The organism is Neobacillus drentensis, assembly GCF_036965645.1.
Classification (GTDB): domain Bacteria; phylum Bacillota; class Bacilli; order Bacillales; family Cytobacillaceae; genus Neobacillus; species Neobacillus drentensis_D.
In genome coordinates, this window is the sequence record NZ_JBALPZ010000022.1 from 93163 (window position 1) to 143123 (window position 49961).

Annotated in this window: 35 protein-coding genes and 2 pseudogenes; 2 read left to right on the plus strand and 35 right to left on the minus strand. The window is 39.8% G+C overall.

Annotation, left to right across the window (positions count from 1 at the left end; translation table 11 throughout):
• The 12 genes and pseudogenes from V7266_RS04135 to V7266_RS04190 all read right to left on the minus strand — a co-directional run.
• A partial coding sequence (locus tag V7266_RS04135) for an AraC family ligand binding domain-containing protein (RefSeq protein ID WP_335466036.1) occupies positions 1-501 on the minus strand: 501 nt, incomplete at its 3' end.
• 169 nt (positions 502-670) lie between these two features.
• On the minus strand, positions 671-1609 hold the full coding sequence (locus tag V7266_RS04140) for a fumarylacetoacetate hydrolase family protein (protein WP_335466038.1): 939 nt from the start codon (positions 1607-1609) through the stop codon (positions 671-673).
• Positions 1610-1655: 46 nt separating this feature from the next.
• On the minus strand, positions 1656-2426 hold the full coding sequence (locus V7266_RS04145) for an SDR family NAD(P)-dependent oxidoreductase (protein ID WP_335466040.1): 771 nt from the start codon (positions 2424-2426) through the stop codon (positions 1656-1658).
• Between the two features lie 38 nt (positions 2427-2464).
• Positions 2465-3259 carry an SDR family NAD(P)-dependent oxidoreductase gene (locus V7266_RS04150; protein WP_335466042.1) on the minus strand — a complete coding sequence of 265 codons (795 nt, stop codon included), beginning with the start codon at positions 3257-3259 and terminating at the stop codon, positions 2465-2467.
• An 18-nt stretch (positions 3260-3277) separates the two neighbouring features.
• The gene (locus V7266_RS04155; RefSeq protein WP_335466044.1) at positions 3278-4441 is read right to left on the minus strand and encodes a UxaA family hydrolase; all 1164 of its coding nucleotides are present in this window, start codon (positions 4439-4441) and stop codon (positions 3278-3280) included.
• On the minus strand, positions 4435-4770 hold the full coding sequence (locus tag V7266_RS04160) for a UxaA family hydrolase (RefSeq protein ID WP_335466046.1): 336 nt from the start codon (positions 4768-4770) through the stop codon (positions 4435-4437). Before V7266_RS04160 ends, V7266_RS04155 begins: the two co-directional genes overlap by 7 nt.
• A 251-nt stretch (positions 4771-5021) precedes the next feature.
• Positions 5022-7397 (minus strand): glycoside hydrolase family 95 protein, encoded by a 2376-nt coding sequence (locus V7266_RS04165; protein ID WP_335466048.1) that lies wholly within the window; start codon positions 7395-7397, stop codon positions 5022-5024.
• A gap of 102 nt (positions 7398-7499) precedes the next feature.
• On the minus strand, positions 7500-7928 hold the full coding sequence (gene fucU, locus V7266_RS04170; protein ID WP_335466110.1) for an L-fucose mutarotase: 429 nt from the start codon (positions 7926-7928) through the stop codon (positions 7500-7502).
• A gap of 158 nt (positions 7929-8086) precedes the next feature.
• Positions 8087-8236 carry a hypothetical protein gene (locus V7266_RS04175; RefSeq protein ID WP_335466050.1) on the minus strand — a complete coding sequence of 50 codons (150 nt, stop codon included), beginning with the start codon at positions 8234-8236 and terminating at the stop codon, positions 8087-8089.
• Between the two features lie 35 nt (positions 8237-8271).
• Positions 8272-10230: a glycoside hydrolase family 36 protein gene (locus V7266_RS04180; RefSeq protein ID WP_335466052.1), complete on the minus strand. Its 1959-nt coding sequence runs from the start codon at positions 10228-10230 to the stop codon at positions 8272-8274.
• A 395-nt stretch (positions 10231-10625) separates the two neighbouring features.
• Positions 10626-11953, minus strand: a pseudogene (locus tag V7266_RS04185) (alpha-glucosidase/alpha-galactosidase).
• A 74-nt stretch (positions 11954-12027) separates the two neighbouring features.
• Entirely contained in the window at positions 12028-14334 is a 2307-nt protein-coding gene (locus V7266_RS04190) for a glycoside hydrolase family 95 protein (protein ID WP_335466054.1), read from the minus strand.
• A gap of 434 nt (positions 14335-14768) precedes the next feature.
• On the opposite strand from V7266_RS04190, the gene V7266_RS04195 reads away from it, so the two are divergent.
• Positions 14769-15797 carry a LacI family DNA-binding transcriptional regulator gene (locus V7266_RS04195; protein WP_335466056.1) on the plus strand — a complete coding sequence of 343 codons (1029 nt, stop codon included), beginning with the start codon at positions 14769-14771 and terminating at the stop codon, positions 15795-15797.
• A gap of 401 nt (positions 15798-16198) precedes the next feature.
• On the opposite strand, the gene V7266_RS04200 is transcribed toward V7266_RS04195, so the two are convergent.
• The 23 genes and pseudogenes from V7266_RS04200 to V7266_RS04310 all read right to left on the minus strand — a co-directional run bounded on the left by V7266_RS04200 (position 16199) and on the right by V7266_RS04310 (position 48891).
• Positions 16199-18622 carry a glycoside hydrolase family 31 protein gene (locus V7266_RS04200; RefSeq protein ID WP_335466058.1) on the minus strand — a complete coding sequence of 808 codons (2424 nt, stop codon included), beginning with the start codon at positions 18620-18622 and terminating at the stop codon, positions 16199-16201.
• A 181-nt stretch (positions 18623-18803) separates the two neighbouring features.
• Positions 18804-20444, minus strand: a complete 1641-nt coding sequence (locus V7266_RS04205) for an ABC transporter substrate-binding protein (protein ID WP_335466060.1) — start codon at positions 20442-20444, stop codon at positions 18804-18806.
• Between the two features lie 28 nt (positions 20445-20472).
• The gene (locus V7266_RS04210; protein ID WP_335466062.1) at positions 20473-21369 is read right to left on the minus strand and encodes a carbohydrate ABC transporter permease; all 897 of its coding nucleotides are present in this window, start codon (positions 21367-21369) and stop codon (positions 20473-20475) included.
• Between the two features lie 32 nt (positions 21370-21401).
• Positions 21402-22337: an ABC transporter permease gene (locus tag V7266_RS04215; RefSeq protein WP_335466111.1), complete on the minus strand. Its 936-nt coding sequence runs from the start codon at positions 22335-22337 to the stop codon at positions 21402-21404.
• Between the two features lie 294 nt (positions 22338-22631).
• Complete coding sequence (locus V7266_RS04220; RefSeq protein ID WP_335466064.1) at positions 22632-23576, minus strand: aldo/keto reductase; 945 nt, start codon at positions 23574-23576, stop codon at positions 22632-22634.
• Between the two features lie 25 nt (positions 23577-23601).
• Complete coding sequence (locus tag V7266_RS04225) at positions 23602-24450, minus strand: amidohydrolase family protein (protein WP_335466066.1); 849 nt, start codon at positions 24448-24450, stop codon at positions 23602-23604.
• Positions 24451-24510: 60 nt separating this feature from the next.
• Complete coding sequence (locus V7266_RS04230; protein WP_335466068.1) at positions 24511-25524, minus strand: zinc-binding alcohol dehydrogenase family protein; 1014 nt, start codon at positions 25522-25524, stop codon at positions 24511-24513.
• A 535-nt stretch (positions 25525-26059) separates the two neighbouring features.
• The gene (locus V7266_RS04235; RefSeq protein ID WP_335466070.1) at positions 26060-27571 is read right to left on the minus strand and encodes a glycoside hydrolase family 43 protein; all 1512 of its coding nucleotides are present in this window, start codon (positions 27569-27571) and stop codon (positions 26060-26062) included.
• Positions 27572-27651: 80 nt separating this feature from the next.
• Positions 27652-27951: a hypothetical protein gene (locus V7266_RS04240; protein ID WP_335466072.1), complete on the minus strand. Its 300-nt coding sequence runs from the start codon at positions 27949-27951 to the stop codon at positions 27652-27654.
• Positions 27952-28305: 354 nt separating this feature from the next.
• Positions 28306-29277 (minus strand): aldo/keto reductase, encoded by a 972-nt coding sequence (locus V7266_RS04245; protein ID WP_335466074.1) that lies wholly within the window; start codon positions 29275-29277, stop codon positions 28306-28308.
• A gap of 172 nt (positions 29278-29449) precedes the next feature.
• Positions 29450-30958: an arabinosylfuranosidase ArfA gene (gene arfA, locus V7266_RS04250; protein ID WP_335466076.1), complete on the minus strand. Its 1509-nt coding sequence runs from the start codon at positions 30956-30958 to the stop codon at positions 29450-29452.
• A 217-nt stretch (positions 30959-31175) separates the two neighbouring features.
• A pseudogene (locus V7266_RS04255) lies at positions 31176-32130 on the minus strand (aldo/keto reductase).
• Positions 32131-32429: 299 nt separating this feature from the next.
• Positions 32430-33074, minus strand: coding sequence for a YesL family protein (locus V7266_RS04260; RefSeq protein WP_335466077.1), 645 nt, complete (start codon positions 33072-33074; stop codon positions 32430-32432).
• A 352-nt stretch (positions 33075-33426) separates the two neighbouring features.
• Entirely contained in the window at positions 33427-35628 is a 2202-nt protein-coding gene (locus V7266_RS04265; RefSeq protein WP_335466079.1) for a hypothetical protein, read from the minus strand.
• Positions 35625-37166 carry a carboxylesterase/lipase family protein gene (locus tag V7266_RS04270; RefSeq protein WP_335466080.1) on the minus strand — a complete coding sequence of 514 codons (1542 nt, stop codon included), beginning with the start codon at positions 37164-37166 and terminating at the stop codon, positions 35625-35627. The genes V7266_RS04265 and V7266_RS04270 overlap by 4 nt, the downstream gene beginning before the upstream one ends.
• A 109-nt stretch (positions 37167-37275) precedes the next feature.
• The gene (locus tag V7266_RS04275) at positions 37276-38886 is read right to left on the minus strand and encodes an alpha-L-arabinofuranosidase C-terminal domain-containing protein (RefSeq protein WP_335466082.1); all 1611 of its coding nucleotides are present in this window, start codon (positions 38884-38886) and stop codon (positions 37276-37278) included.
• A 105-nt stretch (positions 38887-38991) separates the two neighbouring features.
• Positions 38992-39825 (minus strand): alpha/beta hydrolase, encoded by an 834-nt coding sequence (locus tag V7266_RS04280; protein WP_335466084.1) that lies wholly within the window; start codon positions 39823-39825, stop codon positions 38992-38994.
• Positions 39826-39988: 163 nt separating this feature from the next.
• On the minus strand, positions 39989-40882 hold the full coding sequence (locus tag V7266_RS04285; RefSeq protein ID WP_335466085.1) for a carbohydrate ABC transporter permease: 894 nt from the start codon (positions 40880-40882) through the stop codon (positions 39989-39991).
• A gap of 36 nt (positions 40883-40918) precedes the next feature.
• The gene (locus V7266_RS04290; RefSeq protein ID WP_335466087.1) at positions 40919-41908 is read right to left on the minus strand and encodes an ABC transporter permease; all 990 of its coding nucleotides are present in this window, start codon (positions 41906-41908) and stop codon (positions 40919-40921) included.
• A 156-nt stretch (positions 41909-42064) separates the two neighbouring features.
• Positions 42065-43687 carry an ABC transporter substrate-binding protein gene (locus V7266_RS04295; RefSeq protein ID WP_335466089.1) on the minus strand — a complete coding sequence of 541 codons (1623 nt, stop codon included), beginning with the start codon at positions 43685-43687 and terminating at the stop codon, positions 42065-42067.
• A 170-nt stretch (positions 43688-43857) separates the two neighbouring features.
• A complete protein-coding gene (locus V7266_RS04300) occupies positions 43858-45603 on the minus strand; it encodes a sensor histidine kinase (RefSeq protein ID WP_335466091.1) in 1746 nt (581 codons plus the stop codon).
• A 13-nt stretch (positions 45604-45616) separates the two neighbouring features.
• Complete coding sequence (locus tag V7266_RS04305) at positions 45617-47197, minus strand: response regulator (RefSeq protein ID WP_335466093.1); 1581 nt, start codon at positions 47195-47197, stop codon at positions 45617-45619.
• Between the two features lie 281 nt (positions 47198-47478).
• Positions 47479-48891, minus strand: a complete 1413-nt coding sequence (locus V7266_RS04310) for a family 43 glycosylhydrolase (protein WP_335466095.1) — start codon at positions 48889-48891, stop codon at positions 47479-47481.
• A 352-nt stretch (positions 48892-49243) separates the two neighbouring features.
• Here V7266_RS04310 and V7266_RS04315 point away from each other — a divergent pair.
• A partial coding sequence (locus V7266_RS04315) for a helix-turn-helix transcriptional regulator (protein ID WP_335466097.1) occupies positions 49244-49961 on the plus strand: 718 nt, incomplete at its 3' end.

Consider the following 49961-nt stretch of genomic DNA (forward strand, 5'->3'; position numbering starts at 1 on the left):
GGATTTGTCCATTTTGAATTGAATATGTTGACTTTCTTCAATAAAAATTGCAATGATTTCTAGAATAATAGAATGAACCCTAAAATTACTGGATAATTCATTACTATTCCAATTTGAAATGAGTTGCTGCCATTTATCTTCGATTTTAGACTTAGGTAACTTTATAAAAACTGACGTCTTCATGAGTTGAAATAAATGAATATCCCCAATTTTAGCTGTGAAATGACACCAATACTTCTCAAATGTATTATCACTTATTGTTCCATAAGATTGAATCGACCCGGATGGAAGTAAATAAAGTTCACCCGGTTTAGGATAATACACTTGATCATTAACTTTGACGTATCCCTCTCCTTCTATAACGTAATATAACTTATTAAAATCGGTAGTGTAATTATCTTCATTCCATGATTTAGGAACCTTCGAATAAGCAGCTGCCGAAACATCCAGTCGAACGTTTGCAAGACTTTTTCCTAAAAACCCGCAGTTTTCTGCTGTCATATTATCTACCACTCCATTTAACCCTTTGTCAAACTGAAATAAAAGATGATCTCCCTTAAATAAAATGAAGATCATCTTTATATAAAACTCTTTAATATTTTCCTCTTTTCAGGGTATTCGATTTCAATTACATCCAAATTTCTAATCAGCTAATTACAACTTGTTCCTATCATCCCTTCACTATCTCTTTCTTCTGGTTTTTTTGATTTGCGGCTATCACTTCTTCAACAAATCTATTAGTAAGTGCCCCTAACTTCTCAATCTCAACCATTACAATATCTTCTGGTTTCAGATAGTTTTGTTTGTCCTCTGGGTATCCTAAAACAACACCTTCAGGGGTTCCTGTTAAAATCAAATCTCCAGGTTCAAGTGTCATATGTTGAGAAATATAACTAATAATCTCAGCCACAGTAAAAATCATATCGGAGGTATTAGAATTTTGGCGAATCTCTCCATTAACAATGGTTGTTAAGTTTAAATTTTGCGGGTCGTCTATTTCATCAGCTGAAACCAAGTAAGGGCCTACTGGACTAAAGTCGTCACAGCTCTTGCCAAGCAGCCATTGAGGTGTACGAAGCTGCAAGTCTCGAGCAGACAAGTCATTGACTGTACAGTAACCGAAAACGTAGTCTAAGGCATCCTCTTGTGATATGTATTTTGCCCTTTTACCAATTACTACACCCAACTCTACTTCGTAATCTAGTTTATTTGTGACTTTTGGAATGGCGATATTACAGTTATGGCCTGTTAATGTATTATTAAATTTGTTAAAAAGAATAGGAACCTCTGGATAAGGCGCGTTTGTTTCATCCGCATGCTTACGATAGTTTAAACCAACACATATAATTTTATTAGGCTCTGTTACACATGGTCCCCAGGTAATCTCATCATCATCATTTAATAGATAAGCGGATTGATGCTTAACTTCTTCTATAAAAAGCTGCAAAGCTTTCAGAGATTCAGTACCTCCCTGTATCACCTCCATTATGCTTGTTGGGACTGTATTATCCGGGTTGGCACCTTGTGCGGCTTCAATATCGATAATACCTTCCGTTATTTTTATACCTAATTTGTATTCACTGCCTTGTTTAAAAGTTACTAGTTTCATTTATTCTCAACCTTTCAATTTAAATATAATATGGCCGTAAAAAACATTATCCAAGCTTTCCGTTAACGACTCCCCCGTCAATCATAAATGGGGTTCCCATCATAAACTTCGACTCTTCAGAAGCTAAGTATAATGCTGCAAATGCAACATCAATCGGTTTTCCTAAATCTCCTCCCAATTGCCTGCGCTTTATAGATTGGACTGCTTCCTCAGGATTTGGATCTTTGGATAGATAATCTTCGACAAAGGGTGTAAAAATGGTTCCCGGCATCAGAGCATTTACGCGGATATTATATTTTGCATAATCCACTTGGATTGATTTTGTTAGGGCTAATATCGCCCCTTTTGTTGTTGCGTAGGATGCCCTGTTAGCAAGTCCCATTTCTGCGATACATGAAGACATATTAATAATGGATCCAGCTTTTTGGTTCATCATGTGGGGCACTACATATTTTGTCACCAAAAATACACCATTGATATTTACGTTCATTACTCTATTCCATGCTTCTAAATCAATATCATGCAGCTGACCAACACCGCTGATTCCGGCATTATTGAACAAAACGTCAATTCGCCCATAATAATCAATCACCTGGTCAACCATTACCATAACATTCTCGGGATTGGTAACATCTGCTTGAATAAAAATAGCTTCCCCATTATTCTCACAAATTTGTCTAACCGTTTCTTGCCCTGATTTCTCGTTGAAATCATTGACAACAACATGCGCACCTTCTTTTGCAAATAAAAGAGCGGTTTCTTTTCCAATCCCTGATCCGGACCCAGTAATTAAACAAACTTTATTTTTTAGTCTCATCTATACACCTCTTTATCTGAAAGGATTTACACAATGTATTAATGCTCCATATGGTCTTCGGGTTGTGCTGCCTTTACGGTCAATCCTCCATCTACCATTAGAAGATGTCCATTGATTTGAAGAGCTTCATCAGACGCTAAAAAGACAACCGCATCACCTATTTGTCTGGCAGTACCTAAACGCTTCATCGGATTTGCATCGACTTCTTTTTGATAGATTGCTGGATTAGCCAAGTATTCTGTGCACATGTCTGTATCAACAGTACTTGGTCCTACAGAATTAACATTGATGTTATATTTCCCTAATTCTATCGCTAACGCTTTGGTTAATTGGTGTGCTGCTGCCTTTGATGAAATATAATGCGGAATAACAGGACTAGTTACAACCAGACTTGCCGTTGAAGTGATATTGATGATTTTCCCATATCTTCTTTCAATCATTTTCGAAGCAACTTTCTGTGAAGTGAGGAATATTGATTTAACATTTGTATTATAAGTTCGATCCCAAGTCTCTTCTGTTAACTTCATAAATGGTTCAAATGGAGCAATACCGGCGTTATTGACAAGAATATCAATCTCGCCTAATGCAACTGAAACTAAATCTATCATTTCATCTACTTGTTGCTTATGGCCGACATCCGCTTGGACAATCATCGCCCGCTGGCCCAGTTCCTCTACCTGTCTTTTAATGTCTAAAGCCTTTTCTTTCGAGTTTTCGGATGCATAATTAATCGCCACATCTGCTCCTTCTTCTGCCAAACGAATGACTATTGCTGCACCAATCCCCCTGCTTCCGCCTGTCACAAGTGCTACTTTTCCAGTTAAGCGAGCCATATCCAATCCCCCTTATTCTTAAAGACTTATGCCAATTCGGTTAATACTAAATTCACGATGGCCTAGTATTTCAGCTTTCGTTAACTTACCGGAGGCCACCTCAATGATTTCCGTAAAAATTTCATTTCCTGCGTCTTCTAAGGTTTTAGAGCCTTTAAGCACTGGACTTACATCAATGTCGATGTTATCCGCCATTCTCTTAGCCATCGTTCCATTTCCACAAATTTTAATTACCGGTACGATAGGGTTTCCCGTGGGTGTCCCCCGCCCGGTAGTAAAACATACAAGCTGGACTCCGGATGCAGCCATACCTGATACAAGTTCAATATCATTACCTGGGGAATCCATAAAATAAAAACCCTTTTTATTTGGTACTGGCGCAGCATAATCGAAAACATCTAGTAATGGTGAGCTTCCCGCCTTACTGATACAGCCCAGTGACTTTTCCTCAATACTCGATAGACCGCCAGCAATATTCCCTGGGCTGGGATTTCCTCCTCTCATATCTTCACCAATACGATTAATTTCTTTTTCAAAGCGTTCTATAACATGATATAGTTTTCTTTCGACTTCTTTTGAGACGGCTCGTTCTGCAAGAAGGTGTTCAGCCCCAATAATTTCAGTTGTTTCACCCATCACAATGGTGCCGCCATGTTCAATAATTTGGTCGGCCCCTTTACCGAGTGCTGGATTACTGCAGAGACCAGAAGTGGAGTCCGATCCGCCACATTTCACTCCTACAATCAGTTCTGACAACGGAACAGGCTCATCTTCCATTTGTTGAAGTGCGATCGATAATTTCCGGGCTATTTCAGTACCCTTTTCAATCGCTTTTATCGATCCACCCACCTCTTGGATATCGATCCACTCAACAGGCTTACCCGTTTCTTCTATTTCCTTTTTTATCCTAACAGGGTCCATTACTTCACAGCCCAAACTTACAATTAATACCGCTCCAACATTTGGATTTTTCCCCATTCCAACTAATACATTATGTGTTTGCTCTTTATCCATTCCAACCTGACTGCAACCATGTTGGTGTGGTATTGCCACACTATCTGGGACTTTCTGTTCAATTCGGTTTACTACTTGATTCGCACAAATGACTGTTGGTAGTAAAAGTAAATGATTTCTAATCCCTACTTTTCCGTCAGGACGGCGATAACCCCTAATCATTACCATTGAACATTCTCCTTGCCATTTTGTTTATCGCCTCTTCCACGAATTCCCTCAATATTATGTACATGAACATGTTCACCAGTCAAAATATCTTCAGTGGCTCTTCCAATCGACTCCCCATACTTGTAAACGGTTTCACCAATTTGAATGGTTTTAAAAGCCATTTTATGGCCAAAATTTAAATCTTGTATACACTTAATTTTGTATATTTCTGTCTGTACCAGAAAGCTAATCTGTTCACCCTTTTTTATATCTCTAAGAACGGTCACAACATTATCTATAGGATGCATGACGATCCCTTCCATATTTGAGACAAAAGTTTTATCTGCCATAATTATCCCCTTTTATTTAACTGTTTTTGGAATGAAACTAAAGAAATAATATTCATATTTTTATTATTAGGTTATCGGTAACAAAAATATAACACCACCAATCAAACTAGTCAACTAGTTTCAAATATTTTAAATAATCATTATCCTCCAAAAAAAAGCAATACAATCATTTTTTCAAATGATCATATTTGCCTTTCCTATTAATTTTAAACGCTCAGAATTGTTCAAGCGATTCCTATGCATTTAATAGATTAAAATCTTTTAATCGTATAATTTTTACCCGCTTGTGTATCGAATGAAATCCTGGTAGTAGTCGTTTTTTCAACAGGAATGATTTGTCCATCTACAGTTACTTCTATTGATGGTCCGAGTACCAAATGGCAAGGTCCGCCTAAATGGGAGTATATTTCGGCACTCTCCAATTCATTGTTTTTCCACTTAAGATTTATTTTAAATCCTCCACGGGCCCGTAACCCCTTAACATAACCATTTGACCAGACAGAAGGTAGAGCGGGTAGCAATTGGATTTTGTCGGTATGTGACTGTACCAGCATTTCGGCAAGTCCCGCTGTAAATCCAAAATTCCCATCAATTTGAAATGGAGGATGTGCATCAAAAAGATTTGCATAAACGCCGCCCTTATGATAATTGGTATCCTCCTCTTTCACGAGCTGAAGGAGATTGGAAATTAACTTATGAGCTTTATCACCATCTTTAAATCGGGCCCACAAACAAATTTTCCAAGCCAAGCTCCATCCTGTACCGTCATCTCCTCTTCTTTCAAGAGATCTCCTGGCAGCATGAAACCATTCATTTCCTTCCGAATCGGTAAGCTGTCGTCCAGGATAAATTCCAAAAAGATGCGAAACATGACGGTGGTTCTTATCTTCATCTTCCCAATCATATGCCCATTCTTGAAGCTGTCCATATCGGCCGATTTGCATTGGGTATAATTTTTCACGTGCTGCTATTATTTCATTGCGAAACTCTTCATCCATTTCCAATACTTCAGAGGCCTCGATACAATTGGTGAATAAATCCCAAATCAAAGACATGTCCATTGTGGTTGCCAAACTGACCGCGGCCAGCTTTCCTTCTGGTGTCACAAATTTGTGTTCCGGCGAAGTGGAGGGAGCTGTAACCAAATTTCCATTCCCGTCTTCAATCAGCCAATCCAGGCAGAAAAGGGCCGCCTCTTTCATAATTGGATAGGCCTTTTCCCGAAGGTAGGAAATATTCTTCCCAAAAGCAAAATGCTCCCACAAATGCTGAGTTAACCATACTCCTCCCAAAGGCCAGAAAGCCCATACTGGATCTCCATGTCCATAATCCCCAACCGGAGCGCTTTGACGCCATAAATCTGCATTATGATGGGATGTCCAACCTCTGCATCTGTAATTCACAGAAGCCGTCTCCTTGCCGTTTTCGGCCAATTCTTCAATATAGTCCAAGAGAGGTTCATGGCATTCGGAAAGATTACATGTTTCTGCAGGCCAATAATTCATCTCCGTATTAATATTTATCGTGAAGTTGCTGCTCCAAGGCGGCCGAACCTCACGATTCCATATCCCTTGAAGATTGGCCGGCTGTGAACCTGGCCTTGAGCTTGCAATCATTAAGTAGCGGCCATAATGAAACAATAATTCCACGAGCTTTGGATCATTTGCGCCATATTTCAATATCCATTGATCTGTTGGCAAGTTTTCCGGTGCAACTGCGGGTCCCAAATCCAGTTCAACACGCTCAAATAATGACTTATAGTCTTCAATATGGGAATGTTCTAATTCTTCAAATGATTTTGAAATGGATGCCTCCAAAAGTGACTTTGCTGCTAAAGAAGGATTTTTCCCCTCTTTGCCTGGAGATTTATCATAGCCGTTAAAACTTGTCGCTGCACTGAAATATAGTGTTACGGTGGTGGCTGCAGTTACGTGAAGGCCATTATGATCAATATGAACTGAACCATCTGCCGCATTTGCACTTACGCGCCCTTCAAATTTCATGGCATCCGTCGACTCCGGGTCTCCATATACGATAGGATGATCAGTATAATAATAAGAAGGATCAACATGTTCCGGGCAGTTGCCGTTAAGGACAAACTGATTTTGATCGGGAGCAGTCTTAAATTTCAATGAACTCCCCAGACTTACTGAAAAATTCAAACAGCCGGGTTTACTGGTCTTAAGTCGAATGGCGATAATTTGATCCGGAAAGGAGGCGAACATTTCACGTGTATAGTGCACATCACCAATCCTATATTCCACAAGGGCGGTGCCTGTTTTCAAATCTAGACTCCGCTCAAATGAATGAACAGTTTCTCCATGATTAAATTGCAGGTACAAATCGCCAAACGGCATATAGGATTGCGTGTAGGGACCCATCATCTCCCTACATAATTGATCTGCTTCTGTATACTTCCCATCAAATATCAGTCTGCGGACCTCGGGAAGCAGTTCTTTTGCCTTTGGATTATTAAAATCTTTGGGAGCTCCTGACCATAAGGTATCCTCATTTAATTGCAAATGTTCCTTCTCTATTCCGCCAAAAATCATGGCACCAAGACGTCCATTCCCAATTGGAAGTGCTTCGTTCCACGATTTAGCCGGCCTATTATATCGTAGCTTCATATTTGATTTCTCTCCTATTAACTGTTGATTAATGAAATCTAGGTATTTGAAGATGACATGATTGATAAAAAACAATTATGAATTGAACTTTTGCCTATTAAACTATAAAACAATCCCTTTTTTCAAAATAATATTTGCATATTGGGCTTTTTCACTTGCGGCCACGACGACAAATGACTTTTTTGTCCGTTCATAAAAAGCAAACCGATCGATATATTCAAAGGGAATGGACTTTCCCGAATGTTTTTCAACTATTCCTTCGTACTCTTCCCAAATGGTTGGCTGAATCGAATCGCCAGGTACAACAGCCATTAACGCAACCGGATGGTCTACATACGTATCAAGAGGGAAAAACTCTAGGATTGCTTCCAATAGGTCCGGTATTCCATGTCCATCACAACGAATGAGCTGATTGGCGAGGCTGGCAGCTGGGAAGTGGCCATCTGCCAAAACAATCTCATCTCCATGGCCCATTGCCATTAATGCCTTCATTAAATCCGGCGAAATTATTGATGGGATTCCTTTTAGCATAATAATCACACTCGATTCCGATAATTTTTTTAATATGGCTCTGTTATTATTCATAGGCGGAGAATTTCCGGCTAATGTATATAGAGAAAGCTTAATAAGCATCTGTGAAACGGATGGAGATTGATAGTGCTTCCTGCAAATTCATGAGCCTGTATACATCATACAACCCACCCCATAAAAATCTTGTGGAAGGTGTACTGGGGAGCCCAAACCTTCCTCCCGGCTGCGATGCGATCCATGAATGTTTCTGGAAAGGCGGCTATCCATTCCCCGCCATTTGCTTCTTGACAACGGGTGAGTTCCTTCACAATCGCAATTTATGAAAATGGTACAGAAAACAAGTCTATAAACTCTTTTGAAGAAGAATGCAAACTGCTGAATATGGTTTTTCCAAACGACATGAAACGTGGTCTGCTCTTACTTTGACAGGAATGCTCTGATCCGAGAACACATGAGTAATCTCGTACTGTCCAGACGTAGGAAGAGGCAACTCTATACTCTCCCGCACGTTATCCTCAAACGTGTGTAGGATTACCAGAATCTGCGATCTGTCTTTAGTTGTGCGCATGATTCCTTGCCAACCCTTTGGATGACGATAACTGTGTACCGTATTTCCATATCGGTATGTTGTACCATCCTTAATAATTGGAGCAGCAAGTTTGTAGAAGGCCATCGCCTTATCCACAATTCCCCACTGTTCCTCGTTTAACTCGTGAATGTCACCGGACAAACACATCCTTCCCAGCATCGTACTTGCTAGGGAATAAACCATGTGCTGCAAGGAGTCATCCTTCCTAAGAACGGCCCAGATTTGACTTTGCCTTGGAAGCATGACTCGATGAAGATTCGCAGCAATAATTGGTATTTCCCTGCATTCATGAGCGTCTGAAAATGATGACATACTCGTCAGTGCAAGCATGGAAGGCTCCAATCGGTGACCGCCAGAAGCGCAATTTTCAATCACAATATCGGGTATTTCTTGTTTAATCAGCCTGAAAAACCCCTGGACTGCCTCCATTTGCTGGCGCAATCCTTCTCCAAGTGATTCCGCTCCATCACATCCAATACCTAAATTATCATTATAATCGACTTTCAAATATCCGAAGCCATAGTATTTCAAAAATGAGATAACTTTCTCCTTCAAATAGCTAATGACGGACGGATTGCGAAAATCCCAAAATCGCCGATTCCCACTTGTAATAGGCAAACCATCCCGTTTTAACAGATGGTCAACCATTTGAAACGCTGCGGATTCGGAACCACACACCTCCATTTCAAACCAAATCCCAGGAATCAGGCCGCATTCTCTTATATGATCAATTGTTTTATCCAGACCTTCTGGAAAATCGCTGGTGCTCACTTCCCAATCACCCATAATGTTACCCCAGTTGGTTCCTTCTTTTTTGTACCATCCGCAATCAATAACAAGATAACTTATTCCCTTGCCATTGATCCGTTCTGCAATAGCGTTCAGATTCGACGCCGAAGGTGACCCCCATGTTGTACAATACTCATTAAAGATAATAGGTAAATCCTCTTCCACAGCTGGACCATGTAGATGGGGGCGGTTCTGAATCTCGGTCAAACGGCCAGCCGCACAATCAATGCCACCTGTGACCGTAGTTAAATAAGCAAAGGGTGTTTGGAATGTTTCTCCGGGTTCAATGCGCTTGGTCCAATGCCCAAATTCTCTGTCTGCCAATCCGCCTGACAGCGAAAGCGCCGCATCCTTACGATAAACCTCAATCTGCCATGATGCAGGATGGGCAATCTGAATCCCCCATGAAACACCGGCTCGGTGGTCCTCCACGAATGCGGTTGGAAAATACCCCCGAACTGGCATGGATCCAACTTGCCCGAAACGCAGACATCGTACACCATAAGGAGCCCAAGCAGGCTCAAGGTGTAAGTCTTCAATTTTACTGGAAGCCAAACGTCCTTCTGCACTCCATGAACTGAGGATACGATGGAGGATCAATGATTCAGGAGCGTCCCCCTCAGAAAAAGGGGTGAGTCCAGTCATTGAGAAGGAAGATAGCATTTCCAACGTGATGGGACTTACTCCTTCGTTCCGAATGACCGTTGAACTTTCTAAAGCTTGGTAACCCGGATTCCAGGTTAGATGGTGTTCTACCCTGCAGGAACTCGGGTGACGCCATACTGAAACAACCGTTAAGCTATCATCCTGTTCTATCTTGTACTGCTCATCAAATATTAGCGCTTCCACACTTCCGCTATTGCGCATCGTATATCCATGAGAAAATCCACCCGGATATGAATCGCCAATCAACTTGAGTTGCACTAATGAATCCACATTATATTTCTTATTACAGAAACGAGATATCATAGATTCCGGCAACAACACCAATCCAAGTTGGCCAGTTTGATCATCTCTAACATAACGGGCGATCATATCACCTAATTTATAATCCTTCCAAATTTCCACTCTAATCCCCCTTTTTATTGAGCTTCACGGTCCGTCCGTTGACATAAAACCGTTTTTCGGGCACGGAAATAGTCCTGAATCCAAAAGTGGTACTTTTACTATCAAGAATTATCCCTTTGACGGTTAATTGGGAGGAAATTCTGTATAGTTTCGACCTCTTCTGTTTATAAACGAAAATTCTGTTTTATTTAAGTCCATAATGAAGACACTTGAAAATAATCAAGTGCCTTTTTTCTATTTACATTAACAACTCATATGGTTAATCCTATCTTTTCTTCCTTTTGAAATACTGGAATCCATTCTCCATGGGCGTCAATTAAATCATCAACCAGCGACACAATATCGTCGATCGACAATTCCGCAGCCGTATGTGGATCGAGCAAGGCAGCTTGGTAAATATACTCCCGCTTCCGTGTAATGGCAGCTTCTATTGTTAATAACTGAGTATTAATATTGGTACGGTTTAAAGCGGCGAGCTGCTCTGGAAGGTCTCCGACAAACGTTGGGGTGATACCGCTTCGATCGGCTATACAAGGAACTTCTACGCAAGCTTTTTCAGGTAGATTGCTAATGAGTCGTCCTGTATTTAGGATATTACCGCCAAATTTGAATGGAATATTTGTCTCGACGGCCTCGATTATTCTTGAACCATATTCTTTAGAACGAACATGTTCCAATGTCTTATTATTTACTAGCTCTTCTCTCATGGTTTCCCAGTTCTTTATTTGCGCTTCACAACGACGAGATATTCATCAAGTGGAATATTGTAGTTCTCAATCAGTTCCGGGTATTTGGATTTGATAAAGTATGGATGATATTCCGCGTTATGTTCAGAAGATTCCGTTACATAATAGCCAAACTTATCCATTAACTCAAATCGTACCATATCGCTATGCTTTGTTTTTTGCTTTTCCTTCGCCCTTCTTTTAATTTCAGGATAAAGATCCACACCATTTCTTTTCACTTCTAATAGCCAGGCCATATGGTTAATTCCGGCAATCTTTTCTTGAACCCCTTCCGGATCCATGCCCAATGAATTTAATAGTTCTTTAGTGCAAACTTGAACACTGTGGCACAAGCCGATTGTTTTAATATTGGTGTAACGATTCATAACACCGGTTAAAACAGCCATAGGGTTTGTATAATTTAAGAAGAGGGCATCAGGGCATACCTCTTCCATGTCATTTGCAAAATCAAGCATGACTGGAATGGTTCGAAGACTCCGAAAGATTCCGCCAATGCCAACTGTATCGGCAATTGTCTGCCGTAAACCGTATTTTTTCGGAATTTCAAAATCTATCACCGTGCTCGGCCTATAGCCGCCTACCTGAATGGCATTAATGACGTATTTTGCGTCCTTAAGAGCTTCCTTACGATTGGTATAAGCTTTAATCTGAATATTTTTATTCAAGCTTTCTTTCAAATTTCTTAACATATTCTCGGAATCTCTTAAACGTTGTTCATCGATATCGAATAGGGCGAACTCAAAACCCTCCAACGCAGGAACAAGCATACAATCACCAAGAACGTTTTTGGCAAAAACGGTGCTTCCTGCACCGAGAAAAGTTATTTTAGACATTTTTTATCCTCCCTGAATTTTTTCAGTTAATAAATCAACTATAAAGACGGCTCTTTTAATTTCGAAATCATTTGTCAAACTGACCTAATTGGATCACATACTAATGTATATATTCCATCTTGTACTGTATCAAATCGAATGATTCCTCCATTCAAAGTTGTATATTGGATAAGATCATTGGCTGCACCTTTAAGTGTAATAGGCTGATTAAACTTTAACTGGCAAGGTTTTCCCTTCAAGGATTTAATTGTTGCTTTTACAATAAGATTATCCTTCCACTCTATATCTACCTCGAATCCGCCTCTAGCCCGTAATCCGCGAACATGCCCATCCTTCCATGCTTTTGGCAACGCTGGGAGCAAATAAATGGCATCATCGTGACTTTGTACTAGCATTTCTGCAATCGCAGCAGTACCGCCAAAATTACCATCTATTTGAAAGGGAGGGTGATCATCGAATAAATTGGGCAGTGTCGATTGTCTAAGTATAGCTAAAAGATTTGAATAGGCCTGTTCTCCATCCTCTAATCTAGCCCATAAATTAATCAACCAGGCACGGCTCCAGCCTGTATGGCCTCCCCCATGTTCCAAGCGCCTTTCAATTGTTCGTCTGGCTGCAGAAGCCAGTTCCGGCGTACGCTGAACGGTGATTTGGTTTCCTGGGTGTAATGCGAATAGATGGGATATATGCCGATGCCCAGGCTCCTTCTCCTCGTAGTCTTCTAGCCACTCTTGTATTTGTCCGTATTTTCCGATCTTTGGTTGAGGGATGCGCTGCAATACTTCAAATAATTGCCCCCTAAATTCCTCGTCTATCGAAAGAACCTCACTCGCTTTCATACAACAATTAAAGAGTGCATCTAAAATCTGATTGTCCATGGAAGGCCCCGTGCACAATGTCCCTGATTCTCCATTCGGTAAAATATAAGTATTTTCCGGAGAAGAAGATGGACAGGTGACAAGATACCCTTCTTTTGTTTCAATTAAAAAGTCCAGGAAAAATTGAACCGATTCTTTAATCGTTTTATAGCTCTTCTTTAAGAAAATCTCATCACCAGTAAACTGATAGTGTTCCCACAAATGCAGGCAAAGCCAAGCTGCCCCCATTGGCCAATAAGTGGCCGGTGGATAGATATCCTGTGGAGCTGTATCTGCCCAGATATCCGTGTTGTGGTGTGCAACAAAGCCCCTGCAACCGTACATAATTTTTGCTGTTTGGCGCCCAGGCTCTCTCATTCTTTCAATCAAATCGAATAATGGCTCGTGGCATTCAGACAAATTACAAGTCTCTGCTGGCCAATAATTCATCTGAGTATTAATATTTATCGTAAATTTGCTGTCCCAAGGAGGCCGCATACTATTATTCCATATCCCTTGCAAATTGGCAGGTAAAGATCCGGGCCGGCTGCTTGAAATAAGCAAATATCTGCCAAACTGAAAATAGAGTGCCAGAAGACCATTATCCTCATATCCTTCTTTGAGAAGTTTTAATCTTTGATCAGTTGGCAACCGATGATTTTGATCACCGGATGTATCAAATAGGTTTAAAATTACTCTGCTATAAAGTTCCGTATAGTCCTTTATATGAGTACTTTTTAAAAGTTCGTAATCCATATGTACTACTTGCTCAATGGCACGAAAACAGGCTAATTCCGGATCACTGTGATGAAAACTGGTATCAGCAGCCAAAAGTATTGTGACTTCATCAGCAGCATTGACCAGTAAATGTTCACCAATGGTATTCACATTGCCACCCTTGGCGTTCACAGAAAGAACAACTCGAAAATCAGATCCATTTTTACCGCCGCAATTGCCTCTCATAACAAGGCTATTGCCTCTTATCGCCCTAACCTCTTCCATAAGGCGGCTTCCATCTCTCGTTAATCTGGCTGTAAAAGAGATGGAAGCAGTCTGACTGGCTGTAAGACGAATGGTAATAAGGCCGGAAGGATAGCTTGAAAATATTTCTCTATGAAATTTTACTCCGCGGCAGTTGTATTCAACCGAAACCATTCCTTTTTCTAAATTAAGTTCACGTTTGTAGCCGCTTACCTCATTGTGATCAAAGTCTAAAAAAAGATCACCCAACCCCATGTAGTGCCTTTGGGTCTCGGGAATACCCGAAAGTGCCATACTTGCCAATTTTTCTGCTTCAACTGGTCTTCCGTTTTGAAGCAATTCCCTTATCTTGGCCAGATTTTCCAGTGCATCCGGGTTATTGCGGTCCCTTTGGCCGCCATACCAAACAGATTCTTCGTTTAACTGGATTTGTTCAATAGCTGTTTTTCCATAAATCATTGCACCAAGACGACCGTTACCGATGGGCAACGCCTCATTCCATTCTTTTGCAGCTTGATCAAACCATATCATGTTATCGGACATCATAAATCCTCCTTTTGCCATTTTCCATTTCCTTTTATTTGGTTAACAACGCAATCCTTCTATTTTCATATTCTCCTAATCTAGTTTTTTCCGCATAATGTACGAATAGCATCGACTGTTTTCATTAATTTGTCCCTATTTTTATTCTTTTCATGACTACATTTAATTGTCGTAAAAGTCATAACATTCTAAAATGATATCGGTAACAAAAACTTAACACACTGACAATCTTACGTCAATTTCTTTTTAAAAATAAATACAATAAGGATTTTAGTAATATAATTAAGGTAAAATCTACTAAAATTTTTCCGTAACGAACGGATGGAACCTTCCTGCAATAAACTTTGTTACCGATAACACTTCCTTCTTGATATATTTATTGTAATCATCTAGAATTTACGTTAGAATATTCTTTTTGTGGATAGGAGGTAAATATGGTTACCATTTATGATATTGCCAAGAAAGCCAATGTTTCAGCCATGACTGTCTCAAGGGTTATTAATAAATCAGAAAAAATCAGTAAAGAAACACGAAAAAAAGTTGAAACGGTTATTAAAGAATTAAATTATATTCCCAATAATTCTGCCAGGAATCTAATAACTAAAAAAACAAAAATTTTATCTCTTATGATCACCGATATTGGCAACCCCTTTTTCACAAGCGTCGCACGCGGGGCGGAAGATAAAGCCATGCAAATGGGCTATCAGCTTCTTCTATGTAATAGCGATGAGAATTTTGAAAAAGAATCCAAGTATATGGATATGCTTATTTCAACCGGGTCGGATGGTGTACTGATTGCTCCAGCAAATGATAACTCTAAAAAAAATATGAAGAAACTAACCAAACATGATATACCTTTTGTATTAATCGATCGCAATATTCCTGATATAGACTGCGATCAAGTTCTGAGCGACAATGAAGCAACCACCCGTAGGTTAATTGAGCATTTAATTAAACAAGGGCATCAAAAAATTGCCATTATAAATGGTCCTTTAGTTGTGTCGACTGCTCGTGAAAGACAACAATCCTATATTGATACGTTAAAGATACATGGAATATCAGTTAACAACCATTTAATTAAAGAAAGCCAATTCCGGGACAGTGATGTAACAAATTCCATTCAAGAGCTTCTAAATTTACCAGAGCAAGAACGCCCAACAGCTATTTTTGCAACCAATAACTTTATTGGAATGAATACGATGAAAATTCTTTACAAACACAATATTAAAGTCCCAGAAGAAATGGCCGTTGTGTCATATGATGTACCAAATTATACGGAAAATGAATCAATATTAACCGTTGCAGAACAACAGGCATACAATTTCGGGTATATTGGCATACAGTTATTAATCGAACGAATTGAAGGAGCAGCACCTGAAAAAGCAAGAAAAATTGTCCTGCCCTCTGAAATACATTTGCGAACCTCTTCTCTCCATCAACGTGATAAAGGAAGTAAATCTTAGCTCCCTAAACAAAGGTACTTTTTTTTGTTAAGAAAAGGAAATGGAAGATGTTTAATATGATACCTATAGATAGGACACCTGAAAATGAGTGTTTCATCGATAGGTATTTTTTTATACTTAATTTTTAAAGTATGGTGGACTAGGGGAATTCAATGAGCAAAGTTTAAGATCAAATGCGCCATAGTAATATATGGTTTACTATAATAATTATTGTTATCAATGGAATTAAAAAAAGATGACCCCTATTTCACAATAGGAATCACCTTTTTAGTATCTTATCGCTTTTTTTCATGTGTCCTTGACAGGGGTACCAGATTACTTGACTAAGGTTCAAACTCCCCTTTTGCTATCTGTGCAGTAACATTCTTATTCCTCTAACATTAAAACCTATTAGTCTTATATTAAAAATTAATGATCATCTGTTTTCCGTTGTAAATAATTCTCTTTTGAGTACAAGTAGTAAAAGCCGCTCTACCGGTAATAACGGTGATCAATAATTCCATGGAACTCTTCATTTCGGGATAAGATCCTTGGCGTTCATCTATTACAAGTCGATTTTTTTTGTCTTCCCAGCGAATAATTATTGTTGCAAATTCCCCCTTTACATAGTTGTAATTGTCACCTGCATCTTCATACATCATAAAACTTCCGTCTTGCCCCTTATAAACTCTCAATTCTAAAGGTTCTGTTGATTCTTCTGAACTGTATTGGATATCTGGTCCAATAGGAATAATAGAACCGGCACATACATATAAAGGCATTGTTTCAAGTTCTGCTGGAGCCTCAATTGTTTGACCGCCGCTTATCCATTGGTCTGTCCAGAAATCATACCAATCTGAACCAAAAGGCAAATATACAAGACGTTTTTTCGCAGCACCTTCAATCTTAACCGAACCGCTTTTATAATACATTGGTTCTGTTATGGGATTAACTAAGAATGCTGGACCAAACATATATTGGTCTTTAATATTATACGTTTTTGGATCATTTCTGAAATCAAATGCCAAGGCTCGCATCATCGTGTAATCCTGATGAGTCACCCAACCAGCGACTGAATATATATAAGGTAACAATCTATATCGAAGCTTGATAAATTTTACCAGCGTATCATAATACAACGTACCAGGCTCTCCAAATCTCCAAACCTCTCTTGGTGTGTCTGTACCATGAGAGCGGAACATCGGTAAAAATGTACCATATTGCAGCCATCGAACGTAAAGCTCGCGGTATCCTAAATCGTCACAACCATCTTGATAATCTCCATTCCAAAACCACTGTTCCTTTTTGGAAACAAAGAATCCTCCGATATCCACTGTCCAATAGGGCATGCCAGTCACACAGAAATTTAATCCTTCAGCGATTTGGTTTCGCAATGTTTCCCAATTGGCAGCAACATCTCCAGACCAAGTTATCGTCCCATACTTTTGCTGGCCTGCATAAGCAGATCGTGTTAGGTTTACAACCCGTTTCGTTTCGGTTGTCTTCCGCTGACCTTCATAGATGCCTTTTGAATGAAGAAGCGAATAGGCATTAATATAACCTGGGTCCAAGTATTTCTTTGACTCCTCTGTGTTGATTCGAAGTCGTTCTTCAGGTTCAGGTTTCACTTCCCCATTCCAATCAGCCTCAAAAGGTTCTGTACAGTCACACCACCATGCATCGATGCCATGGGAAAACAACCCCTCATTTGCCTGTTTCCAATACAGATTGCGTGCTTCTTGGCGAAATGCATCATATGTCGCTTGATTCCCTAAAAGATAACCCTTTTGCTTCATTTCAACATGATTTGGACCATCGTTATTCATAATCGGCCAAATGGAAACCATCAGTTTTGCATTAAGCTCGTGAATATCACGCATCATTTGTGCGGGATTTGGAAAACGTTCGGTATCAAAGGATTTCTGCCCCCATAGTTCACCTGTCCAAGACATCCAATCCAGTACAATACAATCGAGAGGAATTTGTCGTCTCCTGTATTCCTCTACAATAGAGATTAACTCTTCTTGAGATTTATACCTTTCCTTAGATTGCACATATCCGAATGACCATTTTGGTAGAAGAGGGACTTTTCCTGTAAGATGACGGAAACATCTCACAATTTGATCAAAATCAGGTCCATATATAAAGTAATAGTCCATCTCGCTATCTGTATCCGTCCATATATATGAACCATGCAAGTCATCATGAAATGTCATCAACGAATAGCTATCCACAACCAGTCCGTATCCTTTCGTTGAGACCAAAACAGGAACCACTGCTTTCATGTTTTGCTGGTAAAGATATTGATAAGTGCCCCTTAAATTTAAAACACCTTCCTCGTGTGAACCAAGACCATAGAGTGCTTCATCATCTGCCCATTCGAATTCAAGTTTGGTATGATAAGCCGTTCGATCCACAACATGTTTTGCTGGAATGGCTTTAGCACGAGCACCATCTACATTTTGTGAATTCTGAATCTCTGTATTTACATCAAAAACAGATTTTACCACTTCAAATGGTACAAGTGTTTTCCCACCACGTTCCGGTTCCTTTGCTAAAATCTTACCCGACGAGTCGGTATATGTAAATCCAGTTGTATGTTTATTAATGTGAATCTGTACATTGCACGTTGAGAACACGATCACATTTTCTGTTTCTTTTACGGAAAAAACAACATGTTCTTTCGCATTTGGTCCAACCATGAAGCTTTTCTTCAAGCCGAATTCCTTCCCCAATGTATAACGGATACGAATAATTGAGTTGGTATAGGGAATGACTTCCATCAAACCATTTGTGCATTTGATTACCAAATGATCCACTTGTTTTTTATAGTGCACAACCTCCATGTTGTAACCTCCTTTTCACGATATAATTCAATACCTTCCTACAACTAATAATGGTATCGTCTACTTACTTGTTGGCGATAAAACATTCTAAAGATTCAATTTAAAAAAATACCTCAGTCCTAAACCTTTTTTGGACCGAGGTATTTTACTTTTTTTAAAATTACGAACAATTCTTCATGTTCTACTTTTCAGATTTATCATATGCTTGTTGCATTATTTTTAGATAACGTTTAAGGTTTAATTTATCAAACCCTTTGACATAGGATTCCCAGTCAGTATCCAAGTTCATTTCCCCTGTTACAAACTTCAAAAGGCTCTGATTAACATAATTTTGAATATTTGTTTCTAACATGGCTACTTCATCTGCATCAGATGGATTCATCCAAACGGACCATGCTGGGTATACATCATCTGGCTGCGTACCCTCATACAAATGGGTTGCATCTTGAAGTCTTCGTTCATACCCTTCCGGTGTAAATACTTGAGTCGATTGGATTTGCCCATTTCTAAAAGAACTGGAAGAACCGAATTCTGCGATTGGTCCCCATCCGTTATTGTGAGTTTTTTCACCGTCTTTCAGAGGTATCGAAGCGAAAAGCGGTTTAGCACTTTTTTCAATCGCGACATCACCATCTTTTGGCTTTCTCCAGTCCACACCCTCTTTACCAAATTGTCCCCTTATATTTCCATCCGCTGTAAACAAGTAGTCGATGATCTTAATGGCTGCGATTTGATCTTCCTTCGACGCTTTGTTAGTAAGTACAAAGTCAGCTCCAGGAGTAACAGGGTAATTATAAGTGGCATAAGCAGAATTTGGACCTTTCAGTGGCGCGAGTGCTATATAATTATCTGAATACAAACGTTTTTGATCAGAAACAAACTCACCCGGGTGTGTAGCTGTTCCAGCACCAAGAATTTCTGCTGAGGCATTATCCCCCAGTTTTTGGTATGCATCATTATTTTGGGTGAATGCACCTGGATCAAGTAATCCATCCTTGTATAAAGAACGAATGTATTCTAATCCCTGCTTCCATTCCTTCTTGTCAGCCGCAAAGTCAACCTTTCCATTATTTAGAAGCAGCCTTTTTTTACCATCATCATAAATAAAGCCGTTCATTAGAAATGGAATAACATTAGTATCAGGGATACCTACTGCCCCACTTAACGGGACTTCATCTTTTTTACCGTTACCGTTCGGATCCTGGTTTTTAAAAGCTTCAAGTACATTTTTAAAATCTTCTGTTGTTTTTGGCATTGGCAAATTCAACTTTTTCAGCCATTCATTATTTATCCACATTTTATATGGCCATGTACAATGGTAACACTCATTCAAGTGTGAAACACCATAGATATTTCCATCAGGTGAAACCGTCATCGCCCTAAATTGTTTATTGGTATCAAGCGTTTTTTGAATATTTGGAGCATATTTTTTAATCAAGTCATTTAGTGGGATAAGAACACCCTGTTTTCCATATTTTATCAAATCATTTGTAGAGAAATGATCCACCCAAGGAACCAACATATAAGCGTCTGGATAATCACCGCTGGCTAAGGAGATTTGGCGTTTTTGACTAGCTGATGTAGCATCATAGGTCGTTGTCTGCCAATTAATCTTAACATTGAATTTTTTTTCTACTTCCTTTGTGAAAAAATTTGTACTTAATTTAGTATTACCTACCCCTTGAGGAGCAAAAATAGACAATTCCCCATCACCATCTTTTGATTTACCTGACGATGTTGTTTCTGTTTTGTCAGTACAGCCTGCTAAAAATGTTGCAAGTACTACAAATAAAAGCATTGCCAAAATACCTGCTTTTTTCATAACTACCTCTCCCCTTATGTTTAAAAATTTAGCCCTTTACTGAGCCAATTAAGACACCCTTCATAAAGTGACGCTGTACAAATGGATAGATAATAAGAACTGGAAGACTAGCTACAACAATTAATGAATATTTCATCAAATCAGCGAGTTGTTTCATATCCATCAATTTTTGTGCATCAATCGATGCAGATGAAGTTGTATTTAAAATAAGGATATTACGTAAAACAACCTGAAGTGGGAATAATGCTTCAGATTTCAAATAAAGCATGGCATCAAAATAAGAATTCCATTGAAAAATCGCATACATTAAAACTAATACGGCAATTATAGGTTTGGATAGCGGCAGAACAACTGACCATAAAAATCTTAGGTCGCTGCAACCATCCATCTCGCTTGCTTCCACGATTTCTTCAGGAATACTTGTCCTAAAAAAAGTTACAGCAATAATGACCTGCCAAACAGCAATAGCCTTTGGAATGATTAAAGCCCATCGGGTATCCAACATATGTAGGTTTTTAACTACAAGATATTCGGGAATTAATCCACCTGAAAATAACATTGTAAATAAGATAAAAATCATCAAAACATTACGACCATAGAAAGATTTTCTAGAAAGCGGATAAGCAAACAACACTGTCAAAGTAACACTAACGATCGTGCCAAAAAAGGTATAGAATAGGGAATTAGCATAACCCACTAAGACCTGTGAATTGCTAAATATAGCTTTATAGCCTTCTAACGAAAAATCAACTGGCCATAGCCAAACCTTACCAGACGAAACAGCTAGCGGACTACTCAGTGATGAACTAAGAATATATATCAATGGATACAGAACGATTACTACCACAAAGATTAAAAAAGTATAAATAATGGTAAGGAACACTTTGTCACCGAACGACTCTTTTATTGAATTTGCTTTTGCCACTAAAAACTCACCCTCCTATTCTTGTAAAATCATTACCATAAACTATTTCCTGAAATTCGTTTCGCAAATAAATTTGCCAATAAAAGAAGTATTAAGTTTACTACAGAGTTAAAGAGTCCAATCGCTCCTGCAAAACTGTAATTTGCATTTAGAAGCCCCATTTTGTAGACGTAGGTTGAAAGCACTTCTGATGTATCTAAATTGAGCGGATTTTGCATTAAATATATTTTTTCAAAACCAACTCCCATAACGTTTCCAACTGTTAAAATTAAAATAATCGTAATAGCCGGCATAATCCCTGGCAGATCAACATGGATAATTTTTTGCAGTCTTGATGCACCATCTATTTTTGCCGCTTCATATAGTGAAGTATCAATACCCGAAAGAGCGGCTAGATATATTACGGCTGAATAACCTGTAAATTGCCAAACATCCGACCAAACATATATGGAACGGAATAAACCAGGGTCTCCCATGAAATTAATGGAATGAAGCCCGATAGCTTCTAAGATGTGATTAAAAATTCCAAGCCTTGGTGATGTCAACACAATAATCATGGAAACTAATACAACTGTAGAAATGAAATATGGAGCATAAGTAACAATCTGTACAAATTTTTTGAACCGGCCTTGACGAATTTCATTAAGTGCTATAGCAAGAATGATTGGCAATGGGAAGCACGCTGCAATATCGTACAAACTTATAAACAATGTATTCTTAATAAGATCCCAAGCCGCAGGGTTATCAAAAAATAGTTTAAAGTACTTAAGCCCCGCCCAAGGACTTCCCATGATTCCTTGAACCACACTGTAATCCTTAAACGCAATAATAGTTCCAAGCATGGGAATGTACTTAAAGATAATAAAATAGAGGACGGAAGGAATAATCAGTAAATAAAACTGCCAATGTTTTCGCAGGCTTTTCAATGCCTTGCTACTTCCAACTTTTCTTTTTTTGGATACCGAAATGGTTTGTTGTTCTACTGTAACTGTTTTCAGTTTAAATCCCTCCTTACTGTTTTCATTTGTTTTTTAAGCATTACTTTTTTATAAAAAGGACACTAGTTAAAACGCTTTCAAAAAAATTCATTCTATTAAACTATTAAAGATCACATCCTTATTTATATTTGTTCGAATGCTGTTATCGATAACATTTATGATAAAGTTATGTTATCGATATCACTGTTAAATTTATAATATTCTATCTATTCATAAAATTCAAGTTAAAAAATGATAAAATATTCTGCCTTTTTTCTTCTTTAATTATTTTATTACTTTCTGTGCAAATTCAGGGTTCCCGCTAGGCCATGTTTTATTATGAATAGGTTCTAATATTTCAAGGACAATACTCAACATTTCCTCATCAATCGGTTCATCTGTCCAATGAATATTTTTCCTAATGTTTTCGACACTTGCCGTACTTACCAAAGTAGTTGGGATTGTCTCGTTTTGGATGGAAAATTGGATAGCTAATTTAGATAAATCAGTTCCATTTTCCTTACAAAACTCGGCAGCCTGATTACAAATCATGCGAATTTCCTCACTAGCAGGGTGCCAATCAGCAACTGGTCTCGAACTTAATAATCCCATTGATAAAGGGGAAGCATTTATCAATCCTGTCTTTTTCTCTTCCAGAAGAGGAACGAGTGACAGTAGCGAAGTATCATTTAAAGAATAATGACAATACGATAAAATCACATCTAGTTCTGTCTGACTAAGAACCTGTTCAAAAATGGTCAACGGAAGTCCAGATACACCAAAAAACCTGATTTTCCCTTGCTTTTTTAATTGTTGTAAAGCAGGTATACCTTCTGCCATAATTTGATCGAATAAACCAAACTCAATATCATGTAGCAGCAGAATGTCTACATAATCCGTTTGTAATCTCGCCAAACTCTCATCAATGCTGTCAATAATACGTTGTTTAGAGAAATCAAATTTGGTTTCCCCATAACGCCCGGCTTTTGTTGATAAAATAAATTTGTCCCTTGGTATTTCACGTATTGCTTTTCCAAGAACAGTTTCAGCCTTCGTTAGTCCATAATAAGGCGATACATCTATTAAGTTAATCCCATGATCAATAGCTGTATGAACCGTTTTAATTCCTTCGTTTTCATCAATATCCCGAAATACCGAGCCAAGTGAAGAGGCCCCGAAACTAAGAATCGATGCCTCCAATCCTGTTTGTCCAAGCTTTCTGTATTTCATATATTTCCCCCATTCCTTATAATTTTTAAAATTGCTGGCTGTAGATGTTTAATTTATAAAACCTTAATGCATTGCCGCCAAAGATTCCTTCTTCCTCAACTTTCGTCAGATTTTGTGGAAGTGTTTCTTTTAAAAGATCATACACATCATCGTAGCTTGCAGAAAGTAAACAAACAGGCCAATCACTCCCAAACATGACCCGGTTAACGCCAAATTCATTCACAATATGCCTCACATAGGGAATAAATTCTTCCTTTTCCCAATTGTGATGATCGGCTTCCGTAACCATTCCGGATAATTTGCAATAAATATTGGGATGTTGCGCAATCTGTTTCATTTGACTTTTCCATGGCTCTAAAGTTCCTGCTTTAATTTGCGGCTTGGCGATATGGTCGATAACTGCCCGTATGGAAACATGCTTTAATAGTTCGACTACCACTGAAAGCTGATCGGACCGAACCAGGAGATCAACGGGAATATCCATTTTCTCAAAATAAGAAAATGCCTCCAAATAATAGGGTTTTAAAATGACCCTCTCATCTGGCATATCTTGTATCATGATCCTTATGCCAACAAATTTTGGGTGTTTCCTAAAATTTTCGAGCCTTTCTTTATAGGCAATATCCTCGATATCAATCCATCCAACAACACCGGCAATGGTTTCCGATCCGTTACTAAGTGAGAGGATAAATTCTGTTTCTTCTATAGTTGGCGCTGCCTGAACAACAATGGTTTTGTCAATTTTGTTTTTTTCCAAATGTGACCTTAAGTCTTTTTCCAGAAAATCACGATATAGAGCAGGTAGCTCTGGAGTAATCCATCCATAGTCATTACGGCTTATTTTCCAATAATGCTGGTGAGAATCAATTCGCATCGGTTCGATTCCTTTCATACTACATATATGAATATATCTTTTGAGTAAATATATTTTTGATTATAGTTCTACCATTGCTTTTACAACGTTCGATTCAGGTTTCAGCCATTCTTCAAATATGCCCGTCATTTGTTCAAGATCAGAACGATGCGTAATATAAGCGTTTACATCAATCCTCCCGCTCTGAATGGATTTTATTACATGGTTGAAGTCTTCTTTATTAGCATTCCTGCTTGACATTAATGTCAATTCTTTAGAGTGAAAATCAGGGTCCGAAAAAACAATTTCCGATTTTACTAATCCGACGAAAATGAGTTTCCCTCCATTTGCAGGATAACGGAAAGACTCTTCCATTGATTTGCGATTTCCGGTTGCATCAAATACAATTGTTGGCATATCTCCGCTTGTTATAACCTTTAAGGTTTCCAGTGGATTCTCTAAAGCATTAATGGTAAATTCTGCTCTTGTCCACTGTTGACAAAACTCCAATCTTTCTTTATTAATATCCATAGCAATTACCCTGGCACCCTCTTGTTGTGCAAATGCCATAACCCCCAAACCAATCGGGCCCGCACCAATTACCAGTACAAATTCTCCCTTTTGAATTCCTGCCCGTCTGACCGCATGGGCACCGATACTTAAAGGTTCAATGACCGCGGTCTGATCCAATGACAAACCTTCTGTCTTCATTAAATGATCAATAGGCACAGAGATTTTTTCACGCATCCCGCCGTCGATATGTACTCCCAAAACTTTCATTTTTGTGCAGCAGTTTGTTTTTCCTTGCCGGCAAGCAATACACTCACCGCAATGCATATACGGGATAATGGAAACCTGCTCTCCTTTTTTTAATCCCGTTGGATTTTCTCCAATCCATTCAATCGTTCCAGCCAATTCATGGCCAAGCACCCTGGGATAATTAAAAAAGGGTTGATTTCCTTTAAATGCATGCATGTCGGTTCCGCATATCCCAACTCTTTTAATTGCGACAATCGCTTCACCTAGTTTTGGAAGTGGAATATCTTCATTGATCAATTTAAAAACATTAGGTTGTTCACATACAATTGTTCTCATTTTCATTACCTCCTCTTCAAAAAAATCATTTAGTATAGTTAACTAACTTTTAATGTTTTTTTGTTACCGATAACATTAATTTAACACCAAAAAATATTATAGTCAACAAGATTCTAAAAATTTTTAAAATGGAAATAGAAGATCCATTATTTATAAATCACCTCACTTTTAATGCTAGTACATTACTCAATATATTCAAAATTTGATAGAGTCCTAATACAAATTAATAAAAAATAAAACGCCACCGGTTATGGCGACGCATGATTATCATTGATAAAGATCTATATAATCCAATCCTAAACGTTTTAAGATGGCATCACATTGCTCTATTTTTTGCTTTCTGGAAAGTTGAGCTTTTACCTATAAAAAGGCTATTAGCTGCCCTTGAACCTGCACCCATGCCAGGCACAAATGAGGGCTGTCCCATTCACGGCAGCACTAATGAATTTATATTTTAAGGGACCATAAATGAAGTTAAATAGGTTTCGTAACGCAATTAATCACTATTTTTCTACGCTAGATCCCAACGAGTAGTTCAACGGCCTCTTTGATAATGGAAATAAGCAATATCTACATATCCGCCAATTTGTGCAGTAGCATAATTAAATAAGCCAATCCGGTAACCCATGAAATGATCTAATGTATACTTCATGTTTAATGGGCGGCCAATTTTACTCCAGTTTTCCCCATCTTCAGAATAGAAAAATTCCGCTAGATCAACACTATCCTCATAATTAAACTCAATTTTTAAATAAATCTGATTTCTGGAAAATGGAATCTTTTCAACTACTTCTTCATTGCCATCACCACGATTTACACACATTGAGACGTATTTATCTCCGTCCACTTCTGCCTTAATCCCCACAGCCCCAAAGCTATTCTGGAGAGCGACCAATCCTGCATAGTCACCAGGCTTCATATTTGATATATCCATCATGGTTATTCCTGTACAGTCAGGTCCTTCCGTTCTTTGTGTCAATGTATTTCGTGCATACAAAATGCTGTTAGTTAAATGGCCGGTTTCCAAACGCAGATAGCCTAGCCGTTTCGTGAATGACCATAGCTCATTATCCGGATTATGATTCCACTGCCAATTCAAGGCCAATTTATTTTCTGTATAGTCAAACTCATCACTGATCACTAACGGCTTTTTGGAAGAAGCAGGCAAGTTTATTTCCAATTCTTTTGGCGCCTTACCGTCAATACCCACCATGGGCCATCCGTCCTTCCAGGTGACAGGCAGTATATAGGGAATTCTGCCAACGGCATCATGATCTTGGAACAGCATGGCATACCACTCATGTTCCGACGTATCAAAAATCGCTCCTTGTGCAATTCCATGATTATGGTAATCCATATCATCATCAAAAATCACTTTACGCTCATACTTACCCAAAAGCTGGCTTGCGCGATAACATATTTGCCTTCTGCGCTTGTATCCGACAATTGGCCATTCGATAAATAATAAATAATATTGCCCGTCAATCTTATACGCGTGGCATCCTTCACATCGCAAACCAATATCTTCTTTATCGGTTACCAACAATAATTGATGGATGCCTCCCGGTTTTATTGCTGTTGCATCTTCTGTCAATTCTGTTATTTGAATGTCACCATTGCCATAAATCACAAATACCCTTTTTTCATCAAAAAGCAATGCCGGATCGTGATATACTCCTTCAAAAGTTGAACGTGCCCATTGTCCATTTTCTATTTCCTTTGTTTGATAGATATAAAATCTGTTCATATCGTTACTTGAAAAAGAAACATAGAAAGTTTCATTATGATAACGCAAACTTGCAGCCCACAAACCTTTCCCGTAAATTCCCTTTCCATCCTTCAAATTATGGGCATCATTGTCTTCCAAAATATCAAATACATATCCAATAATCTCCCAATCTACTAAATTCTTCGACTTCATAATTGGGCATCCTGGCATAGTATGCATGCTCGTACTTATCATATAATAAACGGTCCCGACTCTTATCACATCAGGATCCGGGACATCTGCCCATATAATGGGATTAGTTAAATTAGTTTTACTCATATAATTCTATAATCCTTCCATTTAATATCTACTTCTAACCGCCTTGGCAATTTAGCTTTTTCTCTCGGTATCGTTACCGTCTAATTCTCCTGATGTGTTGATTCCTTTTGTTGAAAAAGTTGACGCACTCGTTCAGCTTGATGTGATAATTCAAGTCTTTCCGATAGCTGTACAGAAATATTTTTATATGTAATATTCTTACGGTTTCTTTTGTGAACTACATTAGACACAGAACAATCGTAAATTTCGGCAATCATTCGATCCGACCACCCCTGAATCCAGTACAGCTCCATGAGCTGCTTATCGGAAATCTTACGGAAATCGAATACTTCACCTTCTTGTTTTCGTTTTTTCAATTCATCATAAAACCATAAAGACATCATGATCATCACCATTTTTATATAGGGAATGCAATTAAAATTCGCTCTTCCCCATTGAATTCAGATTTAAAGTCTTCGACTTATACCATTTGATAGACGTAGAGTAATAAGGTGCGAACAATTATATTTCAATTGATTCTGTTTTATTTAAAAGCTCCTGTAAAATTATTTCTTTTAAATGCGTTTGTATAGGAGTGATGATGATTAGTATCTACACCCAATTCCGAAAGGGCTTTCATATAATTTGTAAAAGTCCTGCCCGTCATTTTGACAGGCAGGACTCAATTTATATTCCGTTGTAAATGAAGTGTACATTTCTTTGTTAATAAAGACCCTTTAGATCGTTAACAATGATTATGCCTGATAAAAATTCCGAATCCACCTATGAGCTTTCAGCTTCTTAACCGACTCTTGAGAAAGCCCTTTTCCGTCCCCAACCTTACAGTTTCTTTCGACATTTTTGATGGTACGCATCCCAGGGATAACCGTAGAAACTGCAGGGTGGCTTAAAACATACCTTAATGAAGTTTCTGCCATATCCTCGATAGAAATGTTAAGATCAGTCACGATTTCATTTACCCGGTTGTAAACTTCACGTTTCCTTTCATCCTTAAAATAATGATTTCTGAAATCCCCCTCTTCAAATCGACTTTCCGGGGTGATCCTGCCGGTAAGTCCCCCTTCATCCAGAGGTACACGGGCAATCACACCGACATTATGTTTTTCACATGCATGGAAAAGCTTATCTTCCGGGCTTTGTTCAAAAATATTGTAGATAACTTGAACTGTATCAACCAGGCCTGTCTCAATTAGCTTGATGGCATTTTCCGGCTGATGATCATTAATGGAAACACCAAAATATTTAATTTTCCCCTGCTTTTTCAGCTTTTCAATTGCTTCAAGCCATTGCCCCTGATTTACCCATTCGTCAGACCATACGTGAAACTGTTGAACATCGATCATATCGACCCCAAGATTCCGCAAGCTCTCTTCCGTGCAGGAAATAATATGATCTGCCGGGAAAGCTTCTTCAGCTGAAATACCAGCCGGAGCAGGCCATTTTAAATTTTTCGGAGGAATCTTGGTGGATACATAGATGGATTCTGGCCGTTTTCTTAATACTTGTCCAACCAAGCGCTCACTATGTCCGTTTCCATATCCTAAGGCGGTATCAATAAAATTCAGACCGAGATCAATTGCTTTGTTTAGTGCTTTTATGGATTCTTCGTCATTTGCTCCCTGCCATCCGGTATTCCCTATTCCCCAGGCACCATATCCAATCTCGGAAATTTTTAAACCTGTTTTTCCAAGTAATCTGTAATTCATTTGTATACCTCCAGTTTTTGTACCATTATATTTACTCCTCCATAACTCCATTTCCCGATGAGCTATAACGAAGATGATAGTTTAAAAGACACTTCGCCTTTTCGATACTGTAGTTTGAGCTATGGGCAATAGCATAACCCTTTATTAAAAAGAGATGGAAATTGATTCAAAACTATTGACGTTTTGCTAACCGAATTACATTCCATGATAATTTTGGTAGAACGGCTGTTACCAAACCATTTTCAATTGCGGCATTACCATTTGAATGGGGAGCTACCGGTGTACCTTTAGCTGAGTTGGTTAGTTTTAAGTCATCGTTTTCAAGCACGATATGCTCCACAACCTCATATCTATCAAAATTACGAATATCGCACTCTAGTTCCAAGCCTTCCTTTAAATGGCGGTTTACCGCAAAAATCGTTAACTGTTCATTTTCTTCATTATATACAGCTGCTGATTCTAAATAAGGAACATCCGTAAAATCCTTGCTATCGTATTTTGGACTTGAAATAATGGGATTCAGGGAAACGCCGCGTCCAAATACGGATGCGTGCATATAAGGATAGAAAATTGTCTGCTTCCAGGCTGGTCCATTTTCTTCCGTCATAATAGGTGCAATCACATTTATCAATTGGGCAAGACAAGCAATTTTTATGCGGTCAGCATGCTTTAATAATGTGATCAGCATACATCCAACCAATAGGGCATCCTCAAAATTATAATGATCTTCCAGTTGCGGAGGTGCAATGCTCCAAGGTTCGATTTTCCTATCCGCTTCATTACTGTGATACCAAACATTCCATTCATCAAATGAGAGATTAATATTCTTCTTCCCTCGTTTTTTCGCTTTAATGTAGTCGGCTATGGATATGACTGAACGGATAAAGTCATCCATTTCAAGGGACATTGCCAAATAGTTGGAGATGTCATTATCACGATTGCCGTAATATTGATGAAGCGAAATAAATTCAACATGATCATAGGTGTGATCCAAAACAGTTGCTTCCCAATCTGCAAAGGTCGGCATCCCTCGGCCGGAGCTTCCGCATGCAACAAGTTCAATTGTTGGGTCAACCCACTTCATAACCTTGGCTGCTTCCAAAGAAATTCTCCCATATTCTTCAGCCGTTTTATGGCCGATTTGCCAAGGACCATCCATTTCATTTCCCAAGCACCATGTTTTAATTTTATGTGGCTCTTTAAACCCGTGGGAAATCCGCAAATCACTATAATAAGAACCGCCCGGATGGTTGCAATATTCTACCAGGTTTCTTGCAGCATCAATCCCGCGTGTTCCTAAGTTAACTGCCATGTTTACTTCAGCATTTACCAACTTTGCCCATTTCATGAATTCATTTGTACCAAATTCATTGGTTTCCGTAGTGCGCCATGCTAAATCAAGCCTGCGCGGGCGATTTTCAACTGGTCCCACACCATCCTCCCAGTTGTAACCGGAAACAAAGTTTCCACCCGGATAACGAATGATAGGAACCTGAAGCTCTTTTACCATTTCCATCACATCTTGACGGAAACCATTCTCATCTGCTTGGGGATGACCAGGGTCATAGATCCCGCCGTAAACGGCTCGTCCCAGATGTTCAATAAAGGAACCGTATATACGGTTATCAATCTCAGAAATTTTAAAATCTTTTTCAAGGAGCATTTTTGCCTTATGAGCCATATTCTTTCATCCTCTCAATAGTTGTTTCTAGTAATTTCTTTTATAATGATAATATTTAATGTATCTAAAGTATTTCTAAATTATTTATTAGAATAATAAAATATTTGCCTCCCTCCATGCATTGACATTTTCATATAAGTTTTTGATATATTCTAAGGTTTCCGATTCCATAGAGTCATTTTCTTACTATATATCTTATTGAAGAGACTATTAACTTCTAACAGATATATTTATTCTCTACTTCTGCCCCTTCCGAATTCCCGCTTGGCCAGGTTTTATTGTGGATAGGTTCCAGGATTTCCATTACCATTGCTAAAAGTTCCTGATCAATTGGTTCAGCCGCCCATTTAATATTCTTGGCAATATTTTCGACACTCGCTGTACTTACTAGAGTTGTAGGTATCATTTCATTTTGCACGAAAAATTGGATGGTCAGCTTAGATAAATCCGTTCCTTTTTGTCTACAAAACTCCTCTGCCTGTTTACAGATTTTCCGAATATCTTTACCAGCCGGGATGCCAATCAGCAACAGCTCTTGTGCTTAAAAGTCCCATTGATAATGGCGAAGCATTAATAATTCCTGTATTTTTCCTGTCAAGCAAAGGAATAAGTGATAACAGTGAGGTATCATTTAAAGAATAATGACAATACGACAAGATGGCATCTAACTCTGTTTCGTTCAGAATTTTTTCAAAAATGGACAATGGAAGGCCCGATACGCCAAAGAAGCGTATTTTCCCCTGCTTTTTTAATTCCTGTAATGCAGGAATACCTTCTTCCATGATTTGGTCGAATGAACCAAATTCGATGTCATGAAGGAGCAGAATGTCATCATAATCCGTTTGTAATCTTGTCAGACTCTCTTCAATACTGGAAAAAATCCTTTTTTTTGAGAAATCGAAAAGATTTTCACCGTAATGCCCTGCTTTTGTAGATAAAATGTACTTGTCCCTTGGAATTTCTTTTATTGCTTTACCCAGAACCGTTTCGGCTTTTGTTAATCCATAATAAGGTGATACATCAATAAAGTTAATACCATTGTCGATGGCTGTATGGACGGTTTTAACTCCTTCATTCTCATCAATATCTCTGAACACAGAGCCAAGGGAGGAAGCCCCAAAACTAAGAATGGATACATCTAGACCTGTTTTCCCCAACTTTCTATATTCCATTTAAAAGCGCCTCATTCCATTCTTTTGCCGGTTGGTTAAACCATATAATGTTTTTGGACACCATAAATCCTCCTCTTTCTAGTTATGACTTATATAGATTGTTATAGTTTAGTTATTGATCACATTAATAATTGAATGGTCATAGTTAATAAGATCCTAAGAAAAACAAAAATTCCATTCCGAATTGGGCAGAATGTTAATTTGTAGATGATACTTATAGTTCATCAGACTTCATCGCTCTTATTTGCTTTTCGTATAAAGAGCGATCCCTTGCTTCTGAGTTTTTCCTATGTAAGACATTAAGAGATAAGTTTTTCCGACTTTTCCTGTTGGTTTTGATCTAGCTTTTTAAACCCAAGGTTTGCACACCCCATATTGATATAAGCCCATAGGCTGACTGCGAAAAAAGGAATTAAACCTGGAATGAGCCTCATGAGACCATAAACAGCAATGGCTCCTGCGATCATCATCAATGTATTCAAAGGTCGCAACACACTTATAATAAAAGCATTTTTTAAAACATCAATGATTTTTAATTCGTAATGGACATACACAGGAAAAATATATAAGAGAGTTAGAAGAACCACCAAGCTGATCAGAACAAGTGAAAAAGTGGTGATCTGAATAGCTGAATTGGATGTATTGAATATTAGGTGAAAGTCTAAGTATAAAAAATAACCAATAATATAGTAGATGAAACCGATTATATTTCCCTTTTTAAACTCCTTTTTATAGGTCTGCCAAAAAGTTTTTGTTAACGGAATATCTGTATCACCTTGAATCCACTTTCTTGTAATAACAAAGGTACTTATCGTTGCTGGAAATAGTCCAAAGAGAATAAGTCCAAGTAATGAAAAAAACATCCACAAAATACTTATATAAGCCAACTTAGTTATCCATTCCGTAACATGGTAAATTCCAGCCATGGCTCCGGTAAACATCATTTACCTACTCCTTTGTCATAAATATTGTATAGTCATTATTTTCTTCAGGACTTTTAGCCGGTGTACAGACGTTCAGATAAAGACAGTCCTAATCATATGAATATCTGTATCAACGACCCTCTCCCTTACTTTTGAGCCTGAAGGGAGACGGGTGCAAATTCATAGGCTTTTAAGAGATCCTCCCAACCGGATGCCAAAACGAAAAGTAGAACCAGCCGGAGGAATCTCATAAAAGCGATGCTGCATGTTTATGCCTCCGTTCTGATTCTATCTTTCTCCTAACAATTATTCCGTTGTGAAAGGTGAGGCAATTTAATCTTCGTCTGATTCTGAATCATAAAACTTTCCACTTTCATAATGTGAATGAAGCGAAAGTGTCATATATGCGATTTCTCTTGGCCCTTTCCTCCGGGCTGAGTTTTTGAGCGTCTGCAATCTCATAACCGCCAAAGGTATCATACAGCCTCGATGAGGGGTCGACTTCCACATACGTACACCATGGCAGCCAATGATAGTGACTTTGCAAGGTTTGACTGGTAAAATTGCCGCTTTCGTGCCCCAGACCGGGCATGATGTAGCCTATACTTCCGTCCACGTCACTGGACTGTCGGGTATTTTGATGGATGAACTCGGCAAAGTCGAGGTAATGCTCATCGCCCGTAATCACATACAACCGGTAATAGGTGTACGAACAGGCGGCCATATATACATCAGCGCCCCCGCCAATGGTAATGATGCTTTGTCCGCTGATGGAGTACTTATTGAACGGATGTTTCGGCCAAAGAGTACGTACCGGGAATGTCCAAGCATAGGTCCAAGTTTCCGTATAGTCTGCGGCGCCAATCGCGCCTTCCAACCATTTGTCCTGACCGGTTAAATCATACAGGGCAAGGAAACCGAATAAGGCATAGATGCCGGCCTCTTTATCCTGGATGTCCATGTTGTCACATGTTCCGCCACGGTACTCCAGGTTCCGATAATTGTTTTCGTAAGACCATTCACCGGCCATAATCGCTGCAGTTCTATATCTTTCGTCGCCGGACACCAGATAGAACTGTACCAGAAAACGAATCACACTTGGAGTGTTGGACTTAGAGTCCATGCGGATGGAGTTATCGAGATTGTAGGCACGATAAAAACTTCCGTCTTCGTTTTGAATGTTCACAAGCCAATCAGCAGTCTTTCTACAGAATTCCAACCAAGCAGGCCGCTCGTCGCCTTTCCTGCGCATATAGAGGTATGCGTCTAAAATGGCCTCGATTCCGTCAGCAAGCATTCGTACATAATGCGGATAGGGCTCGAATCCCTTGATGTTGGGATTGTAGCACATCTGCGGCAGACCAGATTCAGTCATTGCCGTCCTTACCCAAAAATCAATAATGTTTACGCCTTTTTCAAAGGATTCCGGCACGTTTTCTTTATCGCCGTATCGCAGCAGCTGATATCCAATACCAGGCTGTTGCCCTACGAAGCCAAACTGAAAGGAAACGCAAGATATATCCATGTCGGGTAACTGGCAGGCAAAGGGTAAACCATATGAATCACCATATTGCCGCGTATATTTGGTAAACACCTTCATGCAGTCGTGGTAAAATTGCTCATTATCTACTTCAAATAACTTATCGCGCATCCGGTCATAGGTTACACGCCAGATGTCTCTCATCATCTGCTGGAAGCTGCCGTAATGCCCAAAATTGATCGCCACCGCGTAATTTTGCTCAAAGCCGACCTCCACAGGGTGGTTAACGCGCTGGAATGTTTTTGATTTGTCTTTGTAGTCAAGACCTGCATACTGATTTCCTCTAGGCATCTGCCCATCGCAGCCGGGATACACATAATCAATAGACAGGCCGTCAATTTTCGATTCGAATTCCTTGCGGTAGGCAAAACCATAATACATATAGTTTAGAGTTTTGTTTTCTGGCTTGCTCATGCCGATGGCGCCAATGGTCAATTTGGGATCCACGTTATTTTCGGATCTCACAATGTCCACAGACTGCATGGTTACATCTGAAGCCCAGCGCGACAGAGCCGCCATTTCTCCCGATGCGATGTTTTGCATCGCAAACACAGGCAAGGCATAACAGGTTTCCATACGATAGAAATATTCGCAATCCAGGTCTTTGCCAATAGCGTAATCTGGTGCGAATTCGTTTTGCTTATACCAAACACCGGGCGCAAAACAGTTATAGTCATGAGTATCGTCCGATTCCGTCATCACAAAAGATAGCTTTGTGGAAAATCCAAGGTCATCCCCCGCCTTCACCACCTTGACGTTACGGCTTACTTTGAAACCTGCGCCTGTTGCTTCATACACGTCCGTAAAGGAAAATTCGGAGCCAGAGGGCACAGTTACTGTGCCCTTGGCGATGATTGTATCACCTGAAACGTCAATCTCACTGTAAGCATTATCGTAAAACTCGCTAACGGCAAATACCGTCTTTACCGTGGCAAACATCGGGCGTTTGTTGAAATAGAGCAGTTTGCCGTTTTTTTGAACTTCAAGGCCACCATCCTTAAAGCTGAGTCTATAGTCTCCAGATACTAGTTTCATAGAGATCCTCCTTTTACTGTTTTTTTCTCGAAATATTGTTTAACAAGGAACTTCATTAAATCGCTCGGCTGCTCTCTAACAAACTCGGGTTTTTCTCTGAAAACCATTCCATACGGTGCCTCGGCAGTATAGGGATCCCACTGTGTCATATCCTCTCCTGTGGAATCCTTCCCGTTCGGATCTCCGGTTCTAATGAAGTTAGCCCAGTAGTTGCACATCTGGCGGGCAAGGTCATAATGTTTGCCGACAAAGGGCCTCCAACATTTGGCAAGTGTTTCAAAAAAGAACCAAAGATCTACGGAGTGGAATGTTCCGGGGTTATCCCATCCCGGTATTTCCGCATCAAAATTGTAATAGTACAGCGGTATATTGGCGCACGTTTCCGAATTGGCCTGTGAAGCAACGCGGATTGCATATTCGAAGACGCTCATTGAAGCATTTTTCAATACTTCATGTATGTCTTCCGACTGAGCCTGGCAAAGCGCAAGAAACTCAGCGGCATCATCGCCGAACATTTCAACAGCCATGTTTCGAAATTCGTCAAGCGTCTCGGCATCTGGAACACTGAAAAACTCGGAGGACGTGTGGCCCCACAGCACAGGTACCTTCCAGTGCTTGTTTTCCACGATAAGATCAAATGCGTTGCCTACGGAGAATACATCATCAACCACGGTACCCCAGAACTCCTTGTAGTCCACCATTTTGTTGCGAACATATTCTGCATCAAGCTTACGGGCTTCCGCAAGTGAGGAAACTCCAAGAAACTCAAAGAATTTAACCCCGTCTTGTTCGGCATCCGCCAGATTCTGCCTACCCCTTGGCATTCGGCTTCCTGGGTAAAGCGGTGAAAATATACCGCTCTGAATAATTGCCCTCTGGAAGAGGCCTTCATTCTTCGGCGAGGTGAGCTGGCTCATTACGCTCCCGCCTCCGGCAGATTGCCCACCAATCGTGATGTTGTCTGGATCGCCGCCAAAAGCCTCGATGTTTCGTTTGACCCATTGTGTTGCCGCTTGCTGGTCGAGGTGACCGAAGTTTGCAGGAGCTTCCGGAGATTCTGCCGTTATTTCAGGATGGCATAGAAATCCGAAAACGTTCAGACGGTAACCAACCGTTACCACAATGATCCCCCTACGGGCAAGGCGTTCGCCGTCGAACTCCATCTCAGCCGTATGACCAACTTGCAGCCCTCCGCCGAAATACCATACATATACCGGCAGCTTTTCATCAGTACTTTCCGCCGGAGCCCATACGTTCAGGTAGAGACAGTCCTCGTCCATGAGGATGTCTGGATCCACACTCCATTCCCTGGTGTAGATGTTGTTGACATCGATCTTTTGCCTTACCTGCATCGGGACCGGTGCGAAATCGTATGCTTTTAACACACCATCCCAGTCTATAGCGGGCTGCGGAGCACTCCAGCGGTTTTGGCCTACAGGCGGCGCGGCAAATGGAATACCTTTGAAACTCGTAATACGGGGGTCGGCTGCCGGCAATCCCTCAACGTAACCGCTTTCAACTTTTACTAATCTGTTCATATTTAATGGCTCCCTTCGAAATTACTAGAATTCTAGAATTCTTTGCGGGTAATGAAGAAATTGATATTACCCTTCCTTTGATCGCTATTTTAAAAGGATGTCGTGTTGTCTATTTCGTAAGGCGAATCACATTCCATGACAGCTTCTTTGCAACGGCTGTCACTTTGCCGTTATCCATTTTGGTATCGGTATTTTTCGTTGGCTTAATCACATCCGGATATTCGAAACTATTTCCCTTTTCTAGATCATCGGTATACATTTCAATATGCTCAGCGAGCTTATAGCCCTCGAAACCGCGAACGTCCAAACTGATTTCGATGTCATCCTCAATCGCCCGGTTGATCATGAAAATATTGACCTCGCCCTTTTCTTCATTTTGTACAACAGCAACTTCTATTGCCTGAACGTTTTCATAGGCGTGGCTCTGATTAGAACCTGTAAGGGCAAATTGCTCGGTGTTAAAGGTAGGCCCGTCAACCACTGGCAGGATTGAAACTCCGTCACGGGTTAGTTTGTTCATCTGGTAGAATGGAAAATATGCCGCGTTCTTCCACACATGTTGGCCGTTAAATGCCAGCGCGTTTAGAATACCTCCAGTCATGCAGCCAATCTTAATCCGATCCGCGTGACGCAGGAAAGTCATAATAACCGAGGCCATGGCAAGGGCATTCAGCATTTGATGAGAAGGGGAACCAAAACTGTTGTCAACATAATTCTCCGGGTCATTTGTTGTAAAGACATTATCCCTGGGGACAAACTGGAAGTAACTCTTGGTAACATCCTGCCAGCCTCTGCGCCCAAAGAGAACCTCTCCCTGTTTAGCAAAGTCGCAGCCGTATTCGTCGAAGGAGATGTACATTTTCTTAGGCGTACGAAGTTTAGTCTGAAGATAGTCGCAGATGGCAATGGTTGTCTTAATGTAATCTTCGAATACGGAAGATATGTTGAGATAGTTCGCAATGTCACCCTCCGGTGCAGAGTGGTAATGGTGGAGGGATATGTAGTCAACCGATTCATAGCACTGTTCAAGTGCTGCCATTTCCCACTCAGGGAAATGCTTGTGATGGTCAGAGGTACCTGCAAAAACGGTCTCTGCCTTGTTGTCAATCCATTTGATGATCTTGGAAAGCTCATGGGTGCGAATGCCGAACCCAACAGGGTCTTTTTCCCAGGAGCCTATCTGCCAATGGCCGTCCATTTCATTCCCAAGATACCAGGTCTTGATGGGATAAGGCTCTGGATGCCCATACTTCTTGCGCAGTTCGGACCAATATGTGCCACCGGGAATTCGGGAATACTCTACCAATTGTGCTGCGCTTTTGATATCTTCCGTACCGAGATTAATCGTGTACATCGGGTCGGTATTGACACGCTTGGTCCACTCCAGATACTCGTCATGGCCGATTATATTCTGCTCATTCTGGAACCAAGCCAAATCTAGCTGTACCTTGCGGTTTTCAATCGGTCCGATGGATTCTTTCCAATCCCAGCCTGAAACCCAGTTGCCTCCAGGAAAGCGAAGGGCCGGAAGATCAAATTCTTTTACAGCGTCTATGATATCCTGCCGAAAACCCATGTCATCCGCAGTCGGGTGTTTGGGAATATAAATGCCCCCATAGACCCAGCTGCCAATCGGTTCCAGGAACGCACCGAACAAACGTTTATCTACCTCACTAATCTTATAATCCGGATGGACAGTAACGTTTGCCGTCTTTTTCATGAAAAACCCTCTTTTCTTGTTCAAACTATTGTTCATGTATAATGCCTTTCTTCATATTCCTTCCCCAGTCTTACACTGGAGCGCTCTTTAGCTTTCTTTCTATAATTATTTTTTGACGTAAGGAATCTCTCTTTGGTGACATTTTTGCACGACTGGCGTTTCTACGGTTTTAATTCCCTTTAGAAAATAATCCAGGAATTCTCCCATGATATCCGAAACGAGCCTTCCCCCAAATGCATGCACTGCTCCTGGGATCAGATACATCATGACCGGTACTCCCGCCTTTTCGAGAGCATTTCGTAAAAGTCTTGAGTGTCCAGGGGATACTACAGGATCCTCCGATCCATGAAGAATTAAAAACGGCGGTTCGCCGCCGTTAATATAAGTTAAGGGACTCGCTAATGTTGCACGACCCAATGCCGCTTTCGAAGTCACAGGGACCCCGAGCAGCTCTGTGATGCCATTATTCGGCTGCTCTTCTTTTCCTTGAAATGACAATAGCAGTTCTGTTGGCCCGCACATGTCAACAACGGCCTGTACGCTGTAATCTCCTTCAACGGTTTCCCAGTCCCGGTTTCCTGCTGAAACCCCCAACAATGTACACAAATGCCCTCCCGCGGAATCTCCGGATACCGCTATCTTGCCTCCGTCATATCCGTATTGGCCTGCATGCTTCTTTATAAAAAGAAGAGCATCTTTTAGATCCAGCATTTGCGTTGGAAATGGTCCTTCATCACTATACCTGTAGTCCACCGTTGCAACCGCATACCCCTTTTCGAGCATTGGCATCGCGAGATTCCATGTCCTGTTCAGTTCCTTCCAGCCGCCTCCATGAATCCACATGATCAGTGGAGGATTTTTCTCCTCAGGAAGAAAAATATCCAAATACAACTCACGGGTTTCTACCTTTTTGAATGGTATGTTCCTGTATTCCTTCATCTTCTCACCTACAAAATGCTTTGCTATTCATGTACTGTTTACGTCTTTTGCATATCCGACATATTCAATTACACATAATTCTATTAAAATGCATAATTTTTATGAAAATTAACAATTTAAAGAAACTACACATTTATCAGAAAACTTAACCTTCAATTCAACCTTATTCCTTTATTGCACCCACTAACATACCCTTGGCAAAGTATTTCTGTAAAAAAGGAAATACACACATGATAGGGAGCATCGCTACAATAACTGCCGCCATTTTCATACCCTCCGAAAATCTTTCCACCTGTACATTCGATACATTCATCTGCTCACTCATCTGAGAATCGATAACAATCGATCTTAAAGCAAGCTGCAATGGAATTAGGTCTCCTCTCCTTATGAAAATCATTGCATTAAACCATTCATTCCAGCGGTCTACCGCATAGAACAATGTCATTGTCGCAATGATAGGCATCGATAAGGGTAGTATGATTTTAAACAGAATAGCCCATTCACCAGCTCCGTCAAGCTTGGCCGACTCCATAAGCGAATTTGGTATGTTCTGAAAATAGTTCATCATAATAATTAAATAAAATGAATTAACTCCATAGACCAACACAACAGACCAAATGGTGTTAATTAAGTGCAGCTGCTTCATTAACAGGTACATGGGGATAATACCGCCATTAAACAGCATCGTAAGGACAACAAAATAGATGAGAGACCGCTTAAATGGAAACTCAGGGCGACTTAGCCCATACGCCATACTGGTAGTCAGAATCATGTTAATCGGCAATCCTAATCCGAGGATCAGCAATGTTGTGCGATAACCGATCCATATGCGTCCGTCTTGAAATAATGCTTTGTAGTTCTCAAGTGTAAATGCCTTTGGTATCAATAATACCGTAGATTTAAGATATTCCTGCTGCGTTGCAAAAGATATGGCAACAACGTTTATAAACGGAAAAACGATGGCGATAGCAAAGGCTATTAGGATTAACAGCAGGACAATATCCAATACTTGTATTTTGTTTCGTTTCTTACTAGTATGAGATGTATCCTTTTTCATATTTACATTCCTCTCTCTCATGTAATCGCATCTGATTTATCTACGAGCCTTTCTCCTCATTGACGGAAAAAGTCCTTCCGAACCAAGCCATTTACAAACACGGTCAGCAAGCAGTAATAGAACTAAGTTGATTACAGCTCTAAACAAACTTACTGCACTTGAGAAAGAAAAGTCGGCAGCAGACTGGAATGTAATGTTATAAATATACATATCCAGGATTTCACCTGCTTTGGAAGTTGCGGCATTACTGATGTTAAAAATCTGATCAAAGCCTGTTGTCATAAGATTTCCAACTGCTAAGATAAACATCACAACAATGGTATTTCGTATACCTGGAAGGGTTATATACAACATCGTCTGCAACCGGGTGGCACCATCAAGTTGAGCAGATTCATACTGTTCCGTATCAATTCCTGTAATAGCTGCTAGATAGATGATCATAGCCCACCCTGACGCCTTCCAGTCACTTGTAAGATACAATAAGTATTGGAAAAATTTCGAGTTGCCAAGAAAATTGACTCCATCCCCACCCAGCAATTTGATTATACTGTTTACCAAACCGTGAGAATCTAGAATATTAAGCATAATACTTGAAACGATAATCCACGACAAAAAATGTGGGAATGTATAAATGGTTTGTAAAGCCTTTTTAAATCTGTTAATTCGCAATTCATTCAACATTAAAGCGAGAAAAATCGGAACGGGGAATTCAAATATGAGTCGTCCTGCATTAATCAACAATGTCCTCCAAAGCGAGTACATAAATTCCGGATCCCTAAAAACATAGGTAAAATTGGTAAATCCTATCCACGGACTGCCAAAAATTCCGAGATTGGCTTTATATGTTTTAAATGCTAATAATAAACCATACATCGGAATGTAAGCAAAAATAATGTACCATATGACTCCTGGCAATATGAGTTGGTAACTTTCCCTTGCTTTCCACATACGGCTAATCAAGGAGGAATTATTCTTCTTTTTAATCAAGGATGGATTATTCTTTTCTACTATTGTTGTATTCTCCATATTAAACTCCTTCTGACCCGTCTTATTGATATCAATTTCTGAAAAAATAAAGGAACAGGAAGGACAGCAACATCACCTAAAAATCAAGCAGCCGGGCAAATAACCTTCGATTCGCCGCAGCTACTTGAAGTTGATTCAACGAAATGTACTTGCTAACTATTTAGCTAATTTTGAGTTCAATTCGTCAAGAACCGGTTGTACAACTGCCTTCTTCGACTTAACCCATTTCTTCCAGTTTGTTGTAATATCACCTGGCTGCGTAATAAGATTGACATACTCTTGATCGTATTGGAATTGAGCCCTTCTATATGAAGGTGAATCGTAGGTATATAAATCCCAGTTCACTTTTGAGAATGTTTCGGGAGTGCCCTCTTTAACTTTTGAAGCATAAAGCTGCTTGGACATATCCCTTAATCGTTGATCCGTATTTGGATCGTCGAAGGAGGTATCATCAAACAGAACCGAACTACCTAACAGATATCCCCATGATTGATACTTTGCACCGGGGCCACCAAGCGGCTTTCCTTCTTTGACTGGGTCATAGAGTGATTTGACTTTGCCATTGCTGTCGTATGTCCAATCTACATCTTTTAAACCCATCATGTTGATGATTTCGCCCTCTTGCGTACTGTTATAATCAAGAATATCCATATAGCGGACAAATTTTTCCTCTGATATATTCGGATTAAAGATGACTGTACCCCAGAAATTAATGAGGTCCGTCTGATGATACTTCCCGTCATCACCTAAAACAGTAGCCATATTAATACTCTGATAAGGATCCTTTTTTAAGTTTTTATTAAAATCACTATAAACAGTCTGAAGATTGGACGTCGGTGCCTGGTTGAAGGAAGCACCTGCAGTCCCTGTTACATTGAATTCATTAAAAAACGTTTGATTTTTATTCGTATAGAAATCCTTACTAAGCAAACCCGAACGATAAGCTTCCTGGAGCTGTTTAAGCCCTTTCAGAGTATCTGGAGAGGCCCCGCCCCATTTATACTTACCGTCTGTGTCTTTGTAAAATTCTTGGTAATGAGTACTATTTCTTCCAACAAACAAATCAGCTGCAAAGTTGGTATCCTCAGAAAGGGGAACTAATTTGTCGCCTAAGTGTCCAGGATCCTTTTCCTTTATAAGTTTCGCATACTGAAGGATCTCTGAAGTCGTATATGCGTCCTTAACCGGGAAACCCACAGCTTTAGCCCAATCTGAACGGATATATACAGTTGGATGATTCGGCAAAGGATCTCCAGGCAGGTTATTCATGAAACGGGCCCTTGGGAGAAAATATGTTCCACCGAATTTCTTTTCCATCTCAGGACCGAGTGATGTTTTTTCATACACTGCTGCCAAGTGAGGCCAACGAGTTTTCCAGTCGTCAGGAAGTTTTTTAAGAAGTCCCTGTTGTACAAAAGATGCCGCATCAGCATAAATGAAATTATATACAGCAACATCCGGCATGTCGCCTGAGTTGATCCATATACGGAGATTTGAACTCCAGTTGTCCCAGTTCAGTGATGATACTTTTAAGGTGTAGTTAAACTTATTAGAGTAAAACTTAGCCAGAGGATCACCCTTGGTGTAATCATATCCATCAATACCCTGCACGGATGCATAGGAGATTGTCACATGTTTGGATAGATCGTCTTTAGTACTTGAGCTTTTACTGCTAGTCTGCGTCGATTGATTACCTGAGCATGCCGCAAGACTTAGAAACATGAGTGCTGAAGTTACAAGCGACACTGGTTTTGACCATTTTTTCGTCAGTTTTTTCATACTTTTTCCCCCTCTTTTAGTGGTGTAAACGCTATCAATTAGGACAATTTCATTGTATAAAAAATGTGTGGTTTCCAAAACCACACAAAATTTAGATTTCTTTGAGAAAAGTTTAAAATTTCCGGGTACCGAGTTGGCTCAAAATAGTTTTTTTAAACCAAGCTTAAAAGCTAAGCTAACGCCCGAGCCTGATCCTCGCAAACAGGGATGGAAATACAAACCATCGTCCCCACACCGGCGTCACTCTTGATGTTGAACTGGAAGTTATTTTGGTAGTAAAGCTTGAGACGAATAAACACATTTTTGATTCCAACGTGTTTATCCATTCCTTCTTGTTCCAAATCGGATAGAATGGCGCTAAGCTTATCCGGGACAATCCCTATGCCGTTATCCGATAGCTGGAACGTGAGCATGTCCCCTGTACGCGTAATCTGCATCTTGATCCATCCTTTACCGCGAATCGATTCTAGACCGTGAATGCAGGCGTTCTCAACGAAGGGCAAGAAGCACATTTTCGGAATTTTATACGAAAGCACTTCCTGATCGATCTGAAAGTCAAAGGAGAGCTTATCTTCGAATCGGTATTTTTGGATTTCCAGGAAGCACTCGACCAGCTCCAATTCTTCTTCGACCGTTACCAAATCCTTTTTCCACACCAACGACTTGCGAAAGATCACCGCCATGTTTCTGATAATTTGTGCCGTCTCGTCTTCATCCTTGATCACGCTTCGCATTCGGATCGTCTCTAGCGCATTGAATAAAAAATGCGGGTTGATCTGGCTTTGCAGAGCATTCAGCTGGGCTTGCTTCTGCTGTAATTCGGCACGATATACATTCTCAATAAGCTGCTTGATATTTGTGGTCATTCGATTGAACTCTTCTGTCAGCTGGCCGATCTCATCCTGGTGCCTATTGTGTTCTATCGTCTCGAATTTTTGGTTTTTCACCATTTTCATATGCTTCAGCAATGTAATGATCCGGGTGTGCAGCGATCTGAAAATCCACAGAATCAGGATTGTCGGAACCAGAAAATTGGCCAAAATCAAGTAAAGAAAAAATCCCCCTGAATTTTTTGTTAGATCAAACCATGACGTTTTCGGAAAGACACCTACGATTTTCCAACCATTTAAATAATTGACTGTATCGTATTCTTTTTCGAGAATGAAGGATTGCCGAGGGATGTCAATCTTGTTAAAGTACACTTTCTTGTTAGCCAGGTTAGGCGCACGATCCGTTGTGAATACGATTTCACCCGAATCGTTCAGCAAATACAGGTTACCGCCCATCGTATAATCCTCGAAGGTTGACATGATTTCACCCAAGTTAAAATCAATTTTTAATATTTTTAACTGCCTGTCCATATCGGGGTATGCATTCATCCTGCGAATGAGACTGAACGTATTGAGCTGGCTATTGGACGTCCCCGTTCGAATAAGAAAAGGGGCTGAATTCTTGGAATGCATGGCTTTGGTGAACCAATCCGACATCTTGTCCTCGTCGGAAATCAGGCTGATTCCGCCGGAAGAGCTCATCGTGCGATTGTCCGTATAAATCGTAATATTTTGAATTTCTTTATAGACAGGTGTAAATTTATTCATCGCACCCTGGGTATAACCATTGGAATCCGATAGATACTCGAAAGGGGCTGAATATCGTTTGTCCAGTAAGCTATAAAGCATATAATCGATGGAATATATAGAAGAGACACCAACGGCAGTATAGATTTTGTTTCGAAATTCATTTTTGACCCGTTCAAGATCATCCGAATAGTCAATCTTCTTTTGTTCGGAAAGGTGACTCATCGTCACATTGTAAAATAACAGATTCGTTAAGATGACTGGAAAAAAAACGCAAACAAAATAAAGAATAAGTAATTTATTGCGTAAACGCATATTATCAAAGCTTGAGAGTCTCATATTTTTCTATCCTTTACAAGATTTTCGCCTGCTGTCGATACTCCGTCGGGGTCATCTTTTCCATCCTTTTAAATTGGTTGACGAAGTAATCCTGGTGTTTAATTCCGACCCTGTCCGATATTTCGTAAACTCTCAGATCCGTCTGCCGCAGCAGTTTCTTGGCTTCTTGAATCCTGATGCCCATCAAAAATTCATTAAAGTAAACTCCGTATGTCTTTTTGAAAAGCTGACCCAGATATACTGGATTGAGCATCATTTTTTCAGCGATTAGTTTCAGGGTCAAATTTTCGCTGTAGTGCATTTCGATATACGTTTTCGTTTTGTGCAAAACAGAGTTGACGCGATTTTTTCGTATCTGGCGATTGAGTTCCACGTGTTCCATTACGAATTCCATAAACATACGTTGTAATTCAGCCGGTTGGATCGGGTAATGTTCCCATTCTGTTATGAGATTCATGATCAAGCTTGCATGAGTGTTATCCTCCATCGGTTTGATCCTTTCTACGAGCTTGCAAAAACAACGGCTAAGCGAGGCATGGACCGCCTGCGGTGCCATCCGCCTTTGTCGAAATTCCAAGAACATGCTTTCTACTGCATGCGCGGCGCTATCCGCATCACAATCCTCCACACACTCCAATAGAGTTGAATAGAATTTGTCTTCCAGATCGGTAAACTGCATCGGGATTTCTCGCACATTTTGATAATCAAGGATGTGCATGTCCGGCAGCAAAAACTTGTACTGGCTTGTTTCGACGGCCGTCTGATACGAGTGTTGAAGCGAACGGATTCCATTCACCGGATCTCCAATGTAGACCGCGACTGGCGTGTCAAGTATGCGGAGAAGCTCAGATTGGAGCGATCTGGCGATTCGTTGCACAGACATGTGAGGTTCATCCGGATTCGATGTAAGGACCATCCCATACTTGCCGGGCTGCAGTTCAATCACGGTAGCGCGGAAATGGGAATCCACACTGGAGAGAGCATCGCCTATTTGCCGTTTCAGCTGATGTTCACTATATTGGCAAGCTGAAGAAGCTGGATGGAAAAATACCTCTATGATGCAAAAATTATATTCTCCTGTTGGACCGCTATACCAATCAGGAGCGTATTCTTCAAGCATCCATTCGCTATAGCTTCCCTTAATCAGCCGTTCTAGGGCGGCTTCCGATATGATTTTGCGTGTAATTCCACTTTTTTGCAGTCTCATTTTCTCTTCATTGAAATGTATGGTCAGTTTTTCCAAAATGGCATTCAGTTCTTTCTCATTAATCGGTTTGAGAAGGAAATCTTCTACTCCGTAACGGATAGCCTGCTGCGCAAATTTAAATTCGTTGAAACCGCTTAATATAATAAATTTCGGTGAATACTTGTTATTGGAATTCACAACACGTTTTATCAAATCCAATCCATCAAGTACAGGCATTTTGATATCCGTAATGACCAGATCCGGTTTTTGGGATTGGATTAATTCATAGGCTTGTACACCGTCTTCTGCTTCATCGCAAATCTCAAACCCGTATTTTTGCCAATCTATTATTTTATATAAGCCTTTCCGAATAAACTTTTCGTCATCTACCAGCAAGACCTTATACATTCCAGATCACTGCCCTTCTTTTTCTATGTTTTATCGGTTCTTGATTACTAGTCTCATATGGTGTTTCTATCAAGGATTATTTGTTTGAAATCTTTATCATAACTTTTTGAAACATTAATAAACTCAAAAGTTGGTTTGAGGGATGAACGATTTCTGCTTTTTGGAATTACAATGGACGCATACACACATGTAATACTAAACTTACAAAAAGAAGCCGCCCATTAATTTAAGCAGCTTGTTAAATAACCTATATAGTGACCAAAAAGTAATGTAAGTAAATTTTATTCCAAAGTAAAAGAAGCGAGACTCGCGTTACCGTTACCTGTATAAGTAAAATACAATGCCTGTTTCCCATCCGGAATGGTAATATCAGCGGAATATTCAGTCCATATGTTCGTAAATCCAACCGGTATTTTTCCGAGGGCTGGCCCGTTCCATGAAGTTTTGACTTCAAAGGTTCCTTTGGCATACCCACGCACCTTGATTTTGACTTTTCGAATACCGTCGCATTGGAAATATTTAAAACCGGCTGTAGCAGAATCCCTCATATTAGCAATGTATCCGATTTCTTCATCCCCATCTTTTCCATCCTGTGTAATCTTCGGAAATCGTCCGTCCATCCATGCCCCGAAAGAACCCGAATACAATTCCTCATCCTTACAGAATAGATTACATGCCACATAAGCTGGATATTCTCCGCGTCCCGCTAGTGGTCCTCCATTGGGTCCGCAGGATGTCATCTCTACTTGAGGTATTGTGCCATCCTCCCTAAAGTCAATCGGTTCAACACAGCCCTGTCGACTGTAAACTGTACCGTTGGTATGCCTGTGATAAAAGATGTACCATTTCCCCTTCATTTCAATAATGCTGCCGTGGTTATTGTGACCATAATACATAGGCTTGTCCGCTGGCTTGTAAGTATCGATATGAAGATCGGCATTGCTTACGATGACTCCCTGGTAGACAAAGCCTCCTGTCGGATGTTGGCTAGTTGCATAGCAAAGCTCATGCATGACGATAGAGGAGTAGATCAAATAATAAGTATCTCCTCTTTTCCTTATGGACGGCGCTTCAAAAAACTCATGTCCTTCGTACCCGCTGCCCTTGCTGTAGGGCTCACTTGGTGCAATAAAAACTGGTTCTTCCATTATGGTAAGCATATCCGGACCAAGTACCGTCGCCATGGCACCTTTTCTTGATTTGTCGCCTGCTGCACAAAAGCCAGTGTACAAATAGGTTTTGTCGCCTTCGGTCATGACCCCTGGGTCGAATTGAGGCTGATCGCCCTCTCTTTCCCCCAAGCGTGTTCCATCTGAATAATGCACATAACCGTAAAATTCGTAACGGCCTGCCGGCGTATCACAGACGGCTACCGACACAACGGGGACTTTGTCAAGTACATAATAGAGATAATACCGACCATCTGGACCTACTGTGACGTCCGGTGCATAAAGACACATTCTGCCATCAGGATTGAGTGGATCAGCTGTTTTTTTGTAAATGACACCTTCATACTGCCAATCACTTAAATTATCCACTGGTGCCGACCAGCACACATAATCGTTTATGCAAAAGGCATGCCCGTTAAAACGATCATGAGAGCCATAAATATACACTCTATCGTTAAAAACATATGGTTCTCCATCAGGAATATATTCCCATGATGGAAGATATGGATTGAATCCTTGCTTCATCGTCACTTCACTCCTTGTATCTTAATAAAAAGGGTGCTTTAACCACTTTAAGTTTTTTACTTGCAGGTCTGTCCTCAAACTTCCAATCTTGTGTAATAAATTACGTAATTTTACTCTTTTTTTGATTCTGATATTAGCATTTTCGTTCATCACCCCTTAAATGAAATTTAAAATACTTGAAAATGCATTAATTTACTTCTCAAGAGTATAAATGTTCTTGAAATTTTCAAATAATAAAATATAATTGATATATTCTAAGATTGATATGTAAAACTTGTTATTAAATGGGGACACAGAGGAGTTATTTATTGTCCCTATGTTTATAAAGCAACATGAAGATTGGAGAATAACTATGACAAATATTTACTATGTAGAAACTGATGCTACTCACAATGGTAGTTTTGTTTTTGATATTCCTAAAGGTCATGACTGCTGGCTTCTTGTCATAACAAAAACTCCAGCTTTTTTCTGGGTAAATGGCGAAATCAAGGAATACCCTGCGCACAGTGCCATATTGTATCAGCCACATCAGAAAATATACTATCGGGCATGTGCTGAAACATACACAAATAACTGGCTACGTTTTGAGTCTAATGAACCTTATGTTACCGAAACAATGCTTCCACGCGGTATACCTTTTTCATTGGAAGATCCGGACTATTGCCACAAATTATTTCAGTTGCTTGTTACCGAGCACTCTTTTAATAAAGATTTCAAAGAATCATCAATAGATTATTTGTTAAGAATTCTGTTTAATAAACTTTTGGAATCTTACTTCCAAACTGAAATTTCCCCGCAATATTATAACCTTATAAATCTTCGTACAAAAATTTACACTGACCCTGGTAATAATTGGACTGTTCCTAAGATGTCAGAATTTCTACACCTTAGTCCTGGCTATCTGCAGACAATCTATAAAAACACCTTTGGTATCTCGTGCATTGATGACGTAATCATCAGCCGAATCCGGATAGCAAAAGAATATCTGATGCATGGTTCCTATACAATAGCTGAAATAGCATTTCACTGTGGATATAATAATGTAGAACACTTTTGCCGACAATTCAAAC

Excerpts from the sequence above, each read along its gene's own strand:
- V7266_RS04140 (WP_335466038.1), bottom strand. The coding sequence starts at position 1,609 with ATGAAACTAGTAACTTTTAAACAAGGCAGTGAATACAAATTAGGTATA.
- V7266_RS04145 (WP_335466040.1), bottom strand. The coding sequence starts at position 2,426 with ATGAGACTAAAAAATAAAGTTTGTTTAATTACTGGGTCCGGATCAGGG.
- V7266_RS04150 (WP_335466042.1), bottom strand. The coding sequence starts at position 3,259 with ATGGCTCGCTTAACTGGAAAAGTAGCACTTGTGACAGGCGGAAGCAGG.
- V7266_RS04155 (WP_335466044.1), bottom strand. The coding sequence starts at position 4,441 with ATGGTAATGATTAGGGGTTATCGCCGTCCTGACGGAAAAGTAGGGATT.
- V7266_RS04160 (WP_335466046.1), bottom strand. The coding sequence starts at position 4,770 with ATGGCAGATAAAACTTTTGTCTCAAATATGGAAGGGATCGTCATGCAT.
- V7266_RS04165 (WP_335466048.1), bottom strand. The coding sequence starts at position 7,397 with ATGAAGCTACGATATAATAGGCCGGCTAAATCGTGGAACGAAGCACTT.
- fucU (WP_335466110.1), bottom strand. The coding sequence starts at position 7,928 with ATGCTAAAAGGAATCCCATCAATAATTTCGCCGGATTTAATGAAGGCA.
- V7266_RS04190 (WP_335466054.1), bottom strand. The coding sequence starts at position 14,334 with ATGTCCGATAACATGATATGGTTTGATCAAGCTGCAAAAGAATGGAAT.
- V7266_RS04195 (WP_335466056.1), top strand. The coding sequence starts at position 14,769 with ATGGTTACCATTTATGATATTGCCAAGAAAGCCAATGTTTCAGCCATG.
- V7266_RS04200 (WP_335466058.1), bottom strand. The coding sequence starts at position 18,622 with ATGGAGGTTGTGCACTATAAAAAACAAGTGGATCATTTGGTAATCAAA.
- V7266_RS04205 (WP_335466060.1), bottom strand. The coding sequence starts at position 20,444 with ATGAAAAAAGCAGGTATTTTGGCAATGCTTTTATTTGTAGTACTTGCA.
- V7266_RS04220 (WP_335466064.1), bottom strand. The coding sequence starts at position 23,576 with ATGAAATACAGAAAGCTTGGACAAACAGGATTGGAGGCATCGATTCTT.
- V7266_RS04225 (WP_335466066.1), bottom strand. The coding sequence starts at position 24,450 with ATGCGAATTGATTCTCACCAGCATTATTGGAAAATAAGCCGTAATGAC.
- V7266_RS04230 (WP_335466068.1), bottom strand. The coding sequence starts at position 25,524 with ATGAGAACAATTGTATGTGAACAACCTAATGTTTTTAAATTGATCAAT.
- V7266_RS04235 (WP_335466070.1), bottom strand. The coding sequence starts at position 27,571 with ATGAGTAAAACTAATTTAACTAATCCCATTATATGGGCAGATGTCCCG.
- V7266_RS04240 (WP_335466072.1), bottom strand. The coding sequence starts at position 27,951 with ATGTCTTTATGGTTTTATGATGAATTGAAAAAACGAAAACAAGAAGGT.
- V7266_RS04245 (WP_335466074.1), bottom strand. The coding sequence starts at position 29,277 with ATGAATTACAGATTACTTGGAAAAACAGGTTTAAAAATTTCCGAGATT.
- arfA (WP_335466076.1), bottom strand. The coding sequence starts at position 30,958 with ATGGCTCATAAGGCAAAAATGCTCCTTGAAAAAGATTTTAAAATTTCT.
- V7266_RS04260 (WP_335466077.1), bottom strand. The coding sequence starts at position 33,074 with ATGATGTTTACCGGAGCCATGGCTGGAATTTACCATGTTACGGAATGG.
- V7266_RS04265 (WP_335466079.1), bottom strand. The coding sequence starts at position 35,628 with ATGAAACTAGTATCTGGAGACTATAGACTCAGCTTTAAGGATGGTGGC.
- V7266_RS04270 (WP_335466080.1), bottom strand. The coding sequence starts at position 37,166 with ATGAACAGATTAGTAAAAGTTGAAAGCGGTTACGTTGAGGGATTGCCG.
- V7266_RS04275 (WP_335466082.1), bottom strand. The coding sequence starts at position 38,886 with ATGAAAAAGACGGCAAACGTTACTGTCCATCCGGATTATAAGATTAGT.
- V7266_RS04280 (WP_335466084.1), bottom strand. The coding sequence starts at position 39,825 with ATGAAGGAATACAGGAACATACCATTCAAAAAGGTAGAAACCCGTGAG.
- V7266_RS04285 (WP_335466085.1), bottom strand. The coding sequence starts at position 40,882 with ATGAAAAAGGATACATCTCATACTAGTAAGAAACGAAACAAAATACAA.
- V7266_RS04290 (WP_335466087.1), bottom strand. The coding sequence starts at position 41,908 with ATGGAGAATACAACAATAGTAGAAAAGAATAATCCATCCTTGATTAAA.
- V7266_RS04295 (WP_335466089.1), bottom strand. The coding sequence starts at position 43,687 with ATGAAAAAACTGACGAAAAAATGGTCAAAACCAGTGTCGCTTGTAACT.
- V7266_RS04300 (WP_335466091.1), bottom strand. The coding sequence starts at position 45,603 with ATGAGACTCTCAAGCTTTGATAATATGCGTTTACGCAATAAATTACTT.
- V7266_RS04305 (WP_335466093.1), bottom strand. The coding sequence starts at position 47,197 with ATGTATAAGGTCTTGCTGGTAGATGACGAAAAGTTTATTCGGAAAGGC.
- V7266_RS04310 (WP_335466095.1), bottom strand. The coding sequence starts at position 48,891 with ATGAAGCAAGGATTCAATCCATATCTTCCATCATGGGAATATATTCCT.